Annotated in this window: 57 protein-coding genes and 1 pseudogene (1 of these 58 running past the window's edge); 23 read left to right on the top strand and 35 right to left on the bottom strand. The window is 54.4% G+C overall.

Going from position 1 to position 57,044, the window contains the following annotated elements:
- From crtD to VB780_RS11370, 3 genes are all read left to right on the top strand, one after another.
- A protein-coding gene (gene crtD, locus VB780_RS11380; RefSeq protein ID WP_323351270.1) for a C-3',4' desaturase CrtD crosses the window boundary here: on the top strand, positions 1 to 1,357 show its 3' portion. It extends 173 nt beyond the left edge of the window; only the last 1,357 of its 1,530 coding nucleotides appear in the window; its start codon lies off the left edge, out of view; its stop codon occupies positions 1,355 to 1,357.
- A 274-nt stretch (positions 1,358 to 1,631) separates the two neighbouring features.
- Positions 1,632 to 2,894 (top strand): hypothetical protein, encoded by a 1,263-nt coding sequence (locus VB780_RS11375; RefSeq protein WP_323351269.1) that lies wholly within the window; start codon positions 1,632 to 1,634, stop codon positions 2,892 to 2,894.
- 187 nt (positions 2,895 to 3,081) lie between these two features.
- Entirely contained in the window at positions 3,082 to 4,662 is a 1,581-nt protein-coding gene (locus VB780_RS11370; RefSeq protein ID WP_323351268.1) for a glycosyltransferase family 39 protein, read from the top strand.
- Between the two features lie 4 nt (positions 4,663 to 4,666).
- Here the strand turns inward: VB780_RS11370 and VB780_RS11365 are convergent, their stop codons facing one another.
- Positions 4,667 to 5,707 carry an LD-carboxypeptidase gene (locus VB780_RS11365; RefSeq protein WP_323351267.1) on the bottom strand — a complete coding sequence of 347 codons (1,041 nt, stop codon included), beginning with the start codon at positions 5,705 to 5,707 and terminating at the stop codon, positions 4,667 to 4,669.
- Between the two features lie 55 nt (positions 5,708 to 5,762).
- On the opposite strand from VB780_RS11365, the gene VB780_RS11360 reads away from it, so the two are divergent.
- A complete protein-coding gene (locus VB780_RS11360; protein WP_323351266.1) occupies positions 5,763 to 6,386 on the top strand; it encodes a methyltransferase domain-containing protein in 624 nt (207 codons plus the stop codon).
- Between the two features lie 122 nt (positions 6,387 to 6,508).
- Complete coding sequence (locus tag VB780_RS11355; protein ID WP_323351265.1) at positions 6,509 to 7,177, top strand: HEAT repeat domain-containing protein; 669 nt, start codon at positions 6,509 to 6,511, stop codon at positions 7,175 to 7,177.
- 137 nt (positions 7,178 to 7,314) lie between these two features.
- Here VB780_RS11355 and VB780_RS11350 read toward each other — a convergent pair whose 3' ends face one another.
- The 5 genes from VB780_RS11350 to VB780_RS11330 all read right to left on the bottom strand — a co-directional run bounded on the left by VB780_RS11350 (position 7,315) and on the right by VB780_RS11330 (position 11,023).
- Positions 7,315 to 8,160, bottom strand: coding sequence for an alpha/beta hydrolase (locus VB780_RS11350; protein WP_323351264.1), 846 nt, complete (start codon positions 8,158 to 8,160; stop codon positions 7,315 to 7,317).
- Positions 8,161 to 8,333: 173 nt separating this feature from the next.
- The gene (locus VB780_RS11345; RefSeq protein ID WP_323351263.1) at positions 8,334 to 9,263 is read right to left on the bottom strand and encodes a DUF5996 family protein; all 930 of its coding nucleotides are present in this window, start codon (positions 9,261 to 9,263) and stop codon (positions 8,334 to 8,336) included.
- 34 nt (positions 9,264 to 9,297) lie between these two features.
- Complete coding sequence (locus VB780_RS11340) at positions 9,298 to 9,573, bottom strand: UBP-type zinc finger domain-containing protein (protein ID WP_323351262.1); 276 nt, start codon at positions 9,571 to 9,573, stop codon at positions 9,298 to 9,300.
- Positions 9,574 to 9,607: 34 nt separating this feature from the next.
- A complete protein-coding gene (locus tag VB780_RS11335) occupies positions 9,608 to 10,183 on the bottom strand; it encodes an antibiotic biosynthesis monooxygenase (protein WP_323351261.1) in 576 nt (191 codons plus the stop codon).
- 153 nt (positions 10,184 to 10,336) lie between these two features.
- Positions 10,337 to 11,023 (bottom strand): hydrolase, encoded by a 687-nt coding sequence (locus tag VB780_RS11330; protein ID WP_323351260.1) that lies wholly within the window; start codon positions 11,021 to 11,023, stop codon positions 10,337 to 10,339.
- Between the two features lie 698 nt (positions 11,024 to 11,721).
- On the opposite strand from VB780_RS11330, the gene VB780_RS11325 reads away from it, so the two are divergent.
- From VB780_RS11325 to VB780_RS11280, 11 genes are all read left to right on the top strand, one after another.
- Positions 11,722 to 15,567 (top strand): PAS domain S-box protein, encoded by a 3,846-nt coding sequence (locus VB780_RS11325; protein WP_323351259.1) that lies wholly within the window; start codon positions 11,722 to 11,724, stop codon positions 15,565 to 15,567.
- Positions 15,568 to 15,579: 12 nt separating this feature from the next.
- Positions 15,580 to 16,209 carry a response regulator transcription factor gene (locus VB780_RS11320; protein WP_323351258.1) on the top strand — a complete coding sequence of 210 codons (630 nt, stop codon included), beginning with the start codon at positions 15,580 to 15,582 and terminating at the stop codon, positions 16,207 to 16,209.
- Positions 16,210 to 16,427: 218 nt separating this feature from the next.
- A complete protein-coding gene (locus VB780_RS11315) occupies positions 16,428 to 16,985 on the top strand; it encodes a DsbA family protein (protein ID WP_323351257.1) in 558 nt (185 codons plus the stop codon).
- Between the two features lie 118 nt (positions 16,986 to 17,103).
- Positions 17,104 to 17,460 (top strand): AraC family transcriptional regulator, encoded by a 357-nt coding sequence (locus VB780_RS11310; RefSeq protein ID WP_323351256.1) that lies wholly within the window; start codon positions 17,104 to 17,106, stop codon positions 17,458 to 17,460.
- 30 nt (positions 17,461 to 17,490) lie between these two features.
- The gene (locus tag VB780_RS11305) at positions 17,491 to 17,964 is read left to right on the top strand and encodes a hypothetical protein (RefSeq protein WP_323351255.1); all 474 of its coding nucleotides are present in this window, start codon (positions 17,491 to 17,493) and stop codon (positions 17,962 to 17,964) included.
- Positions 17,961 to 18,176: an SDR family NAD(P)-dependent oxidoreductase gene (locus tag VB780_RS11300; RefSeq protein WP_323351254.1), complete on the top strand. Its 216-nt coding sequence runs from the start codon at positions 17,961 to 17,963 to the stop codon at positions 18,174 to 18,176. Before VB780_RS11305 ends, VB780_RS11300 begins: the two co-directional genes overlap by 4 nt.
- A gap of 86 nt (positions 18,177 to 18,262) precedes the next feature.
- A complete protein-coding gene (locus tag VB780_RS11295; protein ID WP_323351253.1) occupies positions 18,263 to 19,222 on the top strand; it encodes a zinc-dependent alcohol dehydrogenase family protein in 960 nt (319 codons plus the stop codon).
- A gap of 88 nt (positions 19,223 to 19,310) precedes the next feature.
- Entirely contained in the window at positions 19,311 to 20,057 is a 747-nt protein-coding gene (locus tag VB780_RS11290) for an SDR family oxidoreductase (protein WP_323351252.1), read from the top strand.
- Between the two features lie 134 nt (positions 20,058 to 20,191).
- A complete protein-coding gene (locus tag VB780_RS31400; protein WP_416349223.1) occupies positions 20,192 to 20,302 on the top strand; it encodes an AraC family transcriptional regulator in 111 nt (36 codons plus the stop codon).
- Positions 20,303 to 20,458: 156 nt separating this feature from the next.
- The gene (locus tag VB780_RS11285; RefSeq protein WP_323351251.1) at positions 20,459 to 21,352 is read left to right on the top strand and encodes a pirin family protein; all 894 of its coding nucleotides are present in this window, start codon (positions 20,459 to 20,461) and stop codon (positions 21,350 to 21,352) included.
- A 51-nt stretch (positions 21,353 to 21,403) separates the two neighbouring features.
- Positions 21,404 to 22,492, top strand: a complete 1,089-nt coding sequence (locus VB780_RS11280) for an LLM class flavin-dependent oxidoreductase (RefSeq protein WP_323351250.1) — start codon at positions 21,404 to 21,406, stop codon at positions 22,490 to 22,492.
- 213 nt (positions 22,493 to 22,705) lie between these two features.
- Here VB780_RS11280 and VB780_RS11275 read toward each other — a convergent pair whose 3' ends face one another.
- Together VB780_RS11275 and VB780_RS11270 are read right to left on the bottom strand one after the other, a co-directional pair.
- Positions 22,706 to 22,864, bottom strand: a complete 159-nt coding sequence (locus VB780_RS11275) for a hypothetical protein (protein WP_323351249.1) — start codon at positions 22,862 to 22,864, stop codon at positions 22,706 to 22,708.
- Between the two features lie 5 nt (positions 22,865 to 22,869).
- A complete protein-coding gene (locus tag VB780_RS11270; protein WP_323351248.1) occupies positions 22,870 to 23,100 on the bottom strand; it encodes a hypothetical protein in 231 nt (76 codons plus the stop codon).
- Between the two features lie 179 nt (positions 23,101 to 23,279).
- Here VB780_RS11270 and VB780_RS11265 point away from each other — a divergent pair, with 179 nt between their 5' ends.
- Entirely contained in the window at positions 23,280 to 23,549 is a 270-nt protein-coding gene (locus VB780_RS11265; RefSeq protein WP_323351247.1) for a hypothetical protein, read from the top strand.
- 267 nt (positions 23,550 to 23,816) lie between these two features.
- On the opposite strand, the gene hypE is transcribed toward VB780_RS11265, so the two are convergent.
- The 7 genes from hypE to nifJ all read right to left on the bottom strand — a co-directional run bounded on the left by hypE (position 23,817) and on the right by nifJ (position 33,532).
- Positions 23,817 to 24,839, bottom strand: coding sequence for a hydrogenase expression/formation protein HypE (gene hypE, locus VB780_RS11260; protein WP_323351246.1), 1,023 nt, complete (start codon positions 24,837 to 24,839; stop codon positions 23,817 to 23,819).
- Between the two features lie 168 nt (positions 24,840 to 25,007).
- Positions 25,008 to 25,721: an MBL fold metallo-hydrolase gene (locus tag VB780_RS11255; protein ID WP_416349222.1), complete on the bottom strand. Its 714-nt coding sequence runs from the start codon at positions 25,719 to 25,721 to the stop codon at positions 25,008 to 25,010.
- A 328-nt stretch (positions 25,722 to 26,049) separates the two neighbouring features.
- Complete coding sequence (locus tag VB780_RS11250) at positions 26,050 to 26,496, bottom strand: hypothetical protein (protein WP_323351244.1); 447 nt, start codon at positions 26,494 to 26,496, stop codon at positions 26,050 to 26,052.
- Positions 26,497 to 26,562: 66 nt separating this feature from the next.
- Positions 26,563 to 27,678, bottom strand: a complete 1,116-nt coding sequence (hypD, locus tag VB780_RS11245; protein ID WP_323351243.1) for a hydrogenase formation protein HypD — start codon at positions 27,676 to 27,678, stop codon at positions 26,563 to 26,565.
- On the bottom strand, positions 27,678 to 28,709 hold the full coding sequence (locus tag VB780_RS11240; protein WP_323351242.1) for a dihydroorotate dehydrogenase-like protein: 1,032 nt from the start codon (positions 28,707 to 28,709) through the stop codon (positions 27,678 to 27,680). The genes hypD and VB780_RS11240 overlap by 1 nt, the downstream gene beginning before the upstream one ends.
- 69 nt (positions 28,710 to 28,778) lie before the next feature.
- Positions 28,779 to 29,681 (bottom strand): hypothetical protein, encoded by a 903-nt coding sequence (locus VB780_RS11235; RefSeq protein ID WP_323351241.1) that lies wholly within the window; start codon positions 29,679 to 29,681, stop codon positions 28,779 to 28,781.
- A gap of 77 nt (positions 29,682 to 29,758) precedes the next feature.
- Entirely contained in the window at positions 29,759 to 33,532 is a 3,774-nt protein-coding gene (gene nifJ, locus VB780_RS11230) for a pyruvate:ferredoxin (flavodoxin) oxidoreductase (RefSeq protein WP_323351240.1), read from the bottom strand.
- 333 nt (positions 33,533 to 33,865) lie between these two features.
- Here nifJ and VB780_RS11225 point away from each other — a divergent pair, with 333 nt between their 5' ends.
- Together VB780_RS11225 and VB780_RS11220 are read left to right on the top strand one after the other, a co-directional pair.
- A complete protein-coding gene (locus VB780_RS11225) occupies positions 33,866 to 34,843 on the top strand; it encodes a macro domain-containing protein (protein ID WP_323351239.1) in 978 nt (325 codons plus the stop codon).
- Positions 34,844 to 34,886: 43 nt separating this feature from the next.
- Positions 34,887 to 35,468, top strand: a complete 582-nt coding sequence (locus VB780_RS11220; RefSeq protein ID WP_323351238.1) for an opioid growth factor receptor-related protein — start codon at positions 34,887 to 34,889, stop codon at positions 35,466 to 35,468.
- A gap of 87 nt (positions 35,469 to 35,555) precedes the next feature.
- Here VB780_RS11220 and VB780_RS11215 read toward each other — a convergent pair whose 3' ends face one another.
- Positions 35,556 to 36,395 (bottom strand): SIR2 family NAD-dependent protein deacylase, encoded by an 840-nt coding sequence (locus VB780_RS11215; protein ID WP_323351237.1) that lies wholly within the window; start codon positions 36,393 to 36,395, stop codon positions 35,556 to 35,558.
- Positions 36,396 to 36,651: 256 nt separating this feature from the next.
- Here VB780_RS11215 and VB780_RS11210 point away from each other — a divergent pair, with 256 nt between their 5' ends.
- Entirely contained in the window at positions 36,652 to 36,843 is a 192-nt protein-coding gene (locus tag VB780_RS11210; RefSeq protein ID WP_323351236.1) for a hypothetical protein, read from the top strand.
- 19 nt (positions 36,844 to 36,862) lie between these two features.
- On the opposite strand, the gene VB780_RS11205 is transcribed toward VB780_RS11210, so the two are convergent.
- From VB780_RS11205 to hoxU, 15 genes are all read right to left on the bottom strand, one after another.
- On the bottom strand, positions 36,863 to 38,545 hold the full coding sequence (locus VB780_RS11205; protein ID WP_323351235.1) for an alpha-amylase: 1,683 nt from the start codon (positions 38,543 to 38,545) through the stop codon (positions 36,863 to 36,865).
- Positions 38,546 to 38,660: 115 nt separating this feature from the next.
- A complete protein-coding gene (locus VB780_RS11200) occupies positions 38,661 to 39,176 on the bottom strand; it encodes a hypothetical protein (RefSeq protein WP_323351234.1) in 516 nt (171 codons plus the stop codon).
- 167 nt (positions 39,177 to 39,343) lie between these two features.
- Positions 39,344 to 40,531: a proprotein convertase P-domain-containing protein gene (locus VB780_RS11195; protein ID WP_323351233.1), complete on the bottom strand. Its 1,188-nt coding sequence runs from the start codon at positions 40,529 to 40,531 to the stop codon at positions 39,344 to 39,346.
- 755 nt (positions 40,532 to 41,286) lie between these two features.
- Positions 41,287 to 41,529, bottom strand: a complete 243-nt coding sequence (locus tag VB780_RS11190; protein WP_323351232.1) for a HypC/HybG/HupF family hydrogenase formation chaperone — start codon at positions 41,527 to 41,529, stop codon at positions 41,287 to 41,289.
- Between the two features lie 3 nt (positions 41,530 to 41,532).
- Positions 41,533 to 43,839, bottom strand: a complete 2,307-nt coding sequence (gene hypF / locus VB780_RS11185; protein ID WP_323351231.1) for a carbamoyltransferase HypF — start codon at positions 43,837 to 43,839, stop codon at positions 41,533 to 41,535.
- Between the two features lie 9 nt (positions 43,840 to 43,848).
- Entirely contained in the window at positions 43,849 to 44,334 is a 486-nt protein-coding gene (locus tag VB780_RS11180; RefSeq protein WP_323351230.1) for an adenosine-specific kinase, read from the bottom strand.
- A gap of 122 nt (positions 44,335 to 44,456) precedes the next feature.
- The gene (gene hypB, locus VB780_RS11175; RefSeq protein ID WP_323351229.1) at positions 44,457 to 45,242 is read right to left on the bottom strand and encodes a hydrogenase nickel incorporation protein HypB; all 786 of its coding nucleotides are present in this window, start codon (positions 45,240 to 45,242) and stop codon (positions 44,457 to 44,459) included.
- A 1-nt stretch (position 45,243) separates the two neighbouring features.
- Positions 45,244 to 45,585: a hydrogenase maturation nickel metallochaperone HypA gene (gene hypA, locus VB780_RS11170; RefSeq protein WP_323351228.1), complete on the bottom strand. Its 342-nt coding sequence runs from the start codon at positions 45,583 to 45,585 to the stop codon at positions 45,244 to 45,246.
- On the bottom strand, positions 45,567 to 46,088 hold the full coding sequence (locus VB780_RS11165) for a hydrogenase maturation protease (RefSeq protein ID WP_323351227.1): 522 nt from the start codon (positions 46,086 to 46,088) through the stop codon (positions 45,567 to 45,569). Before VB780_RS11165 ends, hypA begins: the two co-directional genes overlap by 19 nt.
- Positions 46,089 to 46,397: 309 nt before the next feature.
- Entirely contained in the window at positions 46,398 to 47,852 is a 1,455-nt protein-coding gene (locus tag VB780_RS11160) for a Ni/Fe hydrogenase subunit alpha (protein WP_323351226.1), read from the bottom strand.
- The gene (locus VB780_RS11155; protein ID WP_323351225.1) at positions 47,813 to 48,364 is read right to left on the bottom strand and encodes a CBS domain-containing protein; all 552 of its coding nucleotides are present in this window, start codon (positions 48,362 to 48,364) and stop codon (positions 47,813 to 47,815) included. The genes VB780_RS11160 and VB780_RS11155 overlap by 40 nt, the downstream gene beginning before the upstream one ends.
- 338 nt (positions 48,365 to 48,702) lie before the next feature.
- The gene (locus VB780_RS11150; RefSeq protein ID WP_323351224.1) at positions 48,703 to 49,209 is read right to left on the bottom strand and encodes a response regulator; all 507 of its coding nucleotides are present in this window, start codon (positions 49,207 to 49,209) and stop codon (positions 48,703 to 48,705) included.
- Positions 49,210 to 49,389: 180 nt separating this feature from the next.
- Complete coding sequence (locus tag VB780_RS11145) at positions 49,390 to 49,932, bottom strand: oxidoreductase (protein WP_323351223.1); 543 nt, start codon at positions 49,930 to 49,932, stop codon at positions 49,390 to 49,392.
- A 225-nt stretch (positions 49,933 to 50,157) separates the two neighbouring features.
- A complete protein-coding gene (locus tag VB780_RS11140) occupies positions 50,158 to 50,613 on the bottom strand; it encodes a hypothetical protein (protein WP_323351222.1) in 456 nt (151 codons plus the stop codon).
- A gap of 170 nt (positions 50,614 to 50,783) precedes the next feature.
- The gene (gene hoxU, locus VB780_RS11135) at positions 50,784 to 51,506 is read right to left on the bottom strand and encodes a bidirectional hydrogenase complex protein HoxU (RefSeq protein ID WP_323351221.1); all 723 of its coding nucleotides are present in this window, start codon (positions 51,504 to 51,506) and stop codon (positions 50,784 to 50,786) included.
- Positions 51,507 to 51,810: 304 nt separating this feature from the next.
- On the opposite strand from hoxU, the gene VB780_RS11130 reads away from it, so the two are divergent.
- From VB780_RS11130 to VB780_RS11120, 3 genes are read left to right on the top strand one after another with little or no spacing between them, the layout of a single operon-like run.
- Positions 51,811 to 52,335: a universal stress protein gene (locus VB780_RS11130; protein WP_323351220.1), complete on the top strand. Its 525-nt coding sequence runs from the start codon at positions 51,811 to 51,813 to the stop codon at positions 52,333 to 52,335.
- Positions 52,332 to 52,847 carry a bidirectional hydrogenase complex protein HoxE gene (gene hoxE / locus VB780_RS11125; protein ID WP_323351219.1) on the top strand — a complete coding sequence of 172 codons (516 nt, stop codon included), beginning with the start codon at positions 52,332 to 52,334 and terminating at the stop codon, positions 52,845 to 52,847. Before VB780_RS11130 ends, hoxE begins: the two co-directional genes overlap by 4 nt.
- Before the next feature lie 3 nt (positions 52,848 to 52,850).
- Positions 52,851 to 54,518 (top strand): NuoF family protein, encoded by a 1,668-nt coding sequence (locus tag VB780_RS11120; protein ID WP_323351218.1) that lies wholly within the window; start codon positions 52,851 to 52,853, stop codon positions 54,516 to 54,518.
- Between the two features lie 224 nt (positions 54,519 to 54,742).
- Here the strand turns inward: VB780_RS11120 and VB780_RS11115 are convergent, their stop codons facing one another.
- The 4 genes and pseudogenes from VB780_RS11115 to VB780_RS11100 form a co-directional block, all read right to left on the bottom strand.
- Positions 54,743 to 54,934, bottom strand: a complete 192-nt coding sequence (locus VB780_RS11115; RefSeq protein ID WP_323351217.1) for a hypothetical protein — start codon at positions 54,932 to 54,934, stop codon at positions 54,743 to 54,745.
- Positions 54,935 to 55,012: 78 nt separating this feature from the next.
- The gene (locus tag VB780_RS11110; protein WP_323351216.1) at positions 55,013 to 55,231 is read right to left on the bottom strand and encodes a hypothetical protein; all 219 of its coding nucleotides are present in this window, start codon (positions 55,229 to 55,231) and stop codon (positions 55,013 to 55,015) included.
- Between the two features lie 343 nt (positions 55,232 to 55,574).
- Positions 55,575 to 56,966 (bottom strand): response regulator, encoded by a 1,392-nt coding sequence (locus VB780_RS11105; RefSeq protein WP_323351215.1) that lies wholly within the window; start codon positions 56,964 to 56,966, stop codon positions 55,575 to 55,577.
- Positions 56,932 to 57,044, bottom strand: a pseudogene (locus VB780_RS11100) (IS1 family transposase); the annotation flags it as partial. The pseudogene VB780_RS11100 and the gene VB780_RS11105, both read right to left, overlap by 35 nt.

Genomic DNA, 57,044 nt, shown 5'->3' with positions numbered 1-57,044 from the left:
CGTGGGGGCAACCCAGGTGGCCGGGCTCGAACCGGGGGGTATTCACCACCAAATTTTTGGCGAGCTGGAGCTGCCGCTGCCGGCGGCGACCCCCTGTGACCCAGCCTGTGCCGTGTTTTTGCCCGGCGAAACGGAGCCTATTCGAGTGTGGCGCGACCCGGCAGCCTGGCAGGCCGAGCGCCAGCGGCAGTTTCCGGGCAGCGAGCCCTTTTGGCAGCTCATGCAAACCCTGTTTCAGCCCAGCTGGCGGTTTCAGTCCCGACAGCCGGTGCTGCCCCCCCGCAGCCCGTGGGATCTGTGGCAGCTCACCCAGGCCCTGCGCCCCGATACGTTGGCCACCGTGCCCTACACTTTTAGTACGGTGGGCCAGATACTCAGGCAGATGGGGCTGGCGGGCGACGCGCACAGCTATCCCTCTGGAAATTGCCGCCTCAAGACCTTCCTCGACCTCCAGCTAAAGCTTTACTCCCAGGTGAGCGCCGATGAAACGGCGGTGCTCTACGCCGCTACCGCCCTGAGCATGTCTCAAGCGCCCCAGGGGCTATGTCATCTGCAAGGCAGCATGCAGGTACTCAGCGACAGCCTAGAAAAAGCGCTGGTGCGCGACGGTGGCCTGCTTCAGCTCAACCACGGGGTGCGGCAAATTCACGCCGCCCAGGGCCGAGTCAGCGGCGTAACGGTTGAAGATCAAAGCACAGGCAAAACCTGGGTAGAACCCGCTGACCACGTGGTGGCCAACGTCACGGTGCAAAATCTAGTGCAGCTGCTGGGCGACAGTGCTCCCCGTGGCTACCGGCGGCGGGCTGAAGCCCTGCCGTCAGGCAGCGGCGCTTTTGTGCTGTATTTGGGAGTAGAGGCGGCGGCGATTCCAGCCGACTGCCCGCCCCACCTGCAATTCCTCTACAGCTACGACGGCCCCATCGCCGAAAATAACACGCTGTTTGTGTCGGTTAGCCGCCCCGGCGACGGGCGCGCCCCCGAGGGTCGGGCCACCATTGTGGCCTCGTCGTTTACCAACCTCGCGCCCTGGTGGCAGGCGGGCAACTACGAAGCGATGAAGCAGACCTACACCGATGGTGCTATCCAGCGGTTGTCGAGTTACTTTGACCTGCGGGCCGAGCATCTCATTCACATTGAGGCGGCGACCCCCCGCACCTTTGCCCGCTTTACCGCCCGTGACCAGGGCAGCGTCGGCGGGCTAGGTATGCGGGTGAATACCTTTGGCCCCTTTGGGTTTGCCAACCGCACGCCGGTAGCCGGGCTTTGGCTCGTGGGCGACTGCACCCATCCTGGGGAAGGTACCGCAGGGGTAAGCTATTCGGCCCAAACCGTAGTGAGACAGATTGAGGCCTTCTAATGTCGCCCTGGCAGCTAGAAGAGGGAAAATCCTCAAGAAAACTTTAAAGAATGCATCCTACTTGGCGGAGAAAATTGTCTCTGTCCTGGGTATTATTGACTAAACTCCGTCCATCCCCTGGGCAAGTCTAGGTAAAACTCGCTACTTAGCCTATTATCAAACCTGTTGTGGCTGAGTAAACCCTGTTCCTGGAAGCGCAGCTTAATCCTGTACGCCATCATCGGTTTGATGGGGTGCCTTTGTCATCTACCGCCCTCACAATCAGGTCAGCAGCATGAGTCCCTGGGATTCCTTAGATTCGTGGTCAAACTACTCTAGTCGGCCCCCCGCCAACCTGGAGGACTTGCTCTACCAGCATTGGCAGTACTGGCGCAAGCAGGAGGCTCCCCACGAGCTGATCGCGCGGTTTCGCAGTCTGTTTCTAGACGTTGCTAGCTACTCCGACAGTTCGGTGGCCAATGCCCTGCTGAAACTGTCTGAGCAAGACACCGCCGACCGCGAGTTTAAGTATGTGCTCAACCGCTGCTGCTACACCCTGATTAACCTCTGGTACACCCAACCCCGCGACCACTGGGCTATTCCAGAACTGGTGCGGCTGTTTGAGGATCTGCCCCCTGTCAATGGCGCAAACTCAAAGGCTCAAAAGGTCTACAGCCTAGTCAAGGAGTTTCCGCAGACCGAGCAGTACGCGTCGCTGGTGCGGCTTCAGCAGATTATGTCTCCCGCCCGCGAGGCCGATGTCTCGGCAGCGGCGATGGTTGAAGATCAGCCCCTAGCCCACCGCATTCGCCACTACCCCTTTCTCTACGACAACAGTCTGCTGACCAAAGACAGCGGCCAGGAGCAAAAGCAAAACATCACTCATCTGCGTCGCCGGGCGGAGACCGATCTGGGTATTCGACTGGCTCGATACCATGCCCAGCGCCAGATTCCGGGCCGGGCTGGCCAGGTGGTCAACCCCACGCTGCTCGATGCCGATGGTCTAGAGCAGGCCCTGAGCTTTTACACCGGCAAGGTTGATGGCCGCACCCACCGTGACCAGGCTCGCTGGTTTGCCACCTACAGCAAAACCGTGCGATCGTTCCGCGACTTTAAAGACGAGTTTGTTGATTACTTAATCGGCCCGATCGCAGCGGCAGAGCCCAAGTACAGCGGCAACCACTTCACCCGCAACCTGCGCCAGTACCTGCGTGAAACCCTGGCGGAGTTCGACAACCAGCCCCTGAACAGCTTTATCTTGGTTGAAACCTGTCGTCGCCTGCTCAACTTTTTGGTGGTTGATAGCCCACACCGGCCCGTATTTCGCAATTTTCGCCACCTAGTGAACGATGTGGGCTACGCCCTGACCATGGGCCTGCTGCTGCGGCTGGTGCTGTTTTGCTCGGCGGCTAAGCCCTGGCTAGAGCGCTGCTTTTCGGTGCTGTTTAACCTGCACGAGCGCCGCACCTGCAAAGAGGTGCCCTGGTTGGTCACCAGCCTAGAACATGCCAATGTGGCGCTGATCACCAACTTTGGCGACGTGGGCTACCAGTTTTAGCCCGATGCCAGAATTGCTCAGGGGGCTGGCGTTGCCGCTGCCCAGGGATAATCGGGTGGTTTGGCTCTGCTCAAGCCTTTTGACTTCAAAGGCAATGGGTGGGAACCTTGGCCTGGTGTGACGGTCAGTGGGGGCTTGGGCTGTGCTCTCGCTCGGGGACAGGGGAGCCAGCGTAAGGAGAATGGGTTTGGCAAAGGACTGGGTTTGGGTCAAGGGAGTGGCGATCGCAGCCATAGCGGTAGGCCTAGTCCTGCGTTTCTCTAACTTAGACCGCAAGGTCTATTGGCACGACGAAGTCTACACCAGCCTGCGGGTGGCGGGCTACCTGGGGCCAGCGGTGCAGGATGCCGTCTTAGACCGCCCCGATCTGACCGCTGCCGATCTGTTGCAGTACCAGCAGATGCCCCCCTCCCCCTCCCTGGCAGACTGCTGGGACGCCCTGGCTAACCATCCAGAGCACCCGCCGCTGTATTATCTGGCGGCCCACGGCTGGGGACGGATTTTTGGGGCATCGGTGGGGGGCTATCGGGCGATCGCGGCGATTTTTGGGGCGATCGCCCTGGCGGCTATGTTTTGGCTGGGGCGGCAGCTGTTTCCGCTGCACCCGCCCGTCGCCTGGCTGGCGACGGCTCTGATGGCGGTGTCGCCCGTGCAGATCATCTACAGCCAGGAGGCCCGCGAGTATAGCCTCTGGGCGGTGGGGCTGCTGCTAGCCCACGGAACCCTAGTGCGGGCGGTGCGGCTCCAGCAGCCGCTGGCCTGGCTGGCCTACGGTTTGGCCCTGGGTCTGAGCTGGTACGGGTCGCTGATGACCGGGCTGCTGGGGCTGAGCCACCTGGCTTTTATGGTGCTGACCCAGCGTCAGCGCCAGCCCTGGCTGGGGTTTGGGCTGGCCCACGGTCTGGGCATTGGGCTATTCACCCCCTGGATTTGGACGATCGTGCGGCGGTGGGAGCGGCTGAAAACAGTCACCGCCTGGACCGATGACCCTCAGCCCTTAGACTTTTTGGCGAAGCTGTGGGGGCTGCACTACAGCGCCACCATCGTTGACTTCAATCTGCCCCTCGACCATCCCTTTACAGTGGTTGGCCCGGCCCTGGTGCTGGGGCTGGTGGCCATTAGCCTGGTTCATATTGGGCGACACCATCCCCGCTCAACGGCGGTGTTTTTGGGCTGCGGGCTGCTGGTGCCGCCCCTGGTGCTGATGGGCGGCGACATGGTGCGCACCGGGCAGATTTCCACCAACACCCGCTACTTCTTTCCGTCGCTGCTGCTGGTGCCGCTGGCGATCGCCCCCCTGATCAACGCTGGTCTCGCCGCCGCAGCGCAGCGGTCTAGGGCGCTGGGGGCGGCGCTGCTGGCCCTGCTGCTGACGCTGGGCATGGCCTCTGGGGCTGCCAACAACCGCGCCTTCACCTGGTGGAATAAGTCTCTGAGCTATTCGAACCTGGCGATCGCCACCTACCTCAACCAAAAGAATGCTTCGGTGGTGATCTTTGGCGCGAGCGGCATTGCCCTCGGAGAAGCCATTTCCCTCAGCCACGACCTCAGCCCTGAGACCGCTCTGTGGCTGCTGCCCGAGAGAACCTTACCCCCGTTGGCCACCCTGCAAGCCGTCGCCCAAGACCAGCCCAGGCTGTTTTTATTTGAACCGTCGCCGACACTGCTCGACACTGTACCGCCGGGCTGGCAGACAACTCCAGCCACCGATACCACCGAGTTCGCGCCCACCGACCTGGTGCGGCTCATTCCGCCTCAGGGGGCTTGAGCCACTAGCTCACGGCTGGAGCCTGCATTCGCAGACTGCCGAGGGTGGCATCCATCGTCACTGGGCCGCCAATGGGCAAGGTCCACAGCGGCTCTACATGGCCAATCCATGCGCCCGCGTAGGCGGGAATGCCCAGGGGTTTGATGTGGTCTTGCAGAATTTCCTCCAGGGTAAGGGAGCCGTAGCCCTCGCCAGGGCCGCAGGCGGTGCACTGGCCAAACACAAACCCCGCCAAACCATCGAGCAGGCCCGCCAACTTGAGCTGGGTCAGCATGCGATCGAGGCTGTAGGGGGCTTCGCCCACATCTTCTAAAAATAGAACTGCCCCGGTGGTGTCGGGCATATAGGGCGACCCCACAATGCCAGAAATTACCGAAAGATTGCCCCCCAGCAGCGGCCCAGTTACCCGGCCTGGCGTAATGGTCTGAATGCGGCCCTGGTCACGCATTAGGCGATCTTGGTCGGCACCCAGCAGCGGGTTGGTGTAGGTGAGCATTTCACCGTTCATAACAATGCGGCGTAGCGGCTCCACCTGGTCGTCGCGCCAGGCGGTCAGACCATGGGGGCCGTGGAAGGTGACCAGCCCCGTCTGGGCATAGAGGCCCAGCAGCAGGGCCGAGATGTCGCTAAAGCCAATCACCACCTTGGGGTTGGCACGAATCAAGTCGTAGTCGAGGTAGGGCAGAATGCGGGCGCTGCCCCAGTCGCCCCGGATCGGTAGCAGCGCTTTTACCGCCGGGTCGGCGAACAGGGCATTCACATCGGCAGCACGCTCGGCGTCGGTGCCTGCCAGATAGCCGTAGCGCGCCAGGGCGTGGGGAGCCACGCGAGGAACGAAACCCAGGGCTTTGACGGCGTCGATGACCAGATCGAGGCGATCGCGCTCAAACGTCGCCCCCGCTGGGCTGACAATTCCCACCGTATCGCCCGCTCGCAGGCGCGGCGGCAGCAGGGTAGAACGCCCTTGAGCCTGCACCGCCCGCTGCCCCAGTGCTCCTGCCGCCGCTGCTACCCCCAGCCGGCCCAATAGCTGTCGCCGCCGCATACGCGCTACCCTAAATATTTTGCAACACCACTGCCGAGCATACACCGGAGCCCCCGTGACCGCACCAACCCCGTTCTCCCAGGATTCTGCCCTTAGCCCTGCCGCCTGGGAACAGCGCTACCAAGCGGGCACCCCCCGCTGGGATCTGGGTCAGCCCGCCCCCGCCTTTCACGCGCTGCTGGCCGCTGGGGATGCGCTGCCGCCGGGTCGCGCGATCGCCCTCGGTGCCGGACGCGGCCACGATGCCCTTTTCTTCGCCCAGCAGGGGTTTGAGGTCACCGCCGTAGACTTTGCCCCGTCGCCTATTCAGTCGCTCAGAGAGCAATCCCAGGCCCAGCAGCTTTCCCTAAACCTGCTGCAAAAAGACATCTTTGACCTGACCCCAGAGCTGGCGGGCCAGTTTGACTATGCGATCGAACACACCTGCTTTTGCGCGATCGATCCCGCCCTGCGCCCTGCCTACGTAGCTCTAGTGGCCGAGCTGCTGGTTCCCGATGGCGAACTGCTGGCCGTATTCTTCACCCACCAGCGCTCCGGCGGCCCCCCCTTTGGCACCACCCCGACAGAAGTGCGCCAGCTCTTTGAATCCCACTTTGAAATATTGACCCTGGAGCCAGTGACGAACTCCATACCCTCGCGGCAAGGGGAGGAGCACTTTGGTCGTTTGCGACGGCGGTAACGCGGAGCGGATGAATTCAAAATTTTGAATTTTGCACTTTGAATTTTGCACTCCCCCGTCCCCACCCCCCACTCCCTCCACCTCCTTATACTGAAGAAGACCGTTCACCCCGAACCTTTCCTATGGATTTAGAGCAGATTTCTGCCCAGCTCAAGAGCGAAGACTCGAAAGACCGCATGCTGGCCTTGGCTTCGCTGCGCGATGTCCCCGCAGCCCAGGCGGCACCGCTGATTCGGCAGGCGCTCCACGACAAAAACCTGCAAATCCGCTCGATGGCGGTGTTTGCCTTGGGCATTAAGCCCGATGAAGAGTCCTTCGATATTTTGATTAACCTGCTCACCTCTGACCCCGACTACGGCATTCGCGCTGACGCGGCTGGGGCGTTGGGATATTTAGAAGATCCCCGAGCGTTTGAGACTCTGGTGCGAGCGTTTTACGAAGATACTGACTGGCTGGTGCGCTTTAGTGCGGCGGTTTCCCTCGGCAACCTCAAAGACCCTCGCGCCCACGATGTGCTGATGCAGGCGCTACAAAGCGACGAGGTTGTGATGCAGCAGGCGGCGATCGCTGCCGTTGGCGAGATTGGCGACCTGGAAGCGGTCGATGAGATTCTCAAGTTTGCTCAGTCCGAAGACTGGCTGGTGCGCCAGCGCTTGGCTGAGGCTCTGGGCCATTTGCCCACGCCAAAAACTGAGCCAGCCCTGCGCTACCTCGAAAAAGACTCCCAGTTTCAGGTGGCCGAGTCGGCAAGAATTTCGCTCACCCGGCTGCACAACCGCAAGGGCAGTTAGCGCATATCAATACTGCTGGGTCATCTGAACATTCTCCTTCCTTGTCGACTCTTCGGGAATGTCCACTTTTTCGAGGTAAGGTCAAATCACTGAAATTAGGGAATGAGGCGATCGCATATACGATGCGTTCACGCTTCTTACTGAGCGATCGCGGAGCGGTCTTGAGGAGACATCGCCGCATGTTCAATAATTGCGGCGACGGCATCTGGATGGGAAACCATCACGACATGGGACGCGCCATTGACGACGACGGTCTCATTAGAATTAGCTCGCTCTGCCATAAACGATAGGGCGGCGGCTGGGATATTGAGATCGCGATCGCCATAAATAAACCAGGACGGGACAGACTTCCATGCGGGCACACCAGAGGCTTCATTCAATGCAGCTTCTGTAATTGGACGTTGGGTACTCGCCATTAACTGTGCGTCATTGACGGGCACATCGGCGGCAAACTGGGCGTGAAACCTGTCTTGTTGAATGTAGAGGTCTTTGCCGCCATCAGGTAGTTCGACTGGGGGCGCGAGGGTCGGCCCCAATGTGCTGCCTGGATAACGTCCTGAGAGTTCAACAGCGGTTTCGCCCGCATCAGGAGCAAAAGCCGCAACGTAAACCAACGCCTTCACGTTTTCGTTGTCCTTGACCGCATTGGTAATTACTGCGCCCCCGTAGGAGTGACCTACGAGCACAATGGAACCTTCAATATTCTGGAGAACGCTGGCGACATAATCAGCATCGCTTTTGACTCCACGCAGGGGATTGGCGACAGCAACCGTTGGGTACCCCTTGGGAATGAGTTGAGTCAATACACCGTTCCAACTGGAAGACTCGGCGAATGCACCGTGAACCAGGACGATGGTCGGTTTACTGGCTTGGGCGCTGGCAGGATTCATAATGACTCCTAAGGATGTGAGGATAGTGGTGCTTAAAAAGAGTGCGACGATGAGAAACAGCCGGATGCCGTTCTTGAGCGCGAATCTATTCATAGTGTGGTTTCCTTCGGTTGGGTGATTTCGTGAGATAGCGTTTGATTACGCAAGGTGAGAGGTCATAAAACGACAGATGTGATCCGCGATCGCATCTCCGCACTCTTCCAGGGCAAAGTGCCCGGCATTGAAAAAGGTGTCGAGAGTTAAACGCCAATTTAGGAATGCAGTTGCTACTTAAACGTCAACTGCTTGAGTTCCTCTTGATTCCAGTTGCCTAACCTGGCGGCAGCTTCGTAGGTGCTTTGCAAGAACTCTAACAACATCTGGTCGGGTGATTCTGCCTTGCGGACAGCATCATAGGGCAAAACAAATTCACCCAATTCTTTACTGTAAAATGCAGCATCGGGACGAACCTCAGCCTGCTTAAACCCATTGGGTTCTGGGTACGCATAGGAATAAAACGCTGGGTATGATAATCCGGCTCCGGGCCAAAATCCGGCACTACTGACTTCCTGGGAATAGGCTTCCTGCGCCACTGCATCCGGCAAATTCGGCACTCCTCCCGGATGCTCAGGAGCCGATCGCCCTGAAAAGCGAGTCACGGCTAAATCAAAACTTCCCCAGAAAAAATGAACCGGACTAACCTTGCCAGAAAAATGTGAACGAAATTCTCGAAAGACGCGATCAGACTGTAGTAGCACTCGCCAGCATCGATTGGCATAATCTGCATCATAAGCGGCATGGGTTTCATCCTGCTCAAATTGAATCGGATCGGGGACTTCGTTCGGTTTAGTATTAATGGTGATGTGAAGATCTAATTCTCGCAGAGTTTCCATCACAGTCTGATAAAAATCAGCAACCGAGCGAGGGTAGAGGGCGATCGCCCGTTTTGCCCCTTCGCTGGTTTGAATCAGTAGCTCATGATCAATGAAATCAAAGTCGATTTGAAAGATCCGGCTACCATAGGGAATCGTGGCAGTGGTCAGTCCCCGAACGGTTAAATAGAGGGGAGTATGCCAGGAATGATTAATCCACGGAGTTTGGGCTAATCGGATTTTGCCGATGATTTGAGTCCACATGTGCAGGGTGGCATAGGTATCCTGCCATGCGTCTAGGGGTAAACTCGGCCAAATATCCATTGGGGCAGACTGATTTGACATTGTGGTTCCTCGCAAGTAGAAAAGGGGCGCGTGCTCAATAGGTCTTCTGTTGTTCGTCGGCAAAACACCACAGCCATTGTTCTCCCAACTCGGCTGAGCTGATTACCGCGTGTCCGATTTCTTCGTAATGGCGGCGAGCGTGCTGATTTTTAGACGAGTCGCAGCACAGCATTTTGCCGCAGGTTTGACAAATTCTTAAATGTACCCAGCGATCGCCAACTCGAAGGCATTCCTCACAGCGGAATACCGGGTAATTGGCTTTTGAAATCATAGTCTCTAGCGTCAGGTCGTTCAGGTGTTGACAAGACATGGCAGATTCCTGTAAATGTGCAAGATATATTTGATCAAGTGGGATAAAGCCATGTGCGAAAGAGTTGAGTGAGGCGCGGCATAATCACGTAGGTCAGCAGGGCAACCGTTAGCCCTGTAACCAACAACGTTCTAAGCAATACCGGCAGCTCCGCCAGGAGCGGTACTAGCAAACGATTGAGAATCGATATCGTAAAAAACACTCCCAGCCATGTCACGATCACCATTTTGTAGCGTGGCGGTGGAGCCTTCATGGGTTTGTTGGGAAGCGTAAACCAGGTTTCTAGACCCGTTAGAGTTTGAATGGTTTCAGGCTTTTCAATCAAGGGTTGCAACCGCTCCAGCCAGTCCTGCCGCACGCTGGATTCCAGCCAGGCTTTGAGGTTATCGTAATGATCAAATCTGACGATTGCCACATATTCAGGATGAGCATGATCACCGGGGCGGATCACGTTGACCCCTAGGTGTCCCTTAAATTGATGAGCAGCCGTCGCAATTCCGTGCAACCATTCCTCATACCCTTGCTCACGCCCAGGTCGAATGAAGTGAGAAATGATGGCAGTTACCTGGTGAGTTTCTTCATCTGTCCCTACTACCATTGGATCTAGCATTACCCATGACCTCAAAAACTCTAGCTACAAGGAAGTGATGATGTTTGAGGAGCGATCGCTGGCGATCGCCCCTATTTTATGCACGAAATCATCCAGTGCTGCTGCAATGCCGCAAATGAACTGGATCACTGAGCAAAGACAACATCCACTCAGTTACACACCAGTCATGAGGGGTTCACGATTGGCAGAGCCAGCGTTTGATGTTGTTGCAAGGAGCTGAAGTTCCCATGCAAGGGCCACTGCACTAGCACCGCCATGCTCAAGAAGAATCTCTGATACACCCGCAGCTGTTTTGGTGCGTGCCCAGTCACGTTGCCATTCAGCCAGTACCGCCATCCAGTTGATTGGAACTGCACCCGCCTGAACCATACGACGAACCGCCATATCATGAGCTTCCGCAGTCACACCGCCCGAGGCATCGGTAACGATGAATACGTCATAACCTTCACCCAGCGCCTGGATTGCTGGCATTGCGAGACAGATCTCGGTCCAAAGCGCCGCAAGTATAAGTTGCTTGCGGCCACTTTTCTTCACGACATCTGCAACGTTTGGATCTTCCCAAGTATTGATGAAAGTACGGTTGATTGGTTTCTGATCAGGAAAAACATCCTGCAATCCCTTAATGATATAGCCCCCTCTTTCTTCAATGACACTGGTCAGGATTGTAGGCACATTAAACACCTTTGCCGATTTGGCAAGACCAATAACATTGTTAACAATCATCGTCGGTTCATGGCTGTTCAAGTTGGTAAACTGATAAGGCTGGTGATCAATCAGTACCAGGATGCTATCTTCTGGACGAAGCAGTCCTTCTAGACCGATTTTTGGATTTTTAGACATTAAACTCTCCTAGTTAAGCGATTGGTGAATGAGGAATTGCAGAATGAAATCAAAAGCTAAACATCTCTATGCTTTCAATGTCGCTGCTTGAGCGTGCGATAATCCAGTTGCACCTTAAATATTCATGCCTTCAAGCACGGAACTGTGCAATTGACTTACTCGATCATTTGCGTGACTGTTTGCACAAAATCAATATAGGTGGTCGCCTTCAAGCTGTCGCCTACAGCAAGTTAAAATTTTTTCAGTGCAAATTGATAGAGTAACCATGCCATCGCGGAGTAGAAGACTGACTCTAACTAAAGTTAGAATCCGAATTTGATCGAAAGTACATTCATCCAACCGATCGACTGAATAAGGCACTGCGCTGGAGCGTGTTTTTTCGCAAGGTCACCCACGGCTTTTGCTCCGATTGGGGTGCGGAGTTATCCAAGGACTGGTACGGTAGGCTCATGTAGGTTACTCTGAACTGTAACTCTGAGCCATGACCGTTTTCTGTCTCTCAGGGCTTTGAGTAACCGCAACTGGCAATTTCGTAGCTGCGATTTAACAGGTACTACTCATCGCCAAGGAGTTCTATGGTTGCCTTGCCTAAGTTGCCATTCATGGCAGAATCTATGAGAGTGTCTGCTCCCTAGCCTATCAAAGTACCCAAGTATTGAATAGACATAACGACTCACCTTCACAGGAGTATTGATCCGATGGGGATGAAAATGAGGATGGGTTCGTCGATCAATAATCTGATTGATCTGCCTAACAAGCTACCGCTGCGAGTCGTCCTCATTGTGCCTCTGATGCTGCTACTGACGGGGGCAGTTGGAGTTGTCGGTTATCTTTCATTCAGAAATGGCCAGCGGGCGGTCAATCAAGTTGCGAACGAACTCCAAAACGAGATTCTCCATCAGATTCAGGACAAGTTGGGCGATTACGTCCAGGTGGCTCACGACATCAATCGTTTGAATGCAATCGCACTGGCTAAGGGAGATATTAATCCAGACAGCGCCGCCGGAGAGACGGTGTTCTGGCAGCAAAATCAGATTTTCCCGACGGCGAGTTTCGTTTACTGTGGCAACGAAAAGGGAAATTTGGTGGGCGTGGGCAAGATGACCAATAAGGTTCACCTACAAACCTGGGTTGTGAATAACTCCACAAACCTTATCCCTTACTTTTACGGCCTGGACGATCAGGGCAATCGCAATCGCGAATTTGACAAAGGTGCCGAGCCGTTTGATGCTCGCGTTCGCCCCTGGTATAAAGCGGCAAAGGAAGCCCGTCAGCCCACCTGGAGTCCAATCTATTTAGGATTCACGACCCACTGGCCTGCGATCGCCACCAGCATTCCCGTCTACGATTCTAGTGGTAGGACGTTGATCGGAGCCTGCGGCATTGACTTTTTGCTGCCTCAGGAAATGAGCCAGTTCTTGAAAAGTTTAACTATTGGCAAAACTGGCAGCGCATTCATCATTGAGCGTTCAGGAACGTTGGTATCCACGTCTACGGCTGAGCCCATTGTTGAGATTACAAGCGACGGTAGCGAGCGATTGTTGGCCAATCAAAGCAGTAATTTAACAATTCGGGCAACGGCTGACTTTTTGGAACAGCGTTTTGATGGCTTTGATCAGATTCAAGCGGCGCAGCGACTGGCGTTTGATATTGACGGGGCACGACAGTTTGTGCAGGTTGTGCCCTTCCAGGATCGCTACGGGTTGGACTGGTTGATTGTGATTGTGCTTCCAGAAGCAGACTATTTGGGACAAATTCAGTCAAATATTCGAGATACTCTGCTGCTATGCGTTTTAGCGTTAGTGGCAGCGCTTATTTTGAGTGTGTTAACGGCTCGCTGGATTACCAGACCGCTGCTGAGTTTGAATCAATCAGCGCAGGCGATCGCCGACGGTGAATGGAATCAAACGGTCAACATTAAGCGATCCGATGAACTGGGAAAACTGGCAAACTCCTTTAACCAAATGGCCCATCAGCTGCAAACGGCCTTTTTGGAACTACAGACCCTGACCCAAAACCTGGCTGAAAATGAAACCCGCCTCCAAGCCTTTTTGGAATCGCTGCCCATTAGCATTTCCATTTTGGATGCAACAGGCCATCCCTACTATGCGAATCAGCGGAGACTTCAGATGATGGGGGAAGCCATTGATCCGACGGTTTCTTGCGATCATCTGGCCGAAGTATATCACCTGTACAGGGCGGGCACGAATCAACTCTATCCGAATGACCAACTGCCCATTATCCAAGCGTTGAGCGGTAAGCATACCCGAGTTGACGATATCGAAATCCACCAAAACGGTCGAACTATTCCCATTGAAGTCTGGGGAACCCCCATCTTTGATGCACAGGGAAAGGTGGCCTATGCGATCGCTACCTTTCAGGACATTACAGAGCGCAAACAAGCCGAGAAACTTCTAGCCGACTACAACTGCACTTTAGAGCAACAGGTCGCAGAACGAACTGCTGCCTTACAACGCAGTGAAGCCAAGTTCCGAGCTATCTTTGAAAACTCGCAGATCGGCATCTTCCAAGTCCGCATCCCGGATGGATTAATTCTTGATGCCAATCAACGCTTTGCCAATCTGTATGGCTTTGACTCACCAGAGGCGATGATTGGGCTTGAACGAACCAGAAGCTACTATGTAAATCCCAGCGAGCGCCAACAGTTCCTTGAGTTGCTGAAGCGAGATAAGGAAGTGCGAAGTTATGAAGTCCAAATGCGAAAACGAGATGGGACAGTGTTCTGGGGACAGTTCTCTTCGTATCTGAATGCAGCTAATGGATACATCGAAGGCGTGCTTGCGGATATTAGCGATCGCAAACAAGCAGAGGAGGCATTACAACGCAGTGAAGCCAAGTTCCGAACGATCTTTGAAAACTCGCAGGTTGGCATCTACCGCACTCGCCTCTGTGATGGATTAATTCTCGAAGCCAATCAACGCTTTGCCGATCTATTTGGCTTTGATGCACCAGAAGAGATGGTTGGGTTGGTGCACACCACAAGCTACTACGTCAATCCTAACGTTCGCCAACAAGCCATTGAGGTGATGAGGCGAGATGGGGAAGTGCGAAGCTTTGAAGTCCAAATACGAAAACGAGATGGGACATTGTTTTGGGGACTTTTCACTTCTTATCTGAACGCAGGCGATGACTACATCGAAGGGGTGCTTGCGGATATTAGCGATCGCAAACAAGCAGAGGAGGCATTACAACGCAGTGAAGCCAAGTTCCGCAATATCTTTGAAAACTCGCAGGTCGGCATCTTCCGAAACCGCATCTCGGATGGATTAATTCTCAATGCCAATCAACGCCTTGCCAATTTGTTGGGCTTTGATTCACCCGAGGAGATCATTGGGCTAGAACATAGCATCGACTATTTTGTAAATCCCAGCGATCGCGAACACGCCCGTGAGGTGATGAAGCGGGATGGGGAACTGCGAAGCTATGAAGTCCAGATGCGAAAACGAGATGGGACACTGTTCTGGGGACTTACCTCTTCTTATCTGAATGCAGCCGATGGATACGTCGAAGGGGTGGTTGCGGATGTTAGCGATCGCAAGCAAGCAGAAGCAGCCCTACAAGTTTCAGAGTCAAAGCTGCGGACTCTAATTGAGGCAATTCCCGATCCATTGTTTGTATTCTCTGCTGAAGGGCGATTCCTTGAAATAATGGTACTGGAACCAGATCTGCTATGGCACCCCTTTGAGGAGATGATTGGTAAAACTATGCATCAACTCGGAAGGGAAGAAGCTGATGAGTTTCTAGGTTATATTCAGCAGGTACTGAGAACCCAACAAATCCTCACGGTCGAGTATGGTGCGTTTCTAAATGGACGAGAAATGTGGTTTTCGGCTCGCATTGCCCCAATCAGCCACGATCAGGTAATTTGGCTAGTGCGAGATATTACGGCGCAGAAGCAAGCAGAAGCAGCCTCAATTTTAGAGGAGCGCAACCGCATGGCACGCGAAATTCACGACACACTCGCTCAGGCGTTTACAGGCATTCTGGCTCAGGTGGGAGCGGCAAACCAGGTGCTAACGGATGATTTAGAAGCAACTCAGACACACCTGGATCTGATCAAAGAATTGGCAAGAACTGGACTGACTGAAGCGCGGCGATCGGTTGTCGCACTCCGTCCTCAGCTTTTGGAGGAGGGCAGTTTACAGAGCGCTCTACATCGTCTCGTCGCTCAGACTAGAGCTGCCGCAATGGATACCACTTTGCACTATGAGATCGAGGGTACAGTGTATTCTCTACCCACTGAAGTGGAGAATAACCTACTGCGGATGGGACAGGAAGCACTAACCAATGCGATTAGACACGCTAATGCTGACGAAATTCGAGTGGGGCTAGTCTACGATCGCGACCAGGTTTGCTTGCGCGTGAGAGACAATGGACAGGGCTTTGGAGTTGGCAGTATTCCAGCCTCTGAGGGTTTTGGCTTACTCGGCATGAGCGAACGGGCAGAGCGCATCGGCGCACAACTCACGATTAGGAGTCAACCTGGACAGGGAACAGAAATTATTGTCACCGTCAACCCTTGAGTGAGCATCACAATGAGCCAAGCCACGACCATTCGGGTTCTAATTGCGGACGATCACGCCATTTTTCGGCAAGGATTAGCCACGATTATTAACCACGACCCAGATATGCAGGTGATTGCTCAAGCTGAAAATGGGGAACAGGCGATCGCGCTATTTGAGGAACACCAACCGGATATCACGCTCATGGATCTCCGCATGCCGGGCGTAGAAGGAGTTGCCGCCATCGGTGCAATTTGTGCTGGTGCTAAATCGGCTCGGATTATTGTGCTGACCACGTATGATAGTGACGAAGATATTTACCGGGGATTGCAGGCAGGCGCAAAAGGATACCTGTTGAAAGAAACTGAACCGGACGAACTTCTAAACGCCATTCGTACCGTTCATCGGGGTCAGAAGTATATTCCGCCCGATGTGGGAGCAAAGTTAGTACAACGGCTCAGCAATCCAGAACTGAGTGAACGGGAACTAGCAGTACTCCGCTCACTGGCACAGGGGATGAGTAATGCCGATATTGCGGCAGCGTTGAGTATCGGTGAAGGCACTGTTAAATCCCATGTCAATCGGATTTTGAATAAGCTAGATGTTAGCGATCGCACTCAAGCTGTGATTGTTGCCGTTAAGCGCGGCATTGTCAGCTTGTAGGATGAACTTTCGATCAAATTCAGACTCTAACTTAAGTTAGAGTCAGCCTTCTACTCTGCGATGGCATGGTTACTCTATCAATTTGCACTGTAAAAATTTTAACTTGCTGTAGGCGACAGCTCGAAGGCGATCCCCTATATTGAATTTATGCAAACAATCACGCAAATGGATCGAGCAAGTAAATTGCACGGTTCTATGCTTGATACAAATGTAAAAAGATGAGCGACGATCGTAGTCATAGATCCTTGCTTGTACCACCTTCAACTCAAGATTGGATTCAAGGTATTCTGAGTGCCAAGGTGGTGCTGGTGATGTACGGAAACTATCAATGCCCTATAAGTGCGAACGTTTACAAGCTGATTAAAGCGATCAAACGAGAGCTTAGTGCTGCTTTTGGAGAAGATTATTTATGCTTCATCTTCCGTCATTTTCCACAAACACAGATTTATCCCCATGCTCAGCGGGCAGCCCAAGCAGCCGAAGCCGCCGCCGCCCAAGGACAGTTTTGGTTGATGAGCGATACGTTGTTTGACCATCAACAAAGGTTGGAGAACGGTTATCTTATCGAGTACGCCAATGATTTAGGGCTTGACATCCCTCAATTTCTCAAAGAGTTGTCGAAACAAGTGCATGTCGATCGCATCAATGAAGATATCGAAGGCGGAATACAGAGCGGAGTAACGACTGCCCCGGCCCTGTTTATCAATGGAAGTCGGTATATCGGGCACTGGAACACGACGGAGCTGATGGCAGCCATGATTGCTGCAAGTCAGTAAGTTCCCCAATTCCTAATCCCAACTCACATCTGACTTGTTGGTTAGTGCTAGTCAGCGATCGAATGCGCGATCGCTAGTTTTTGCCTGTTTTGTTGAACAACTTGCCAATTCTTGAACCATGCTAACAACTACAACGCCAACCATTGAAGCCAATTACAAAGGCTTAACGCACACCCGATTGCAGCAAGTACTTGACTATATTCAGACTCATCTTGATCGAGAATTATCACTGGCTGAACTGGCAGAAGTGATCAACGTTAGTTCGACTTATTTTGCGAGTTTGTTTAAACAAAAAATGGGGATTTCGCCCCATCAGTACGTGATTAAACAGCGCGTAGAACGAGCAAAAGTAATGTTGAAGAAGACGGATTTTGCGATCGCAGACATCGCTCTACAAGTCGGCTTCTCCAGCCAAAGCCATCTGACACAACAATTCAAGCGCATTACGGGAATGACCCCAAAACAGATTCGCTGACTCTATCACGCACGAGTCAAGGAGACAAAGATGAAGATCAACACAATCAAACCGGAAGTGCAAGATGCGACTTACGTGGAGGCCGCCCGTTGGGGTAAGCATCGGGGGTGGCGGTATGTTCTGGGACTGGTGATCATTCTCTTTGCGTGGCTGGTGGTCGGGACTGGTGCCAGCGTACTCGTCGCATTCGCGCTCAGCGGCCAGCCGGATTACTCCGTGCTTGGTCCTTTCGGGAAGTTCCTGTATTTCATGGCAGGTTTTCCGGTCTTCCTGGCGGGAGCCCTCATCGCCGTTACCCTTATCCACCGCCGCTACCCCCGGACGCGGGTTACCGCGCGGGAGCGGATCGACTGGCGTCGCGTTGGTCAGGGGTTTGTGGCGTGGTCCGTTCCAACGTGTCTGATAGGCGTGCTGGGACAGTACCTCTTCTACCCCGACACCTTTTCCTTCAACTTCGACTTGGCGACGTTCGCGCTCTTCGTGCCAACAGGAGAAGCAAAATGATACTGCAAGACAAAGTGGCGTTAGTCACTGGCGGAACTTCAGAAATTGGTCGTGCAACGGCGATCGCTGATGCCCAGAAACAAGCAAAGGTAGTGGTGGTGGGTCGTCGGAGGGATGAAGGTAAAGTGGGTGATAAAAACAAGATAGTCGAGTATTTGGACATGCTTCAGACTATCTCGGAAGCGTTGGCTAACGATAACACGATGTTCTAAACAGTTGGGTGCTGGTAGGGTGAAGGCCGGTTTGTACAACGGCACTGTTTATTCTAAATCAAGGAGATTTGGCACAGGTGAAATCCATGAAAGCAGCCGTATTAACTGCGTTTGGTGATGCTGAGAAGTTTGAGATTCAAACGGTTCCCACACCAATACTGAAGGCGAATCAGGTGTTAGTCAGAGTTTGTGCAACCTCAATTAACCCGGTCGATTACCAAACTCGTCGTGGTGATTACAAGGAACTGGTTCAATTACCCGCCATCCTTGGAGTCGATGTTTCAGGAGTGATTGAGGAAATCGGCGAAGCTGTGACTGATTTCAAGGTGGGAGACAATGTGTACTACTCGCCGCAAATTTTTGGAGAATTCGGTAGCTATGCTCAGTATCATGTGGCTGATGCAGCGATTGTTGCATTGAAGCCTGCAAATCTATCGCACATTGAAGCAGCTTCTTTTCCGCTTGCAGGCGGAACGGCTTGGGATTGTCTAGTGACTAGGGGCAATCTACAAGTTGGCGAAACAGTTCTCATCCATGCGGGTGCGGGTGGAGTGGGTTCGATCGCAGTTCAACTCGCCAAAGCGATCGGGGCATACGTCTTTACGACGTGTAGCTCTAGAAACCGAGATTTCGTGACAGACCTGGGCGCAGATCGGGTGATTGATTATAAAAATGAAGATTACGTAGAAGTTATTCGTCAAGAAACAAATGGATTGGGTGTGGATTTAGTTCTAGATACGATCGGCGGAGAAACAATTCAGCGTAGTCTAGAAATTATTCGTCCCTTTGGTAGGCTTGCGAGCATTGTAGACGTTGCAATACCGCAATCGCTTCTTGAAGCATGGGGTAAGAATCTGACGATTCATTTTGTTTTTTCACCCCAGTACCGAGCAAAATTAGAAGCTTTGACAAAACTCATCGAGCGTCATCAGCTTCGTCCAGTGATTGATTCAGTATTTTCTTGGGATCAGGTCGTTCTGGCGCATCAGCGTTTAGAGCAGGGAGGAACACGGGGCAAGATCGTGCTGAAATTTGCAGAAGATTAAACCAGCCTTACGAGGTTGGTAATTGCTAAACGGATCGCAGTTTGATTGTGCGCTGAAGGTCAATATTGATTGGAACAGGAGAAACAGGATGATACTGCAGGATAAAGTGGCGTTAGTCACTGGCGGAACTTCGGGAATTGGCCGTGCAACCGCGATCGCTTATGCCCAACAACACGCAAAGGTGTTGGTGGTGGGTCGTCGAATGAATGAAGGTGAAGAAACAGTTCGATTGATCAAAGAAGCTGGCGGAGAGGCGATTTTTGTGCAAGCAGATGTCACGAAAGAAGCCGATGTTCAAGCAATGGTTGATAAAGCGGTTGGCGTGTTTGGTCGGTTGGATATTGCCTTTAATAATGCCGGAATGGGCGGCGAAAACCCTTCATTGATTGAGCAAACAGAAGCGGAATATGACCGCACGATGAACGTCAATGTCAAAGGTGTTTGGTTGTCGATGAAATATGAAATTGCTCAGATGTTGAAACAGGGGAGTGGTTCGATCGTCAATATGGCATCTGCGGTTGGAGTCGTTGCACTTCTTAACATACTCCTTTACACCGCGAGTAAACATGCGGTAGTAGGCTTAACCAAAGCGGCTGCACTCCAATATGCCAAAGCGGGTATTCGCATTAATGTCGTGGCACCAGGGGCAATCCAAACAGATCTGTTTGAGGCAGTTACAGATGAAGCCAAAGCTTACTTGACAGGGCTTCACCCGATCGGACGAGTTGGCACACCGCTTGAAGTTGCAAATGCAGTTCTGTTTTTATCCTCTGACCTGGCATCGTTCACAACAGGTGAAACATTGATGGTTGATGGTGGGTATGTAGCGCAGTAGTCAATCGGCAGTGCGAAATATTGTAGTGATCGAATGCGCGATGGAAATTTCTCCCCGTCAGTACGTGATTCAACAGCGCGTAGAACAGGCAAAGTTGATGCTATCGAAAACAAATTTGGCGATAACCCTTCGAAATAGCTTCGCTTACCGCAGACATTGCCCTACAACTAGGCTTCTCCAGTCAAAGCTATTTGACGCAGCACATCAAGCGATTCACGGGAAAGACCCCCAAGCAGATTCGTTAGCACCATAAGAATCTGAAAATTTGCCCTAAGAATCTGAAAGAAATCGAGTCTTGAAACTCATTACATTGAAGTTAAGTTAGGCAAGAATCTGAAGCAGAAACAGAATTAAGATTGTATCTTCGTTCGCAACGTCAACTGAGAATGGATCGTACAAAAATGAGTATTCAGCAATTAATCACGCCTGAAAAGCACGACTTAGGTGGGTTTAGCGTACAGCGCATCTTACCGAGTGAAACCCTGAAAATGGTTGGACCTTTCATCTTCTTTGATCACTTAGGCCCAGCTATTCTCCCGGCTGGAAAAGGCGTCGATGTTAGACCCCATCCACACATCAATTTAGCGACGGTTACCTATTTGTTTGAAGGAAGCCTTCTGCATAGAGATAGTCTAGGTACAGTACAAGAAATTTTTCCGGGCGAGGTGAACTGGATGACAGCGGGCAAAGGTATTGTTCATTCTGAGCGATCGCCCGAGAGCTTTAGAGAAAAAGAAGCTACTCTTCACGGCATTCAGACCTGGATTGCCCTCCCCGAAAGCGCTGAAGAAGTTGAACCCAGCTTTTCACATTATCCGGCGACTGATTTACCGAGGTGGCTTGAAACAGGCACCAGCGCGACCTTGATCGCCGGTAGCTACCAGTCTCACCAATCACCCGTTAAAACCTACTCTGCTACCCTTTACCTAGCGCTCGTTTTCACGGAGGGTAGTGAATTTCAGCTAGCGTCAATGGAAGGTTTAGAAAGGGCAGTTTACAGCGTCACATCCGGCCTATTCGTAGATGGAAAGCCGTTAGAGCCATATCGTTTAGCCGTTTTAGCGCCGGATGAATCAGTAAATATCAGTGCGGGGGCTGAGGCAAAAGCAATAATTATCGGCGGGGCACCAGTGGGCGATCGCACAAAGTACTGGAACTTTGTGTCGAGCCGCTCAGCGCGTATCGAGCAGGCAAAACGAGATTGGCAAGACCGCCGCTTCCCGGCGGTTCCCGGTGAAACTGAATTCATTCCGCTCCCTGATAATTCAGATCACGTAGTAGCGCAACCCCTCTGAGCTGACGATGCTTAGGCGTTTTTGCTGAGCGAGAGAACAGCAGCTCAACTCGTGCAGCAAGGCTTTCTACTGTTTTGGATTCAGTCTATTTCATTCGCAAAACGCTTGGGAAATGATATGGAAGTTGGAATTGACAGTTTTGCCTCGGTTGGCACGAGTGAAAATGGTGAAACGGCGGATGCCGCACAGTCTATCGCTGAACTGCTGGAGAGAATAGAGCAGGCGGATCGTTCCGGCTTGGATATCTTCGGTATCGGCGAGCATCATCGGCATGAGTTTTTAGATTCGGCAAACGCGGTTATTCTTGCCGCTGCTGCCGCACGTACCGAGCGCATCCGTCTAACCAGCGCGGTTACGGTGCTGAGCGCGGCTGACCCGGTGCGCGTGTTTCAACAATTCGCCACGCTCGATTTGATTTCAAAAGGTCGCGCCGAAATGGTTGTCGGGCGCGGCTCGTTCACCGAAGCCTTTCCGCTATTCGGATTTAGTCTCGGCGATTACGACGAGATTTTCGCTGAAAAGCTCGACCTCTTGCTCAAAATTCGGGACAATGAAACGGTCAATTGGTCGGGCAAATTTCGCCCCGCGCTGGAAAACCAAGCGATTTATCCACGTCCGCTGCAAAAGCCGTTTCCCATCTGGCTCGGGGTCGGCGGTACGCCGCAATCTTTCCGCCGCGCCGGAATGCTTGGACTGCCGCTCGTGGTCGCCATTATCGGCGGCGAAACGCATCGCTTTCGCTCGCTCATAGATTTATACCGTGATGCCGGAGAGTACGCCGGACACGCGCCCGAAACACTGAAAGTTTCATTGCATTCAATCGGTTATGTTGCCGACACGACTGAACAAGCCGTCGAAGAATTCTTTCCGGGCTACGCCGAAACCTTCACTAAAATCGGCAGAGAGAGAGGCTGGCCGCCCGTTACGCGCGCCGCTTTTGACGCGCAGCGCGGCGCAACCGGCGCGTTACTGGTCGGCAGTCCTGAAGAAGTGGCGGAGAAAATCCGCCGTCACAGCGAATCGCTCGGCGGCATTTCGAGAGTAACGTTTCAAATGGACAACGCACAGATGAACCACGCCCAACTGATGCGCTCCATTGAACTGATTGGAATGCAAATGTCGCCACTCTTGAACAATTAAAATATGCGGGCATGATTCAACTCAGAGGGTGTTTGAAAAGCCCGGCAGGGTCGAAAATCATGCCAACCGCCTGACCATAATACGGATTATGGCGAGGTAAATGAGGGATTCTGACGTTTCCGGCAGGCGTTCGTAGTCCCGCACCAAGCGTCGGCATCCCCAATGCCTTCGGCGACGCTACGCGAACAGCCACCCAAAGGTGCGTTCGACCACCTAGCGCTTCTTTAGCAGGACAAAACCTTGGATTTGTTGCGGTCGTAGGATGACCTCGACAATCCAGCGACAGGTATCCATCACCCACATCAGGAAGGCGGGGCCGCTAAAGCCCCCATCGGCCCAAATCAGGGTCAGGTGCTCCATGGACACGCCCATCTCCTTCACTCGGGAGAGCACCGGCTTGCCGCCGTCCCGTTCGGGTACATAGCGGCAGTAACCAGCACCCGCAACACAAAGCCCAGGGTTTCGACGGTTATAAACCGTTTACGAGCAGTCATCATTTTGCCCGCATCGTAGCCCGCCGCCTCGTGAACCATCGCCGCACTTTTCACGCTTTGGCTATCAATGACGGCCTCTGACGGTTGAGGGTGGCGGTCTTGCGCAATGCGCATCCAGTCTCGGAGATGGTCATGACCCCTGACCTGAGCAGTTGGAACGGGCAGCTCAAGACCGAGTTGGTTTTACAACAGCAGTTGATCGACTCGCTAGAGCGGTTGGCAGGACTGTTGGACGAGAGCGGAATCAACTAGATGCCTCGGAACCGCCAAAGGTGAATTCGAGGGAGTAACTATTGGCGCGGTGGGAACACTACTTGACGGGGTTGTCATCGACAAGTTTGGATCTGCAGGTGGCACAGCGGGCGTTGCGGGATGGGTGCTCGGCTAAGGAGGTGACGCTGATGCTGGTGGCGGGGAGTGAGACGGTGAGGCTGATCTATGACAAGCAAGGTAGGAAGGAGGCGATCGCCTTTGCCCAGCACATAGTTACCGTTGCTAGTCCACACTACACCTCATCTATAGTTACGAAGCACCACAGCCATGGACTAGAGATAGGCGATTGAAGCGGCTGTGGAGCCTTTAAGTTTTGAATCATCGCTAAGGCTAGGGCGATGCTTTCTGTAACCCCATGGATGGCGGACATCCCAGAAATTGCTATGGCCTCCAACCAAATAAACTCTCCATTGATCAAGTGACCCGATGGGTTTTGTATGCTCACTGGAGGATAGGACCACCAGCCCGCCTGAGCAGTACCGCTGGGCAGAAAAAAGCTCAGCAGCAGCAAAATTCCGATGACTGGAATCAGCCAGAATGCGATCGCACCGCATTGGTTAACAAATTCGAGGAAGCTGTTCGCCGCTTAAAAAATTGAGCAGGCGCTGGGTGCCCAGGGGGTTTTGTAACAGCACCTGACTGGGTCGATCAGCGGTGACGGTGCCAATGATTTGAGCCGCAGGATCGTATTGACGTAAACAGGCGATCGCAGCGGCGGCGGCGGCAGGGGGAACAAACGCCACAAAGCGACCTTCATTGGCGACATACAGCGGATCTAGCCCCAGCAGTTCACAGGCTGCCTGCACTTCGGGTTGCACAGCAATGGCCGCTGACTCTAGTTGAATTGCCAGGTGGGTGGCCAGGGCCAGCTCATTGAGGGCGCTGGCGAGGCCCCCTCGGGTGAGGTCGCGCAGACAGTGGACAGGAACCTGACGGCAGAGGTCGAGCGCAGCGATCGCCACCGGGGCCGAATCGCTCTCGATGGTAGTCTCAAACGCGAACCCCGCTCGGGCCGACAAAATCGCGATGCCGTGACGGCCAACATCGCCGCTGAGGAGAACCACATCCCCTGGCTGAATGGCCGTGGGGCCGATGGCACTCTCCTGCTCGCGGGTGCCAATGCCCGCCGTGTTGATAAAGAGCCCGTCGCCCTTGCCGCGATCGACGACCTTAGTATCGCCGGTCACGATCCGCACCTGGGATTGCTCGGCGGCGGCTTGAATCGACTGCACGACCTGCCACAGCGTCGCCATGGGCAGCCCCTCTTCCAGAATGAAGCTGAGGCTGAGATAGCGAGGTCTGGCCCCCGCCATGGCCAGGTCGTTGACGGTGCCGTAGACGGCCAGAGAGCCAATATCCCCACCCGGGAAAAACAGGGGCGTCACCACGTAGGAGTCAGTGGTAAACGCCAGGCGATCGCCCGACAGCTCAAGGCTAGCCGCATCGTGTCGCCAAGCCGGTTCCGGCTGAAACGCAGCCAGAAACATGGTCTCAACCAGCTGGTGCATGAGGCGACCACCACCGCCATGGGCCAGCAATACCTGGGGGTACTGTTCAAGGGGGATGGGGCAATTCAACAAACGCTAGCTCCAGGTGGATGAGTCGCCAGGGGTTTTAAAAGACCGCAGTTCTATCTATAGCTATAGCCAGTCCAGTTAGGACAGTTTCCCTAGAACGTTTGAACGTTCAAACGTTTCTGAGGCTTCTGATTGTCCTAACCCAGGTGACTAAGGCTATATCATGCGGGATCAGATGGGGTGCGATCGCGCCGTCATATCAATGCGGCCGCATTGTTCATTGGCGGGTACGGCTTCCATCATTTTCTTCGGATCAGGTAAATCGAGCGCATTCATAAACTGGATGAAGGCTGCCCGAGTCTTGCCGACAAACCGAGGATTCCACTGTTTTTCTTCCCCAATGGTGGAAACTGTCTGACCGCGATAGTCGTGGGCGGGATAGACCAGGGTGTCATCGGGCAAGGTAAACAGACGCTGGGTGACGCGATCGTACAGGGTTCCCGCATCGCCGCTTTGGAAGTCAGTGCGACCGCAGCCTCGAATAAATAGGGCATCGCCGGTCAATACATGGGTGTCATTCACCAGATAGGCCATATGACTATCGGTATGACCATTGGTTTCAATTGCGCTGATTTTGATGTCGCCAACCATGAGCACGTCACCGTGGCTGAGATAGCGATCGGCACAGGCGGCATGGGCATTTTCAGGCACAATGCCTTCGCACTCAGTCAGCGATCGCAGCTTTCCGGTACCGGTCACATGGTCGGCATGAATGTGAGTTTCCAGGCAGAATTTCAGGGTCAATCCCAGTTCGTTGAGCAGCTTAAGATCGCGTTCGACTTGTTCTAAAACTGGATCGATCAGAGCGGCTACCTTAGTACCTGCATCAGCTACCAGATAGGTGTATGAGCAGGTATCGAGGTCGAAGAGCTGACGAAACAGCAGGGTTTCGGTGCCTTTGCCGATGTATAGCCAGGTATCTGGATCAAAAAGTTGACGAAATAGCATGGCCTTAAGCTCCTGATTAATTTTTACTTGGCGTTAAATGCTAGATCTGAAGACACTGCATTAGCTACGACTGACGACACTGACCGCAGTATGGAACAGCGAGATGAAACCGGATATCCAGTATGGATGAACAGTCCCTCTCGTAACCGACCTGCTATTAACCAGCTATAAAGAAGTTTGAGCAGCAAAATAGGCTGACCCCAGGATTCAGTCAGCGAAGGATCTCACGGGTTTGGATAAACGTCTTCAAGACGGCCCCAAACATTCAAGTTGAAGGGTTAAATCGCTGCTCAGTTCTGCTGGAGGCTCTCATCCATCGATAAGCAACCCCATTAAGCAGTAGTCCCACACCTAACAACAGCGCCATCAACACGAGCTGATAGCTCGGAACCGCAATTATGCTGTCCAACACGAGGTGAAGCAGGTTCAGCACCGTGTAAATTAGCGTCATGCCAAAATGCAGCTGGCGAAATTGCCGAGAGGCATAGAACGTGCAGCCCGCGATCGCCAGCAGCGGCAGGCAGAAAAATATCAGCATGAACCACATCACGGCATTCACACTGACGTAGCTATGGGCGTGAGATTCAGCCACATTGAGGCCATGGAACAGGGGCATCAACGCCAGCTGTGTATGAAACAACGTGCCGAGTAAAAAGACTGTCCACAGGGCGGTGATTTGGGTGGCAAAGTCCTTGACAGTAGGTTTATTCATAGTGAGAGGGATGGCGTCATCCCAGAATCAGCGTCATCCTCAGCATAAAAAATAAAGATGAGGAACTTATGACGATAGGCGATAGTGATAGTAGGCGGCACAGGCGCCTTCGGTCGATACCATCGGGGCTCCAAGGGGGTGTTCTGGGCAACAGCGATTGCCAAAAGCAGGGCATTGGTGGGGCTTTTTCAACCCCTGCAACACCAGACCGCTGATGCAGATATCCTCGGCCTTTGGTGTTTCAACCTGAGAGCGAAGGCGATCGCGAAACCGTACCTGGGCATCTAGATGGCAGTAGGGCTCGCACAGGCCCAGCCCGCTCTGGGGCAGGCTCCCTAACCCCCGCCACACTCGCGGCATCACCTGGAAGATCTCGGCCATCAGCTGCTGAGCTGGCTGGTTTCCCAGCGCTGTCACCGATCGCGCGTACTGATTTTCGACCTTGGCCCGGCCAGTTTCGAGCTGTTGTAGGCAGAGATAAACCCCCTGCAAAATATCGACGGGTTCAAAGCCGGTGATCACGATGGGAATCTGGTATTTGGCGGCGATCGCCGGATATTGGTAATACCCCGTCACCGTACACACATGGCCCGCCGCCAAAAATCCCTGCACCCGGCAGTCGGGGGCGGCCAAGATTGCCTCCATGGCGGGGGGCACCAGCACATGGGCGACCAGCACCGAGAAGTTTTCAATCTGCTCTTGAGCCGCCTGATAGACGGCCATCGCCGTGGCGGGGGCGGTGGTCTCAAAGCCGACGGCAAAGAACACCACCTGGCGATCGCGGTGGCAGCGGGCCAGAGCCAGGGCATCCAGCGGCGAATAGACCAGGCGCACATCGCCCCCCTGGGCCTTAACGCTAAGCAAATCGGCGGTGGTGCCCGGCACTCGCACCATGTCGCCGTAGGTGCAAAAAATAATGTCGGGCTGGGCAGCCAGGGTCAGCGCCTGGTCGATCAGGGCGGCATCGGTGACACAGACCGGGCAGCCAGGGCCATGGATCAGCGTAATCTCGGGCGGCATCAGCTGATCGAGGCCGTACTTGACGATGGTGTGGGTCTGTCCGCCGCAGATCTCCATCAGAGTCCAGGGCTGGGTGACGAGGGCTGCGATCGCGTTCACATAATCCTGAACCAGTCCCTCGTCGCGATACTCGCTGATGTACTTCATGGTGTCTAATGCCATCAGCCAAAGTAGCGAGAGGGTTGATCGATCTGAGCCAGATTTGCCTGATAGGTTTGAATTGACTTAATATATTGCGCCCGCTCAAAGGCCTGGGGGTTAGGGCAGTTGAGCTGGCTCATACTGCCCTGGAGCTGCTGAATCGAGTCATATTCGTGGTCTTGTAGCCACCCCCGCAGCCCCTGCTCGACAGTGCGTAAATGATCGATACCGTGGCGCAGCAGCGCACTGACCATCATCGTGACGTTGGCCCCCGCCATCAGCATCTTGATCGCATCTTCGGCCTGGTGAATGCCGCTGGTGGCCGCAAAATCGACCGGCAGCGTCCCAAACAAAATCGCTATCCACCGCAGCGGCAGGCGCAGATCTTGGGGGGTGCTGAGCAAGACATGGGACGAGACCTCTAGGGTCTCTAAATCGATATCGGGCTGATAAAACCGATTGAACAACACCAGCCCATCCACGCCCGCCAGCGCCAGCCGATGGGCCAGATGCGCCAGATTGGTAAAGTAGGGGCTCAGTTTGACCGCCACCGGAATCGTGACGCTGTGGGTAACGGCATAGGCGATATCGACGTAGGCTTGCTCAATCTGGGCGGCGGTCTGATTGGGGTCTGTGGGCACGGCGTAGATATTTAGCTCTAACGCATCGGCTCCAGCGGCTTCAATGTCTTTGGCGTAGTCAGTCCACCCGCCGGGGGTGCTGCCGTTGAGGCTGGCAATGATCGGAACATTCACCATCGCCTTAGCTCGTTGAATATGGTTTAAGTAGGCTGACGCGCTGACGTGGAACAACGCCTGAGGAGGGGCATAGGTTAGGGCTTCAGCATAACTCTCGGTGCCCTGAGCGAAATGGTAGTCCAGCGCGGTGCGATCCGCCTGGAGCTGTTCTTCAAATAGGGAATGCAGCACGATCGCAGCGGCTCCCGCATCTTCCAGTTGTCGCAGATGGGTCAGATCTTCGGTGAGCGGCCCGCAGGCTCCGACCACCAGGGGCGATCGGAGATCAAGGCCAAGGTAGCGGGTGGCAAGCATAATTAGGAATAGAGAAAGGGATAGTCCAAAAGGGAGCCGATCGCCCCGGTTGGATCGCCAGCGCTGGGTTTATTCGGTTTGGTGTTCTAGGCGATCGAGCCCCATCGGCAGGGTGCTTGCGGTTTGGACGCCGTAGCGGGATAGCAGCGTAGCCCCGAAGCCAAACAGGGTAATCAGGCTGATCAACAGCCCGCCCGCGATCGGAATCAGGCTGATGACAAACAGCAACAACCACCCCAGCCAGAAGTGCTGGAACCTGGCGTTGGGCGTTTGAGCGCGTATCCGTTTGCCCAGCCAAACACAGGTGGCGATGCCGCCCAAAAGCCCGGTCAAGACAGCGACAAGATTGACCAACGGGATGACAATGGCCCCAATGACGCTGCCTGAAATCAGCACGGTGAGAATCAGCAGGGTGGCAAACCCACCGATGCCAAAGACCAGGCTCATAACGGGACGCGCGTGGATGACGGTGGCGATCGCATCGATATGCCCCGGCAGCAGCAGCAGCAGCAGCCAACCTGCGATCGCCGCCGCCACAAAGGTTACCACCCAAAACACCACATTGCCCAGATAGAGCGTGCCGAGCACACCAAAGCGCTCAAACAGGTCGTTGAAGTTCTCTAGCACCGTGAACTCGCTGCCGCTGACCACGGCACTATCAGAGCGCATCACCCGGCCCCCAATGGCAAAGGCATCCCCAGCGACTTGAACATCGTCCTCAAGCCGGAGGTTGCCGCCGATGGCGAAGGCATCCCCCCGCACCATCGCCCCCGGCTGCACGGTGAGGTCGCCACCAATGGCAAAGGCATCATTCACCGTCTGAGACTCGGCGATTACTAGATCACCGCCTATTCTGAAGATGTCTTGATCGGTGGGGTCAGCCTGGGCGGGCAGAGTGCTACCACTAACCCAGATCGCCCAAAGCAGGGCGAGAAAACCAACCAGCCACCATTTCACCAGTTTCCACTGCATGGGCTCATCTCCCTTTAGAATGTGTGCTTTACTCGCTCACCCCCTCATCTCCTCACCTTCCTCATCTCCTCACCCCCTCACTCCCCACTCCCCTCCCCCAACTCCGCCATCTCCGCCAGCGCCCCATACAACCGCCACCGCCGCTGCACATCCTGCTGGGCCTGCCGCAGTAAGGTTTTTGCCGCTGCGGGGTCGCTGTGGGTCAACAGTTTGAACCGATTTTCGGCATACATCGACTGCTCCACCGGCAGCTGGGGCGCACGGCTGTCGAGGCGGAGGGGGTTGAGACCCTCGGCCCGGCGGCGCGGGTCGTAGCGGTAGAGCAGCCAGCGCCCCGCATCGACGATCGCCGCTTGGTGGTGCATGGCCGTAGACATCTCGATGCCGTGGGCAATGCAGTGGGCGTAGGCAATGATCAGCGAAGGGCCGTTGTAGGCTTCAGCTTCGAGGAAGGCTTTGAGGGTGTGCTCGTCGCGAGCCCCCAGGGCGACGCTGGCCACGTAGGCAGAACCGTAGGTCATCGCCATCAGACCCAGATCTTTTTTGGCGGTGGTTTTGCCAGCGGCGGCAAACTTGGCGACGGCGGCCCTCGGGGTGGATTTAGACTGCTGGCCGCCCGTGTTGGAATAGACTTCGGTATCCAGAACCAGGATATTAACGTTGCGTTGGCGTAGCCTCTTCCCAGAAGAATCGCTCGCCAGCACGTGATCCAGCCCGCCGTAGCCAATGTCGTAGGCCCAGCCGTCCCCGCCGACAATCCACACGCTCTTCTTGACTAAGGCGTCAGCCAGGGAGAGCAGCCGCTGAATATTGGCCTGTAGGGCTTCATCCAGGGGAGTCTGAGCCATCTCGGTGAGCAGGGTTTTGAGCTGGGCAACGCGCTCTCGCTGCTCCACAATGTCGGCTTCGTCGGTCTGCTGGGCCTGGAGAATCTGTGGGGCCAACGTTGGTAGAGCCGACCGCCCCAAGCCCTCGGCGGCGGCGATCGATCGCAGCAGTTCGGCGGCATAGTCAGCCTGCTTGTCGATGGAAACTCGAAAGCCCAGACCAAATTCAGCGTTGTCTTCAAACAGCGAGTTCGACCAGGCTGGGCCGCGGCCCTCAGCATTGTGGCTCCAGGGGGTGGTGGGCAGGTTGCCGCCGTAGATCGAAGAGCAGCCGGTGGCATTGGCCACCAGCAGGCGATCGCCAAACAGCTGGGTGAGCAGCTTGAGGTAGGGGGTTTCGCCACAGCCCGCACAGGCCCCCGAAAATTCAAACAGCGGCTCTTGCATCTGCTGCTGGCTGATTTTGTGCAGGTTTAACGCGGTGCGATCGGGGTTGGGAATCTGGAGGAAAAAGTCCCAGTTCGGTTTCTCCTGCTGCCGCAGGTCGATAGTTGGCGCCGGGGTGGCAGGGTCTAGATCGGCTTCAGCCGGGCCAACCTGGGGGCCAGTTTGGTAGACCGGCGTCATATTGATCGCCTTGAGGCGAGGAATCGATTTATTTTTGGCGGGGCACACATCCACACAGATGCCGCAGCCGGTGCAGTCTTCCGCGGCCACCTGAATGGTAAATTGCTGGCCGGGCCACTCCCGGGCGGCGGTGTGCTTAAAGCCTGGCGGAGCCTCGGCCAGCTGCTCTGGCCCGTACACCTTGCTGCGAATCACAGCGTGGGGGCAGACCACCACGCATTTGCCGCACTGCACGCACACCTGCGGATCCCACACCGGAATGGCCTGGGCAATGTTGCGTTTTTCCCACTGGGCGGTGCCGGTGGGGTAGGTGCCATCGCAGGGCAGGGCGCTGACCGGCAACTCGTCGCCCTGGCGCTGCATCATGGGGCCGAGCACCGTTTGCACAAAGGCCGGGGCGCGATCGGAGACGGCGGGCTTTAGGGGCGGAATGGTTGCAGGCTGAGCGCCAGTCGGCAGCGGGATCTCGTACAGGTGTTGCAGGGTCTGATCCACCGCTTGCAGATTCATGGCGACGATCGCCGCCCCCTTCTTGGCATAGGTTTTGCGAATCGACTGCTGAATGGCCGCGATCCCCTCCTCCTGGGGCAAAATCTTCGACAGGGCAAAAAAGCAGGTCTGCATGACGGTATTGATGCGGTTGCCCATACCGGCCTCTCGGGCGACCTGGTAAGCGTTAATGGCGTAGACGCTCAGCTGCTTTTGCAGAATCTGAGCCTGAATGCGATCGGGGAACTGGTGCCAGGTTTCCTCCGGAGCATAGGGCGAGTTGACCAGAAAGGTCGCCCCGGCGATCGCCGGCCCCAAAATATCGAGCTGATCGAGCAGCATCCACTGGTGACAGGCAACCAGGTTGGCCTGGTCGATCAGATAGGGAGCCTGGATTGGTGTTGGGCCAAACCGCAGGTGCGAGGTGGTGACTGAGCCAGACTTTTTAGAGTCGTACACGAAGTAACCCTGGGCGTAGTTGGGGGTCGCCTCGCCAATAATTTTGATCGTGTTTTTGTTGGCCCCTACGGTACCGTCTGCCCCCAACCCGTAGAAGACCGCCCGTACGGTTTGCGCCGGCTCAATCGAGAAGCTGGGGTCGTAGGGCAGGCTGGTGTGGGTGACATCGTCGTGGATGCCGATGGTGAAGTGGCGCTGGCGGGTGCGGGTGGCATCGTCGTGGATGCCAATGGTGAAATGGGGCCGGTGGGGTTGCCACCCGTCGAGCCGAAGATGATCAAAAACCGCCTTCACCATGGCCGGGGTAAATTCTTTCGACGACAGGCCATAGCGCCCGCCCACCACCACCGGAAAGCCGCTATCCATCGGCGCAAATCGCTGCTCAACCAGGGCCGCGAGCACGTCTAGGTAGAGCGGTTCTCCGGCACTGCCAGGCTCCTTGGTGCGATCGAGCACGGCGATCGCCTGCACTGTTTTAGGCAGAGCCTCGACAAATCGCTGGGCGTCAAAGGGACGATAGAGCCGCACTTTGACTAAGCCGACGTTTTCGCCCTGGGCATTGAGCGCATCTACCGTGGCCTGCACCGTCTCACAGCCAGAACCCATCAGCACCGCCACGCGCTCAGCCTGGGGGCTACCGTAGTACTCAAAGGGTCGATAGCGTCGGCCGGTCAACTGGGCAAAGCGATCCATCACCTGGGCGATGATATCGGGGCAGTTTTGGTAATAGGAATTCACCGCCTCCCGCGCCTGGAAAAACACGTCGGGATTTTGGGTCGTGCCGCGAATCACCGGATGATCGGGACTCAGAGCCCGCTGGCGATGCTGGGCAATCAGCTCATCGTCGATCAGCGATCGCAGCACTTCCTCGGTCAGCAGCTCAATTTTTTGAACCTCGTGGGAGGTGCGAAAGCCGTCGAAAAAGTGCAGCAGGGGGATGCGGCTGGCCAGGGTAGCTGCCGTGGCGATCGCCGCCAGATCCTGCGCCTCCTGCACGGAGGCCGAGCACAGCATGCCGAACCCGGTGCTGCGAGCCGCCATCACATCGCTGTGGTCGCCAAAGATCGACAGGGCCTGGGCCGCTAGCGATCGCGCCGCCACATGAATCACGCAGGGCGTTAGCTCACCGGCAATCTTGTACAGATTGGGTAGCATCAACAACAGCCCCTGGGATGCCGTAAAGGTAGTCGTGAGCGACCCGGTTTGGAGCGCGCCATGGACTGCTCCGGCCACGCCGCCTTCGCTCTGCATGGCCACAATGGCGGGCACCGTGCCCCACAGGTTGGGCTGACCGGTGGCGGTCCAGGCATCGGCCCATTCCCCCATGGGCGAGGCGGGGGTGATGGGGTAAATGGCAATCACTTCGCTGAGGGCGTAGGCCACTCGGGCGACGGCTTCGTTGCCGTCGAGGGTGGCGGTTGTGGTCTGGGGCAAAGCAGAGACGGTCATCGCAGAAATCCTCACGGGGCGATCGCTGACCTCTGAGCTTCAGCCTATAGAGAAACTTTGAGGAAGTTGTGAAGGGTTAGGGCGTCAAAGCTTTTAGGCCAGTTGCCTGACACCGGGCCAACAGGTCTTTTTCAGCCGCCACCCAACAAAGGAAAGAGTGACATAACGATTCGGTGAGCGGTTGCTAATATCCTTTGCTACAACACCAAACAACTTCAATAGTCCGCTCCAACCAAGTTGTTTGGCGTACCTATGTTATATTATCGCCAAAATTAAGATTACAAGCACTCTTAGACTGCTGACATAGCCGTTTCTATTGATAAGTGGAGAAACATGAAAGATTTAATTGACCCAATAGTTACATTCCTTAAAGAAGTCGAGTTTCATGTTCTTCTCTTAACCCTTGGCTTTTTTTTACTTGTCATATCATTGTTCAATGTAGGCTATGTGAATGCTAAGTGGACGATTTCAACTCAGTTTTCCCTGCTTCCTTTTGTCAGTGGATGTTTATTTGTATTTTTTGCTTTAGCAGTATTCTTGCTGGAGAGCGATTCCTTGGCAGTATTTAAAACAGCTACGAATAGACAAAAAGATTTACCTAGAAATATCATATGCACTGTCGTCTATAAAGATACAAATATAAATGTGATTTACGGAGAAATTCAAAACTTTGGAGATGACATAAGAGATAATCGTTACGCTGTTGTCCTACCGACAAATGACTCCTTTAGTCACGAGTGTTTTTATGATACGAAAAGTGCGCTCGGGGCATATATGAATGCAAAATTTAGACGTGAAGATCCTGTGACGGGACAAGTTAACGACCAGATCCCAACAATTCAAGAGAAGGTTGAAAATTATCTTCAGGAGTTTCCATCCCAAGAAATAGAAGGCTCTCTTCAGAAAAGATATAGCATTGGAACTTGTCTATATCTAGAAAAACCCCTCTCTATTCCATGTAGACTTCTTATAGTAGCCGTTGCTCAAAGTGTAGGTGAATCCTTTAGGGCTACAATCCCTTTTATTTTTATCGCGATAGATGAAATCAGAAAAGTTGTACTCAAGCATAGAATCAGTAGACTTTATATACCTTTGTTGGGTGCAGGGCATGGAGGTTTGGAGAAGAAAGAAGCGGCATTTTTCGTTCTACTGCTTGCAATTTTAGACGTGCTGCTTGGTTCATCTGGAGCGGCTAGCTATTTAGAGTCCGTTAATATAGTAATTTACAAAGGCAAGAAATCCAGCAATATTCTCTCACCAGTCTTGCTAAAACGTAATGCGAGAATTGCTGTAAATATGTTCAACAAATAGGTATGCTATTAATCCTCGGCTTAAATCAATGTAAATTGAAACCATGTCTTCTTTAAATAGTGAAAACTGCTCGAATTCAGTCAGTCCTCTGATTAATTTCTACTATGGTAGAGGACGTACTATTCCATCATGCATATATAGAGAAGGATATACGCTTGATGAAATATTAACCTGGAGCCTTGACAAGCTTGAACATGAACATGATTATATTCAATGGCTTTTTCCTCTTACCGAAAGGAGTGCCTTTAACCCAAAGGCTCCGATATTAACAGATCAACAAATAAACCTATTTATGAATGACGAAAAACTGATTGAAAACCTAAGTAAATCCTTCAAGCTTATGATGGGATTTTATGGATTTTGCTGCGATGATTCGCAGGATTTAATTTGTATAAAAAAATCAGTTGATCACGACGAAAAAGTAAGCAAATGGCTTAGGAAAAACAACCACAACTATTTGCGGATTACACGAATATTGAAAAGCTTGAAGATTTTGGGATTAAGTAATTATTCTGAGGCTTTTTTAGGTGCTTTAAATGACCTCTATCTGAATCATAGTGAGACAATCTCAGATCGAACATATAGATTCTGGGTGGAAGCTGTTAATGACGGCAGTAAAGCATGATTATATTTACTCCTGCCGTTGTCTTGATGTATCTTTGATGGTTATTTCTTTATACGTAAGTATTTTCTCGTGTAAGCTCCACTCCTTCTATCTTTTGTTTTGCGTAGCTTTTTCAACTAGCTCAGGTAAAATTTGTTCCGCTAAGCCTGTTAAGTGAATCGTGGTAGAAGTTTGAGTAGAGTTGAGTTCAATGATATGTGTAGGATTAATCTCAAAAACTCTTGCTCCGGCTTGTTTAGCAATATGTTTAAGGTTGGCTGCTGGAAAAACCGTTCCAGAAGTCCCAACTACGAACATGCAGTCACACTCTGACGCTGCAATACATGCTGCTTCATATAAAGCTGTATTTAGCGGTTGACCAAATAAAATAACATTGGGAATTCGTATACCTTTCAGGCTTATAGAAAATAGTGGTTGAATTGTGTGAAGAAGTTTAGGTAAAACATAATTTTGGCTAGCTAATTTGTGAAGGCCTTGCACAATATTTTGTAATTCACCAGCAGAGAGTGTTGATACTTGACCAGATTGAATATCAATTACTTCAAATAAAGTTCCATGTAATTCGACCACGTTAGTGCTGCCAGCACGTTGATGAAGGCGATCAATATTTTGAGTAACAATAGTTACTTTTTTAACATCTTCAAGTTTGTGAATAGCATTGTGTGCTGCATTAGGTTTAGCTTGAGCAATTGGCTCTAAAACGCCTATCAAAAATTGGACTACTTTTTTAGGCGTTAAGACTAAGGATATTAATAGACCTGGCCATGTAGCAAAACGCGCAGGTGTGAATTCGTTCCAAAGTCCACCACGATCGCGGAAAGTTGGAATACCACTACTAGCTGATATCCCTGCGCCAGTGAGTATCAGAATGTGATTTGCTTGCTTAATTGTTTCAATTGCAAAGGGCCAAGCCTCTGATTGGTTCATAAACTGCTCGATCCAGAGATACAACAGACTTAGTTATTTATTGGATCAATTCGGTCTGTCTATACATCCCGTTCCGTGCGAATAGGCAAATTATCTGCCGTTTAACACCCCAGTGAGGGTGAATAGGCAGCAAATAATCTGCTTAAAGCTCTTTGAAGGGTAGATAGGCGGCAAAGATCCATATATTTGCCAGTTTGTTGTGTAGGCCGACAAATTGGGGGTTATCCCTTTCCCATAGCCATCTCTCCAGAGAGTGATGAAAACTGTTCTATGCGATCGCATCAATCGCCACAATCACCCCTCCGAATTTTCTCTCAGCTGCATTGCTCCAGTTACAGAGTGGGTTGAGGGTGGCAGTCGCAGTCTGGGGCAAGACGAAACGGTCATGGCAGAAATCCTCATGGGGCGATCGCTAACCTTTGAACTTCAGCCTATAGAAAAACTCTGAGGAAGTTGTGAAGGGTTTATTAGCCCTCTAACCCAACCCCGTCTTCGATCCAAATAGATGCTGTGCCACCATCGGCGAGAAAGTCCGCCCAGCCGTTAGCGTCCGTCCACAAACCTTCAGCTTTGTCGCCGTAGCGGTCATAGCGCTGACGCACCACCACAAAACCGTGCTCCGTTAGCTTGAGGGTCGCCAGATGGTAAAAGCGTTTGTTGAACCGTCCGGTATTCATCCCCACCGCTTTGACCGCTCCATAGGCGGTGTTGATGACCACTGCCATCGCCCCCTTAGCACCAGGGAAAAACCCCATCCGCACCCATCCGGCAACGTTGCGATCGGCGTAATATCGTTCTTCTCCCAGGGCAAATTGCTTCCTCAGTTTCAGCAGCAGATCCAGGTATTCTCTGCCAGGGTTCTGCGCTCGGTGCCAGAGAGTGCCATTTTCAACCCAGTCAAGGGAGCCATAATAATCCGGGAAGAAAATGCAGGGGTATCCTCTTTCTCGCAGCAGAATAAAGGCATAGGCCAGGGGCTTAAACCACTCCTCAACGTGGGAGTTAAAGCCTCTGCCGTACTCGTAGTCGTGGTTTTCGACATAGGTAACCGCCAGGGCTGGTTGTTCTGCCATGAACGTTCCCTGGTCAAGCGTGCGAAGGTCGAAACCTTCTCCCCTACGACTGGCGTCTTTAAATTTGAAGCACAGGGGAAAGTCAAACAGGGTGATGGGCTGAGGGTGCTCACCTTCAACCGTTACGCGGGTAGCGTAAGCGTGCAGGGGTTCGGTGGAACCGGCAATATATTCACCAACGGCAAACAGGTTTTTGCCCGTCTGCCAGCGCACATGCCTCAACCATTCCCGTATGTAGTCGGCGCTGATGTGCTTGACGGCATCTAATCTGACCCCATCCAGGTCAAGCTCTTTGGCGAACCAACCACCCCAAGATTTCATTTCCTCACACACATCTTGCCGACCATAGTCAAAATCGCAGCCGGTGAGATAGTCGTAGTTGCCTTTCTCGGTGGATACCCAGGATTCAAAATTCTTATTGGCAGGGATATACCCTGATTCGTTGTACAAAAAACGATAAATGTATTTGTCCTGGGGATCATGAAAAACATTGCCATGCTGGCGAATTTCGGCGATCGCATCGACGCTATCAAAGTGTTTGGCCCGCCAATGAAAGCTAGAATATTTGCCTCCTCGCTCAGGGTGATCGAACTTTGTGTAGGCTTTAATTTCGATCACTCCTTGTTCAAACCCATCACCCCAGCGTTCAGAACTGCGGTTGTCTTTTTCAACTCGAATGGCCTGCCAGTAGTCGTCTTCCTGGCCTCCCATCTTGTGGTTGAGTACGACATCGGCATATACCTGAATATATTTTTGACTGCCATCGCCGTGCAGAGATCGCACAGCTTCAACGAGTTCTGTCTTCGTTCCATACTTAGTTCTGGGAGTGATTTCTCCATTTCGAAAAAATTCACCTAAATCGAAATGATCGTAAACATCGTAGCCCACGCTATTGCTGCGGTTAAAAGCAGCTTTGTAAGCGGGGGGAATCCAGATCGCATCGATACCAATGGTTCTGAAATAATTCGCCTCGTCCCGGAGAAATTGCCACAGGCTACGGTCACGGCTTTCAGGAAAATCTGGTTTTAGGAACCAGTGAAAGCCCTGTAGCATGACACCGTTGATGTTGGCGGACATATTACACCTCGTTAGTTGCGTTCTGGTCGGGTTCTGGCTGGCGATCGCTGATCAAAGAGCAAATTAGGGAGGGGAGCGATCGCTTTCCTCTCTTTTCGAACACTGCGATCACAGCTTATTCCCTATTCAAATTGGCCAATTCCTCTGCCACACTGAGTAGCCTTAGCTCAATTGCCTGCAATTGTTGCAGAGCATTAATCTCTGGGTAATCTTGAGCTGCAAAAACTAACCCTTGGAAGCTAGCCTCATACCGCCGACCGTCCGCAGCAATCAAAATTACCGTCGTGCCTGCATCAACATAGGGTGGCCCTAGAGGAACGGCAATTCCACCAGTATCTTGGGAGTCCACCTGACGCTGTTGAAGGATCGCGTTGATTTCATCATCAACGGCTCCGCTATCAAACCGAAAGAAATGCTGCTCATCGATAGCAAACCTGAGCAGGTCTTGAATCCGCCCCATTGATAGCTCACCCTCCACAGGTTTACCCTGGCCAAAACGAGGCCCCACAATGCTTTTGCCATCAGCATAAATTGTCAAATCCGCGATGTTGCTTCTATCGATAGAAAGTCCACCCATAGTTCGCCACTGTATGACGATTGTATCCGGCTCTGTGTGCAAGGCATGAGTCATAGGGCTGCTTCCCTTAGTGGCAAACAAGGATACATCCAGTAATAAAACCGAAAGGAATAGACCAAAGACTAAGACAAAAAAGCCCAGTTTCCTTAACATAAATGTTGATCATAGGAATGGTAAGCAGGGGCATAAGAAATATACGCCCCTGCTAAGCACTCATCGGCCTATTCAAGAATGCCAATGTCAGTAGGTAGAATTATTCCGTAGCCGCCATGATCAGCGGACTCTGCCCCAACTCCCATCATCGCCAGCATGATCGAGCTGGGCAGCGTATACGGATCGGCCACCTCCAGATTCACCTGGTAACCCAGATCTGCCAGCGATGCAATGGTGAGTCGACTGACAGGATTCACCCCCTGGTTGATAAAGCCGGTCATCAATTCGCTACCGAACACCGTTTCCCGCCAGTGAGAATCTCGGGTACCAGGCCCGCCACCATTCTCTACTGGGACAGCAGTTGGTGTGCCCGCTCCCAGTAGAGTGCCGAATTCTCGCATCGCCTGCGGTCCCGAAAAAGTTGGGTCAAGACTCCCTGCTCCCTGGAGTAACCCTTTGTAGCTCCAGATGGTGCCAAACCCAATCACATGAGCCATTTCATGCAGGATAACGGAGAGCAACAGTCCATCGTCTTCCAATTTTTTCAAATCATCTTGGTCGAAGGTCATGACACCAGTGGCGGGGAAGTAGGAGCCCGCTCGAATCCAGGTTGGTCCTGCCTGCCCTAGAATGCCACCAACCCCATCAATGGGAGCGCCCTTGGCATCAATTCTGATGTCGTCAACTATTTCTCCCTGCACGTTGGCATCGGGTACATCGCCAATAATGATGGAAGACCAGCGCTTGGCCGCAAGGGCAAAGGCATCCTGCTGGGAGCCTGTCAAACCGCCCAGGATGCGGATATCGATGTTGTACTGGGAAGAGATGCTCCCAAGCTCCAAATCAATTGTCCAGCTTTTCAGTTGCCCCCCGTCTTTAAAGGCCAGATCTCTCACCTCTAATTGCCAGGTGCCATTGGGAGAGCGTCCATTGAAATCCTTTAGATCCCCTTCGGGGCGATAGGTCCCTGTAAACGGAGGAATAGCATCGCGAATCGATGTGGGAGCATCTTGGTCAAAGGTGACATTCTTGAAGTCATCAGAAGAGCCACCTCGCCGATTCACCAGCACTACCCGCAACCCCGCAGGATTGAGCAGCGAAATTCTCAGATCTCCTGTCCAGGTGTGTTGAATATCAAAGGTAACTTTGATTTTTCTGACGTCATCCGACAACCCACTAATGTTAATGGGGGATAAAACTGTATTTGGATTTCCCGGATTGATTTTCACCGGCTTGTTGTTTGTAAACGTTCCCATTTTCTTCTCCTTAATTTAAGCTCTATGTGGATTTCAGGAAGATTCTATTAATTAATGATTAACAAGTCAGATGCTGTTATTTCAAGCGGCTACTAAGTCTAAAAATTCAGCATAAATTGGTTTAATTTATTTGTTATGGCCTAGGTAAGCTAGAACTCCTTGAAACTTTTGATGTGCATAAATTTTAGGCTTGGAGGCGTACATCTAATACTTGCCTGACTGCCTCCGCTCGCGCAGTCATAGCGGCAAGCAGTTTTGCACATGTTTTACTCTAAATGTTTAGTCCATTCTTAATAAATTCGGCAGATTTTCGACGCATCTACAATATCAGCCGTAATTTATATTGAAGCCATACAGCCTTTTTATGGCTATAGACAGTATGTTTAGGACAGTTTCCCTAAAAGCGTTTGAACGTTCAAACGTTTCTGAGGGGTCTGATTTTTCTAATATCAAGTTCGCTTAATTAACCTCACTATAAAATTAGGATGGACAAGGGTTAGCGGTCTAAAATTCTTAGGTTGATTGGCCGGACTTGATATGACCCAGGTGATTGCGGCTATAACAGAGATCTTCAGCTCGGCAGAACAGGTAAAGAATGAGTTGCTGAAGCTAGTATGCGATAGAGAATGTGAGTAACGCGTGAAGGGAAGCCGAAAGGAAGTATTCCGTAACAGTGGGAGACTCAAATTATATTGAGGATACGTGTAAATGAGCTTTCAGTAATATCTCTACTGAAGATTGAGCGGCGTAAGCCGCTACCCATCCACCTTCTCCCTCAGGTGCATTCGCTCCAGGTAATGAAGCGTCTGCTCAGCCTCCTGAATATCGAGTTTGCAAATGGCAAAGCCGATGTGAACCACTACGTAATCTCCCACTTCCGCCTGCGGCACGTAGGCCAAACTGACCTCCTTCACCACACCGCCAAAGCTGACTCGCCCCATCCGCTCCAGGTCTTGTCCTGCTGTACTAAGAATCTGACCGGGTATGGCAAGGCACATGATTTAACTCCTGCTATGAGCAAGGTGGCGTAACGCCGCGAGCACTTGGCCCACCGCAATGCAGCCATCGTTGGGTGGAACCCGCTGATGCCAGTAGGGGGCAAAGCCCCGATCGCGAAGGTATTGAATAGCCTGCTCACTTAGGATGCGGTTTTGAAAACACCCGCCAGTGAGCACAACTTGGGCCACGCCAGCTCGCTGGGCGATCGCCCCCATCACCTCCACCAGCGTGCAATGAAACTTGGCGGCGATCATGGGGGCCGCTACGCCCTGACGCCGATCGCAGACCACCGCTTGCACCATCGGTCGCCAGTCGATTACGGCGGGTTGGGTGGCTGAGACTATGAACGGGTAGTCCCCTGATACAGAACCTTCGGCGGCAGCACACTCCAGGGCGATCGCCGCCTGGCCCTCAAAACTCACCGTCTGGGGCAGGCCAATCAGGGCCGCCACGCCATCAAAGAGTCGCCCCATGCTAGAGGTCATGGGGCTGTTGAAGCTACCCGTGAGCATTTGGTGCAGCACCTCCCGCTGAGGCGCTGAAAAGGCCTGCATGGGGGCCAGGTCGGTCATGGCAAAGGCCTCATCACCGTAGCAGGCGTAGAGCAGGGCGATCGCCGTGCGCCGGGGTTCTCGACTACAGCGATCGCCCCCAGGCAGGGCAAACCGCCGCAGGTGCGCCAGGCGCTCAAACCCCTGGTCTGTAATCTGCAAAAATTCCCCGCCCCAGATCGTTTGGTCGGGGCCGTAGCCCGTACCATCCCAGGCCACGGCGAGCACGGGGGCGGTGAGGCGGTGCTCGGCCATGGCCGCCAACCCATGGGCATAGTGGTGCTGCACCGCAATCAGCGGCGTTTGCCACCGCTGGGCCAGTGCCTGGGCCAGGCCAGTGGAGCTGTAGTCGGGATGCAGATCGCAGGCCAGGGCGGTCGGTTGGCAGCGGTAGAGCGTTAGCCAATCGGCCACGGTTTGCTCCAGTCGGGCGATCGCCTGGGGAGTCTCTAGGTCGCCGATGTGCTGGCTGAGGACGACCTGGGTGCCCAGGGACAGGGCGATCGCACTCTTGAGGTGGGCACCGAGGGCGAGAATGCGTGGGTTTGTCTCGACACCACTGGTTAGCTGAATCGCCTGGGGAGCGTAGCCGCGGGCATGGCGCAAAATTTGAGGTCGCCCCTGCACAATTTGCACCACGGAGTCATCCATGGGCCGCTGGATGGGGCGATTGTGAACTAAAAAGCCGTCGGCGATCGCGGCGAGTTGCTGGTGGGCGGCTGGGTTGTCGGTGCAGAGCGGCTCGCCCGCAGGGTTGCCGCTAGTGGCCACCAGCGGCGAGCCGTATTGCTGAAGCAGCAGATGGTGCAGCGGCGTGGTGGGCAGCATCACCCCGAGGTGCGTGGTGTGGGGCGCGATCGCGGTAGCTAGTAGCGTTGGGCCAGGTCGCTTGGGCAAGAGCACGATTGGGGCAGGGGCCGATGTCAACAGGTGGTCGGCGGCCTCAGAGACCTCGCAGTCGCGGCGCACCTGGGCCAGGGTTGCATACATCAGGGCTAGCGGTTTGTCGGGGCGGTGCTTGCGCTGGCGGAGTCGCTCCACCGCCGCCCCCTGCTGCGCATCCACCAGTAGCTGAAAGCCTCCCAGCCCTTTTATAGCGACAATATTGCCCTGCCGCAGCGCCGCGATCGCCTGTTGCATCGGTGTCGACGGCTGTTCCGTCGTCGGCCAAAACTCTAGCTGGGGGCCACAGCGAGGGCAGGCATTGGGCTGGGCATGGAAGCGGCGATCGCTCGGATTGCCGTACTCGGCGGCGCAGGCCGCACACAGCTCGAAGCCCGCCATGGTGGTGTGTGGTCGATCGTAGGGCAGGGCGGTGATAATGCTGAAGCGAGGGCCGCAGTGGGTACAGCTGGTGAAGGGATAGTGGTAGCGCCGGTTGTGCGGGTCAAAGATATCTCGCAAGCAGGCGGGGCAGGTGGCCAGATCAGGCAAGATTTGCGCGGTAGCCGCATCCCCCGCCCGGTCAGAGGGCCAGATCTGAAACCGATCAAATCCCTGGAGGGCGAGGGATTGTTGCGTCAGGGTTTGAATAGCAGCGGGAGGGGGAATTTCCTGCTGGAGCCGTCGCAAAAACTGTTTCAGAGCGCTCTCGGAACCTTCAAGATCAATCAACGCGCCCTGGGGAGTATTTTTGACGCCACCTCTCAGCCCCATTGCGATCGCCAGTTGGTACACAAACGGACGAAACCCGACGCCCTGCACAGTACCCTGCACGGTTAAACAAATGCGCTGCTGGATAAGGCTGGTCGTTGTCATGGGTTGGTCTTACCCCAGCTTGTAGCCAATTTGCCGGAGGAACTGCTGGCGATCGCGCACATCCTCTGGCCCTTCCACCCCCTTAGGCGCAGAGCCATCGATCACGCCCAAAATGCCGCGTCCTTGCTCGCTAGCCGCAATCACCACCTGCACCGGATTGGCCGTGGCGCAGTAGATATGGCAGACCTCGGGGCATTGTTTAACCACGTTGAGCACGCTGATCGGAAAGGCCTGCTGCATCAAAATGACGAAACTGTGCCCCGCTGCGATCGCCTCTGCATTGGCGATCGCAGCCTGCTCAAGCATTGGGTTATTCCCCGCCGCGCGAATTAGGCAGGGGCCAGAAGCCTCGCAAAACGCCAGCCCAAACTGAACCTGGGCCGAGGCCGCGATCATGACCTCGTACAGGTCTTCCACCGTTTTTATAAAGTGGCTCTGACCCAAAATTAGATTGCTGTCCGGCGGTAGCTCTAAATCAACCAGCTGCAATTCCATGTGGTCTACCCAAGTAATTGATGAGGCTTGAGAATAGGAATTTGCGTAGGGTGCATAGCGCTAAGGCGCGGCAAGGCCAACGCGCAGCAATGCACCGTGTAGGGGTTTTGCTTGACCGCGTCTTAGGAGGAATTCGCCAACCCTGGTTGCGCCATCGTCTTTTCGCGGCATTGAGCGATCGCCTGTCCCAGGTAGGCATAGAAGCTCGGCAGCCCGGCCCCAGTTGTGGCCGACAGCTCGAAGATCAGCGCTTGGGGGGCAATTAGATGCAGATTGTGCAGCGCCTCTTCCCGGTTAAACCCAACCACCTCGGCCAGGTCAATTTTGCTGAGGATGATGGCGTGGGCCGACTTAAACATGGTGGGGTATTTCAGCGGTTTGTCTTCTCCCTCGGTGACCGACATCAGCACCAGGCGCAGGTCTTCACCCAGGTCAAAGGCGGCGGGGCAGACCAGATTGCCCACATTTTCAATGATCAACAGATGCAGATGGGCCAAATCGAGCTGCTGGGCGGCCTGGGTCACGCTATCAGCATCCAGATGGCAGAGTTCGCCCGTGTTGATCTGCACCACGGGCACGCCCGATTGGCGCAGCCGCTGGGCATCGCGATCGCTGGCCAGATCGCCCACAATTACCCCCGCCTGCAACGGTGTCGGGTGATGGTGCATTGGATCAGATTCGGCGATTAGGGCGCGATCGCGCAACAGGCTCTGCACCAGGGTGGTTTTGCCCGCCCCCGGTGAGGCCAAAATATTGAGCGTCAGCAGGTGCCGAAATAGAGCGCGATTGCGTTCAGCCCGGCGATCGTTCTGGGTCAGCAGGTTTTGCTGAAGCTGCAAAACTCGGGTTGGAGCTGTGGCCGAGGGCTTGATGTCAGCATCGGTTTGACACCCACAGTTGCCGCACATGTTATGACACCTCCAGCGATGCGAGTTCTAGATCTTGGCCCTGGCGAATGTCGGTGCTGAGGCCGTGACAGACTGGGCATTCATACACCCAGTCCGTCGGCTGAAACTCCTGGCGACAGCGGGCACAGTAGCACCGGGTCGGAATTGATTTGAGTCTTAGCTCAGCCCCCGCTGCCGCCGTGCCTGCACTGACCACCTCAAAGGCAAAGGCCAGGGCGGCGGGCACAACCCCCGACTGCTGGCCCACATGCATTTCCAGGGCGTGAATTTTGCTGGCTCCTTGGGCGGCGGCCTGGTCGAGGGCGATCGCCAGCGCCGCCTGCATTAAGCCGACTTCATGCATGGCTCCACCGGGGTAAAGGTAGGCCGCCGATAGGTGGTCAAACACTGCTCAATGGTTCGCAGGGCGCGATTAACCCCCTGCTGCGCCGTCTCCGAAAGGGTTTCGCCCAGCTCGCAGCATTCCGTAGGAATTGGCAGCAGCCAGGTCTGGGGATAGCGACCGTAGAGCCGCTGGGTGAGGATCACCAGCGCCGTTGGACTCCAGGCGTGGTCGAGGGCGGCGGTGCCGTGGCAGGGAGGCGTCACAATCGGCTCCAGGCAGAGGTGGGCTGGGGGGGGCGAGGCACCGCTTTTGCCCCAGGCATCGACAAAGATCGCGTAGTCGACCGTCTCCATCTCCACGGCCAGCTCCGGCATGAGTTGGGGAACCGCCAGGGTTTTGACCCAGGGAATCTGCCAGTCGGCAACCGTCCTGGCCACCTGGGGGCCGACGCCGTCATCGCCCCGCAGCGGGTTGCCGTAGCCGACAATCAGAAAGGTGCAGGGATGGGGGATAGCGGTCATGGCACTGGAGGGGTGGGGGGTGATGAATAGGGGGTTAGAGAACACAGAACCCCACTCTGACAATAGGCTCTAGATTTGAGGATCTTGTGAGGTTTTAGATCTACCGAGTACCCACAAGCCAGCCCGTAGGGTGCATTCGCGGCCACAATCTCGCCTGGCAGTAACCGATCGCCTCCATTAGCCGCAATGCACCACCCGGGAATTGTGGGAATTGGCAATGCCAAGCAGGATTTGGTATTGAGGGAATCTCCAGAAATTTGGCCGATGGGGACAGGCTCTGTGCACTCCGTAGGAACTCTGGGGCAGCGCTCAGCGATACCGCTGATCCAGCACCTCTCCCTCGGCACTGATCAGCTGGAGGTGCAGCGGCATCTGCCCGGCGGCGTGGGTCGAGCAGCTGAGGCAGGGGTCAAAGGCGCGAATGCCCGCCTCAACCCGGTTGAGCAAGGGTTCAGGAATGTCAGGCCCGTGGATGTAGTGACGGGCGATCTGGGCCACCGTGCGGTTCATGGCCAGGTTATTTTGGCCGGTCGCAATGATCAAATTGACCTGGGTCAGCAGGCCATTGGCATCGATCTGGTAATGGTGGAAAAGCGTGCCTCGAGGGGCTTCGCTAACGCCGACCGCCTCTTGCTGGTTGACATCGGCCCGCGCTCTCAGGCGATCGCTCTGCAACTCTAGATCCTCCAGGGCGACTTCAATGCGCTCGATGCAGGTCAGAATTTCGATCAGGCGGGCGTAGTGGTAGAAAAACGAGCTATTGACCGTGCCATTGACAGTGCCGTGCTGGCGGAACTGGTGCAGTTCTTGCTCAGCCAGGGGGGTGCCGATGCGATCGCAGATATTCAGCCGCGCCAGTGGCCCCACCCGATATAAGCCGCTCTCCAGCCGACAGTGCTCGGCCTGATCGGGATACCCCAGGGGCCTGTAGTAGGGCGATTTGAGATAGGAGTCGGGCTGCACGGCCTCGCCAATAAACTCCCGGTAGTCGCTCGGGTCAAGCCGATCGGCAATGATGTTGCCGCCGCTATCGACAAAGCGCAGGTGGCCGTCGTAGTGCTCCCAGGTGCCGTCGGGAGCCACCAACCCCATAAACAAGCTGGGGAAGTTGCCGAAAATGTGGGCTTCCTGCCCCAGGCCCTCGAGCTGCTGCTTAAACCGCTCTAGGGCAGAGAGAATGGTGGTTTTGGCGGCGGGAATGCGATCGCGAATGTCGGCTTTGCCCGCCTCTGACAGCCCCGATCGCACGCCGCCGGGCACCGCCCAGGAGGGATGAATTTTGCGCCCTCCCAGGTGCTCGATCACCGTCTGGCCAAACTGACGCAGGCGAATGCCGCCGCGGGCCAGATCGGGTTCGGCGGCCATCAGGCCAAACAGGTTGCGCTGAGCCGGGTCGCTCTCCCACCCCAGCAGTAGATCGGGGCTGCTGAGGTGAAAAAAACTAAGAGCGTGGGACTGAATAATTTGCCCCAGATTCATCAGTCGACGCAGTTTTTCCGCGGCTGGGGGAATCTGCACCGCCAACAGGCGATCGCCCGCCTTCGCCGACGCCAGCAGATGGCTGACCGGGCAAATGCCGCAGACGCGGGCGGTGATGGCGGGCATTTCCCAAAAGGGTCGCCCCTCGCAAAATTTCTCAAACCCGCGAAACTCGGTAACGTGAAACCGAGCGTCGGTCACCTCCCCCTGGTCGTCGAGGTAGATGGAAATTTTGGCGTGCCCCTCTATACGGGTGACGGGGTCAATAACGATTCGGTTGGCCATAGTGCCGCCATCTCCTCGTAGATTTGCCAGGCCAGATCGCACTCTTGCTCGATCTGATCGTCTTCCTTGTCAACAATGCGGGCCTGCTGCAGGGCCAATTGAATGCGGCGGGCTAGCTCATCGCGGGAGGGAGGATCGGGATGCCCTTTGCGCAAAATGTCGGTGACCGAGACGATTCCCAACAGCTCGTCTTGCTCAATCACCGGGGCGCGATGGATGCCTGCATTAGCGAGGGTTTGGGCCGCCTCTCGCAGGGTGGCCTGGGGAGATACTTGAATGCAGGGCTGCCGCATAATGTCGCGGACGCGCACAAAGTCTGGATTTTCCCCTGGGGCAATCACCTTAAAGACAATGTCTTTTTCGGTCACAATGCCGTAGGGGATAGCGTCGGTTTTTTCGACGATCAGCGATCGCAGCCGCTTGGCCCGCATCAGCAGAATGGCATTCTGCACCGTGGCAGAACTGCGAATGACGACCACGGGTCTGCTCATAATCTCTTGAACGGTTAGCATAGTTGCCCTCCCGGCTGGGGTGCTGGCTGCTGGCTCACGCCCTGGTGAATGGATGGGATAGTTCAGTTGTAAATCAACAGTTTGAGGAAGTTGTGGGGAAGATCGGACTCGTTGTTAAAAGTTAAAACGAATGGTTCAGTACTCCGCCCCGGCCACCCGCTTGACCTGCGAGCATGGCTAAACCTCATCCAATCCGTAGGTTGGGTTAGCGTTAGCGTCACCCAACAAAACCACTACTGGGGTTAGGTTTTCTCCCCTGGGGACGCTGGGTGCAAAGCACACGCTACGCGAACGCGAACGCTTCGCTCAACGTCAACCTACATTAGAGCTTTTGTCAGTCAGTGAGGGTGTGTTGTCGCCGTGGCATGGTACTTTGCCCAGTCTTTGTGCTTCAAGACCCAGTCTTGAATATTGACGGCTTTGCCCGCCTTTGCCAGGTGAACTAAATTCCAAACGTCGTCCACTAAATGGTTAACATCAACCGGCTTGAGCAGGTAGTCATCAACCAGGGGCAGCAGCTTTTGGGCAAAACTGACGGCGCAAGAGGCTGAGGCCACAAGAATTGGAATCCTCTGGCCTTGACCTAACGCCACAGCTTTTATTCTCTGAATTAGCGGCAGCACGTCTTCATTGAAAAACCTAATCTCACAGACCAAAATATCGGGAACTAGATAGTCTAAAAGAGTCATGGCATCGGCGATTGACTCAACAGTCGTCACCTGTGCGCCGTAGATTTCAAGCACAGTCTTGTAGAGACATCGGCTGTCAGCATCGTTGTCAACGACAAGTATCTGAACATCCTTAAGTCTGCCAGCGCTGGGCAGAGTCTGACTTTCATAGGACATATTGATGACCCTTCAGTAACAAATAATTAAGGTGCAAGAACTGCTATGAAATGTCGGCCAACCTAAACCTCATCCAGGTCCAGAAGTAGAGTTTCGCCTGGGGAAAAACTACAGATTCCGAGCTGGATACTGGACTTGATAGAACTGCCTTTCTGTTAACTGATAGCTGACCAGCGATCGCTAGCCAAAGCGAATCAAATCGGCCCCCGATAGCGCGGGGCGATCGCCCCGCAGCAGCGGCTCCAAAACGGCTCGAATGCGCTCAGCACTGGGTGGGCAACCCGGCAAGTAGCAATCTACGGCCACAACGGTGTGAACGGGCATGACTGCATCTAGCAGTGGGGGCACCAGATCCGATTTGGGGAGCTGCGGCCTGACATCGGCGGTCTCCAGGTAGGCGCGGGTGAGTACGGGTTCGGCGCTGCCCAATACGTTGCGGATCGCGGTGACATTGCCCGTGACGGCGCAGTCGCCAAAGGAAATCAGAAACCGGGTGCGATCGCGCACCTGGTACATCAAATCGAGGTGGTCTTGATTGGCGATCGCCCCTTCCACCAGGGCCACATCCACCCCAGCCGGATAGACCTTGACATCGGCAAAGGGGCTATAGACCAGATCGACCTGCTGAGCCAGATCAAACAGCCACTCATCTAAATCTAGAAATGACATGTGGCAGCCCGAGCAACCGCCGAGCCAAACCGTGGCAAGTTTGATGCGAGTCATGGAGCCTCTTGGTTACCAACACATTACTGATAAATCAAAAGTTTGAGAAAATTGTGAAGGTCATCAAACCTTTAGCCTTTGGCAGTGTTCTACCGACGAGCAGATGACTAATAAAACCTCAGAAATGGAGATTAGCAAGCTTAGATACAGTTGCTAGCATCCCCTTGCTCTTAAATAGAAGAACAAGGGGAAATAGTCTTAAGCAGTCTTAAGCTGATCTGGACTCTACGTTTCTGCAAACCTCCACTCAGGCAGCCGGGCGATAAACTTAGGTGAATGAACGACAAGCTCTTTATCACCACCTCTCACACTGTGTTCGAGTTCGGACTCTTCAATGGATGCCACTCTATAATAGGAAGATGGGAGAGGATATTTTAGATTTCTGAAGACGAGATTTTCGTTGGGCATAGGCAGCAAGAAGATCTCGCCTGGCAACAAAGAATCAGAAACGTGAAGGAATGTCTCAGGATCAGATAGATCGGGTGTGAAATCAGTGGAAATCTGGGAATTGCGATCTGATGGCAAGAGAATTTTCTCGTTTACTTGAGCACCAAGGAGTTCGTTCTCCGTAGGGTTAGGTGCAAAAGGCTGGCTTATGAAAGAGACATAAACCAAAGTAAAAGCCGAGAAAAGAATGCTGAAAACTCTATAAATCAGTTGACTCAACTGTTTTAATAGCATTATCTTCACCCCTTCAGTCAGACATCTTATTGCTTGATCTATCTCCTCCACCAATTCAATAATACTGCAATAGTATTTATCAAAATAATTTATCCGCAAGATCGATCCACTTTTAGATAAAACTTGAACTTTTGATACCTTTAAAGCATGTGCCCTCGTTCAGCTAGCATTCATTCCAAATATCCAGGTGTTCGCATTTTCTGAGCATTTGCAATAAACCCAATTCGATCGCGATCGCGCTGCATTTCGCCCACCGTTGACCCCCGGTAAAACAAAGCCCCGGTTGGGCAGGCGTTGACGCACTTGCCGCAGGAGGTGCAGCTCGCCGCCTCACCCCAGGGCTGGTTGAGATCGCTCACAATGCGAGAGTCGCGCCCGCGACCGGCGATGTCCCAGGTATGGACTCCCTCCAGTTCATCGCAGGCGCGTACACAGCGCGTACAGAGCACACAGCGATTGTGGTCGAGCCCAAGCCGCTGGTGGGAAATATCCACCGGGCGATCGGGAAACTGGTAGGCCAGTTCCACATGGTCGATCCCCAGGTCTACCGCCAAATCTTGCAGCTCACAGTGGCCGTTAGAGACACAGACCGCGCAGATGTGGTTCCCCTCGGCCAGCAAGAGTTCCACAATCATGCGCCGGTAGCGCTGCAGGCGATCGCTGTGGGTCTGCACCACCATCCCCTCAGCCGCCACCGTGACACAGGCGGGCAGCAGTTTGTTCTGCCCCTCAACCTCGACTAGGCAGAGGCGACAGGCCCCCACCGTAGAGATCCCGTCCAGATAGCAGAGGGTGGGGATGGCAATCCCCGCCTCTCTGGCCGCATCCAGCACCGTCTCTCCCTGGCGGGCACTGACGAGCCGATGGTCGATAGTGAGCGTGTTGACTGACATGATCTGACGGTGTTGGGTGATCCGCAGAAGCCCTCTGGGGGAGGGGCTGGCAGAGACGTTGCGTTCTCCTGAGTCTAGGCAAACGCCTTGAGGAAATTGTGAGGAACGAGATTAATCAAACCGCTAACAGCAATCGGCGGCAGCCACCAGCGCCGGGGCCAGACCCTCACAGTTTCCTCAAACTGTTGATCTATACCTACGAGTGGAAGCTGAACCGCTCGGCCTTGCTGGATTGAGGCATGAATCTAGGCAGGGGCAAAGGGCCGTTTGCCCCTGCGAGAGCCGTTGAATTGAGGAAATCATTATGTTCAGTAAAATTCTTGTTGCGCTTGACCAGGGCGATACCTGCTCCAACCTGTTCCAACAGACTTTGACCTTAGCCCAAGCAACGGGCGCAGAGCTGATGCTGCTCAGTGTTTTAGAGCCAAAGTACAGCAGCAGCTTTACGACGCCAGCTTACTATGGGTACCCGCTGCCGCTCGGGGTAGACAGCGACCTCTGGCTAGACCTCTACCGAGAAGCCGAAAGCAAGGGCCTAGAAAGGCTGCGCAGCTTTACCGACCAGGCGATCGCCGCCGGAGTGTCCACCGAGTTCACCCAACTCCTAGGCAGTCCGGGCCATGAGATCTGTACATTAGCCAAAGCTTGGGCAGCCGATTTGATTGTAGTGGGTAGTCACGGGCGCAAAGGATTCAGTGAACTGTTTCTCGGCAGTGTCAGTAGCTATGTGATGCACCACGCGCCCTGTTCGGTGCTGGTGGTCGATGCGCAAACCCTGTTTGGGGAAACCCTTAAAACAGCTAATTTAACGACGACAAAAGGACAATGACGCCTGTCTCTACGGTCGAAACCAGTAGCGCCGCCCCGGCCCAAGATCCACGACAGCGGCGGCTAGAGACCGCAATGAAGCGCCATCAATATCGCCCCGATGCCCTGATCGAGGTGCTGCATACGGCGCAGGAACTGTTTGGTTGTTTAGAGCCTAAGCAGCTACTGCACATTGCCCATAGCCTGCGGCTGCCCCCCAGCCAGGTCTATGGCGTGGCCACCTTCTATCACTTTTTCTCGTTAGAGCCCAAGGGCGTTCACGCCTGCGTGGTGTGCATGGGGACGGCTTGCTATATCAAAGGGGCGGCCCAACTGCTCAGCGCCCTAGAGCAAGCCACCCACATCCAGGCCGGAGACACCACCCCCGATCGCCAGTTTTCGCTAGGCACCGCGCGCTGCCTGGGGGCCTGTGGCATTGCCCCTGCGGTGGTGTTCGATGACCAGCTTGAGGGCCACCAGACCCCGGCGACGGTTTACGATCGCCTCCATACCTGCCTATCGGGCACCCCATGAGCTATGACTCTACAAGATCTGCGCCAGCTTTCAACACCGCCACCAACGCCCTACCGCATTCGCTGCTGTACCGTCGGCGGCTGCCTCTCGGCCAACAGCCTGGCGGTGAAAACCCAGCTCGAAACCGCTGTGACCGCCGTCGGATTGGGCGATCGCGTGACCGTCTCAGGCGTCGGCTGCATGGGGCTGTGCAGCCAAGGCCCCCTCGTCCAAATTGATCCCTCCGGTGACCTCTACGCCAGCGTTACCCCCGACCAGGCGGCCCATATTGTTGCCAACGTAGAAAACAGCCAGGAGTCAGGAGTCGGGAGTCAGAACCCAAACACCATTGCCGCTCCCCCCTATCCCCCCCATCCCCCCCTCTCCCCATCCCCCCCTCTCCCCACCTCCATCTCCCCCACCAGCCCCTTCTTCACCCGCCAGCACCGCATCGTGCTTGAAAACAGCGGGCTAATTGACCCCGAGCGCATCGAAGACTACATCGCGGCCCAGGGCTACGAGGCCCTACACCAGAGCCTGCGGGATATGGAACCAGCCGCCGTTGTCGATACCATTACCCGCAGTGGTCTGCGGGGGCGGGGTGGGGCCGGATACCCGACAGGTCTGAAATGGGCCACCGTGGCCAAAATGCCGCCCGGCCAAAAGTATGTGGTGTGCAACGCCGATGAGGGCGATCCGGGGGCCTATATGGATCGCAGCGTGTTGGAGAGCGACCCCCATCGGGTGCTGGAGGGCATGGCGATCGCCGCCTACGCAGTAGGGGCCAACCAGGGCTACATCTACGTGCGGGGAGAATACCCCCTGGCCATTGGCCATCTTGAGACCGCCATTGGTCAGGCCAAGCGCCACGGGGTGTTGGGCAGCCAGATTTTTGATTCCCCCTTCGACTTTCGCGTCGATCTTCGCATCGGGGCGGGGGCGTTTGTCTGCGGCGAAGAAACCGCTTTGATCGCATCGATCGAAGGGAAGCGAGGCATTCCGCGACCCCGGCCACCCTACCCGGCGGAGTCGGGGCTGTGGGGTTGCCCCACCCTGATCAACAACGTCGAAACCTTTGCCAACATTGCTCCCATTATCCGCAACGGCGCCGACTGGTTTGCCGCCATCGGCACCGAACACAGTAAGGGCACCAAGGTCTTTTCCCTCACCGGCAAGGTGCAGAATGCGGGCTTGATCGAAGTGCCGATGGGCATTACCCTGCGGGACCTCGTTGAAGACATCGGCCAGGGTGCCCCGGACGGCGCTCAGGTGAAAGCCGTGCAAACCGGCGGCCCGTCGGGGGGGTGCATTCCCGCCGCCGCCTTTGATACCTCGGTAGACTACGAATCGCTGAAAGCGCTCGGCTCGATCATGGGCTCCGGCGGCCTGATCGTGATCGACGAACACACCCGCATGGTGGATATGGCGCAGTATTTTATGGAGTTTTGCATGGAGGAATCCTGCGGCAAGTGCGTTCCCTGCCGGGCCGGTACCGTTCAGCTCTATCAGCTCTTGACCAAGTTCAAAAACCACCGGGCAACGGCCAGCGATCTCGACCAGCTCGAAACCCTTTGCGATATGGTTCAGCAGACCAGCCTCTGCGGTCTCGGCCAAGCGGCCCCCAATCCGGTTTTGAGCACCCTACGCTACTTTCGCGATGAGTATTTAGCCGCCATAGTTGAACCTGGCTAGGCAAACCAGGGGTTTTAAGAGAGCGTTTGAAAAGTGAGTTGCTGTAGCTTTAATGACCGGTTGATCCCCCCTGCCCCCCTTAAAAAGGGGGGTCTGAGTCCGCTTCAAAGTCCCCCTTTTTAAGGGGGATTTAGGGGGATCGCTAGCTTTAGCCGGTAGTCCCCCAATCTCTAAATACGCCCTATAACACGCCATCAGCGATCGCTCCCCTATTCAACCTCTATTCAAGACGAGTGTTGCCCAGGGTGATGGTCGGGAACATCGCCGCTAAAGGGTTGCACCCCTGTTTTGGGGTAGTCGTCATCGCTGGGGCTAAAAAGACGCCCCACTGCCGTTGCGATCGCATCCACCGGCTGCGGCAAAGCCTGCAGTACGCTTTTGATCTTGATCAACACTTTTTTCTTAATCGAAGTCATGGCTAAACTCCTAAAAATGGCTTTACGTCTTTAGAAGCACACCTAATATCAAACGGTAACTCTGCCGCCCAGGCCAATTTAGGTGGGCTTTTCGGCTTGCCAACAGGCTTCTAGTTGGAGACGAAAGATTTCAGTTTGATAGTCAATTTGCCAGCAGCGCTCTAAAGCCTGAACGGTGCAGTCTCGCTTGAATTTGAAAGGGTTGAAGCAGACCGATTTTCCCTTCACAAACAGGGGCTGGTTCAGGTAATCTGCAGCGATGCGCCAGCGATTAGACCATGGTTTTTTGTCATTCATGGCTGTGCTCTCCGCACTAAAGAGCATCTCTCGTGACCAGCATTTCGCTTTTACGCCAATTCGTTGGCTGAGTTAATGGCTGGCGAATAGGCGATTTTGGCTTTTGAGCGAAGCCATAGCGACTGCTGGCGATGAAAGTGATTCAGCACTTTCTACCTCTATTAAATTACCAAGATAGTATGAGGATTTTGTGAAGGTGGCTGGTGCCTGATTGCCTGACACAACTTTGGAAGGCGTTGATATCCCGTAGGTTGGGCGGCGCGACAGCAGAATCCAACAGGCCCCAGATTATCGGCTATTGTTGGGTTTCACTGCGTTTCACCCAACCTATATTGGAAATATGTCAAACCGTCAGGCCGGGGCGAGGGCTGGGGGTGAGGGGGGCTGCCTCAGCCTGCTGGAGCGCGATCGCCACCAGATCCAGCAGAGCGTTGGCATCAAAGGGCTTGTTGAGAAAGTAGTTGGCCCCCGAAGCTAACGCCGAGTCTTCATGGCTGGGCAGGCCGCTGAAGGCAATAATGGGTATCTCAGTATTGAGGGTTCTCAGGCTTTCAATGAAGACCAAACCGTCGAGGACAGGCATCATAATATCGGTCACCACCAGCTGAATGTCGCCCTGGTGCTGGCGGTACAGATCGAGGGCGGCGGCCCCATTTGGGGCCAGCAGAAGGCGGTAGGGGTGGCTTTCCAGCAGCGATCGCAGCATCCGGCGCACGATTTCTTCGTCTTCTACCACCAAAATTAAGGCCTTACGATTGCCTGGAGCCATCCTGGGTGTGGTTTCGGTCGGCACTTGGGCTGTGACCTGGCCTTCTATCAGGGGAAAATAGATCTTAAATTGAGTGCCCTGACCGACCTCGCTAAACACCTGCAAAAACCCCTGATTGGCTTTCACCAGTCCGCGCACCGTGGCCAGCCCTAGGCCGGTGCCCTGCCCCGGTGCTTTGGTGGTAAAAAATGGGTCAAACATCCGTGCTTGGACCTCGGGAGCAATGCCTGTGCCGGTATCAGCCACGGTGATACCGGCATAGTGGCCCACCTGGGCATCGAGATCTTTGGCCGCCATCGCTTCGTCTACAACCACGGTTGTCGCCGCAATCGTCAGCGTTCCGCCGTTGGCCATCGCATCGCGAGCATTAATACACAGGTTCAAAATGATCTGGTGCAGGTAGGTGGGGTCGGCCAGAATCATCCCCAGGGCTGGCTCAGAAGCCTTTGGCTCGGGCAAATCGACCTGAATGGCGATCGCTTTTGGAAAGCTCTGCCGCATGATTTCAATCTCTTCTCGCAGCAGCGCCACCAGATCGATAGCGGTCTGCTCTCCCTGGCTGGCTCGAGTCACGGTCAACATTTGTTTGACCAGACTGGCCCCGCGCCTGGCACTGGTTTCGAGCAGTTTCAACTGCCCTAAGCCTTTGTCATCTAGCCCTTTTTGGGTGAGCTGCAGTATTTGCGCTACCGTCAAAATCGGCGTCAGAATATTGTTGAGGTCGTGGGCAATGCCGCCGGCCAGAGTCCCGAGGCTCTCTAGCCGTTGGGCCTGATAAAACTGGGCTTCTAGATGTTTCTTTTCGGTAATGTCGGTGGAAATGCCGCAGAGGGCGTAGGGAGTACCGGTGGCATCGCACAGGGGAAACTTGACGGTGATATAGCTGTGCAGGCCATCGGCCAGCGGTACCGTATCTTCGGCGTTGCTGAATTCAGGTATGAATTGACTTTGGAATGGGCACGTCACCGAACTTGAGGTAGTGAAGTAGCAAACGAACAGAGTGCTTCAGCATGTCTACGGACTTGGAATAGCACAGAGTCTTCC

The sequence above is a fragment of the Leptolyngbya sp. CCNP1308 genome, from assembly GCF_034932455.1.
In the GTDB taxonomy this organism is placed as follows: Bacteria; Cyanobacteriota; Cyanobacteriia; order Phormidesmidales; family Phormidesmidaceae; genus Nodosilinea.
The sequence above is the reverse complement of the archived record's forward strand: the minus strand, read 5'-3'. Positions and strand labels throughout refer to the sequence as shown.

Coding starts and splice junctions, on each gene's coding strand:
- VB780_RS11225 (WP_323351239.1), top strand. CDS start 33,866: ATGAAAGATTTAATTGACCCAATAGTTACATTCCTTAAAGAAGTCGAG.
- VB780_RS11295 (WP_323351253.1), top strand. CDS start 18,263: ATGAAAGCAGCCGTATTAACTGCGTTTGGTGATGCTGAGAAGTTTGAG.
- VB780_RS11375 (WP_323351269.1), top strand. CDS start 1,632: ATGAGTCCCTGGGATTCCTTAGATTCGTGGTCAAACTACTCTAGTCGG.
- VB780_RS11335 (WP_323351261.1), bottom strand. CDS start 10,183: ATGCTAGATCCAATGGTAGTAGGGACAGATGAAGAAACTCACCAGGTA.
- VB780_RS11365 (WP_323351267.1), bottom strand. CDS start 5,707: ATGCGGCGGCGACAGCTATTGGGCCGGCTGGGGGTAGCAGCGGCGGCA.
- VB780_RS11120 (WP_323351218.1), top strand. CDS start 52,851: ATGACTCTACAAGATCTGCGCCAGCTTTCAACACCGCCACCAACGCCC.
- VB780_RS11210 (WP_323351236.1), top strand. CDS start 36,652: ATGAAAACTGTTCTATGCGATCGCATCAATCGCCACAATCACCCCTCC.
- VB780_RS11180 (WP_323351230.1), bottom strand. CDS start 44,334: ATGGAATTGCAGCTGGTTGATTTAGAGCTACCGCCGGACAGCAATCTA.
- VB780_RS11205 (WP_323351235.1), bottom strand. CDS start 38,545: ATGTCCGCCAACATCAACGGTGTCATGCTACAGGGCTTTCACTGGTTC.
- VB780_RS11290 (WP_323351252.1), top strand. CDS start 19,311: ATGATACTGCAGGATAAAGTGGCGTTAGTCACTGGCGGAACTTCGGGA.
- VB780_RS11110 (WP_323351216.1), bottom strand. CDS start 55,231: ATGAATGACAAAAAACCATGGTCTAATCGCTGGCGCATCGCTGCAGAT.
- VB780_RS11140 (WP_323351222.1), bottom strand. CDS start 50,613: ATGCTATTAAAACAGTTGAGTCAACTGATTTATAGAGTTTTCAGCATT.
- VB780_RS11285 (WP_323351251.1), top strand. CDS start 20,459: ATGAGTATTCAGCAATTAATCACGCCTGAAAAGCACGACTTAGGTGGG.
- VB780_RS11275 (WP_323351249.1), bottom strand. CDS start 22,864: ATGGGCGTGTCCATGGAGCACCTGACCCTGATTTGGGCCGATGGGGGC.
- VB780_RS11240 (WP_323351242.1), bottom strand. CDS start 28,709: ATGCTTGCCACCCGCTACCTTGGCCTTGATCTCCGATCGCCCCTGGTG.
- hypA (WP_323351228.1), bottom strand. CDS start 45,585: ATGCATGAAGTCGGCTTAATGCAGGCGGCGCTGGCGATCGCCCTCGAC.
- VB780_RS11215 (WP_323351237.1), bottom strand. CDS start 36,395: ATGAACCAATCAGAGGCTTGGCCCTTTGCAATTGAAACAATTAAGCAA.
- VB780_RS11235 (WP_323351241.1), bottom strand. CDS start 29,681: ATGCAGTGGAAACTGGTGAAATGGTGGCTGGTTGGTTTTCTCGCCCTG.
- VB780_RS11200 (WP_323351234.1), bottom strand. CDS start 39,176: ATGACTCATGCCTTGCACACAGAGCCGGATACAATCGTCATACAGTGG.
- VB780_RS11115 (WP_323351217.1), bottom strand. CDS start 54,934: ATGACTTCGATTAAGAAAAAAGTGTTGATCAAGATCAAAAGCGTACTG.
- VB780_RS11310 (WP_323351256.1), top strand. CDS start 17,104: ATGCTAACAACTACAACGCCAACCATTGAAGCCAATTACAAAGGCTTA.
- VB780_RS11345 (WP_323351263.1), bottom strand. CDS start 9,263: ATGTCAAATCAGTCTGCCCCAATGGATATTTGGCCGAGTTTACCCCTA.
- VB780_RS11150 (WP_323351224.1), bottom strand. CDS start 49,209: ATGTCCTATGAAAGTCAGACTCTGCCCAGCGCTGGCAGACTTAAGGAT.
- VB780_RS11190 (WP_323351232.1), bottom strand. CDS start 41,529: ATGTGCCTTGCCATACCCGGTCAGATTCTTAGTACAGCAGGACAAGAC.
- hypB (WP_323351229.1), bottom strand. CDS start 45,242: ATGTGCGGCAACTGTGGGTGTCAAACCGATGCTGACATCAAGCCCTCG.
- VB780_RS11155 (WP_323351225.1), bottom strand. CDS start 48,364: ATGCTAACCGTTCAAGAGATTATGAGCAGACCCGTGGTCGTCATTCGC.
- nifJ (WP_323351240.1), bottom strand. CDS start 33,532: ATGACCGTCTCTGCTTTGCCCCAGACCACAACCGCCACCCTCGACGGC.
- VB780_RS11305 (WP_323351255.1), top strand. CDS start 17,491: ATGAAGATCAACACAATCAAACCGGAAGTGCAAGATGCGACTTACGTG.
- VB780_RS11330 (WP_323351260.1), bottom strand. CDS start 11,023: ATGTCTAAAAATCCAAAAATCGGTCTAGAAGGACTGCTTCGTCCAGAA.
- VB780_RS11300 (WP_323351254.1), top strand. CDS start 17,961: ATGATACTGCAAGACAAAGTGGCGTTAGTCACTGGCGGAACTTCAGAA.
- VB780_RS11270 (WP_323351248.1), bottom strand. CDS start 23,100: ATGCGCATTGCGCAAGACCGCCACCCTCAACCGTCAGAGGCCGTCATT.
- hoxE (WP_323351219.1), top strand. CDS start 52,332: ATGACGCCTGTCTCTACGGTCGAAACCAGTAGCGCCGCCCCGGCCCAA.
- VB780_RS11325 (WP_323351259.1), top strand. CDS start 11,722: ATGGGGATGAAAATGAGGATGGGTTCGTCGATCAATAATCTGATTGAT.
- VB780_RS11250 (WP_323351244.1), bottom strand. CDS start 26,496: ATGAATAAACCTACTGTCAAGGACTTTGCCACCCAAATCACCGCCCTG.
- VB780_RS11315 (WP_323351257.1), top strand. CDS start 16,428: ATGAGCGACGATCGTAGTCATAGATCCTTGCTTGTACCACCTTCAACT.
- hypF (WP_323351231.1), bottom strand. CDS start 43,839: ATGACAACGACCAGCCTTATCCAGCAGCGCATTTGTTTAACCGTGCAG.
- VB780_RS11160 (WP_323351226.1), bottom strand. CDS start 47,852: ATGGCCAACCGAATCGTTATTGACCCCGTCACCCGTATAGAGGGGCAC.
- VB780_RS11350 (WP_323351264.1), bottom strand. CDS start 8,160: ATGAATAGATTCGCGCTCAAGAACGGCATCCGGCTGTTTCTCATCGTC.
- VB780_RS11320 (WP_323351258.1), top strand. CDS start 15,580: ATGAGCCAAGCCACGACCATTCGGGTTCTAATTGCGGACGATCACGCC.
- VB780_RS11195 (WP_323351233.1), bottom strand. CDS start 40,531: ATGGGAACGTTTACAAACAACAAGCCGGTGAAAATCAATCCGGGAAAT.
- VB780_RS11130 (WP_323351220.1), top strand. CDS start 51,811: ATGTTCAGTAAAATTCTTGTTGCGCTTGACCAGGGCGATACCTGCTCC.
- VB780_RS11145 (WP_323351223.1), bottom strand. CDS start 49,932: ATGACTCGCATCAAACTTGCCACGGTTTGGCTCGGCGGTTGCTCGGGC.
- VB780_RS11220 (WP_323351238.1), top strand. CDS start 34,887: ATGTCTTCTTTAAATAGTGAAAACTGCTCGAATTCAGTCAGTCCTCTG.
- hoxU (WP_323351221.1), bottom strand. CDS start 51,506: ATGTCAGTCAACACGCTCACTATCGACCATCGGCTCGTCAGTGCCCGC.
- VB780_RS11340 (WP_323351262.1), bottom strand. CDS start 9,573: ATGTCTTGTCAACACCTGAACGACCTGACGCTAGAGACTATGATTTCA.
- VB780_RS11355 (WP_323351265.1), top strand. CDS start 6,509: ATGGATTTAGAGCAGATTTCTGCCCAGCTCAAGAGCGAAGACTCGAAA.
- hypD (WP_323351243.1), bottom strand. CDS start 27,678: ATGGCATTAGACACCATGAAGTACATCAGCGAGTATCGCGACGAGGGA.
- VB780_RS11165 (WP_323351227.1), bottom strand. CDS start 46,088: ATGACCGCTATCCCCCATCCCTGCACCTTTCTGATTGTCGGCTACGGC.